This is a genomic window from Candidatus Poseidonia alphae, assembly GCF_943787815.1.
GTDB classification, from domain to species: Archaea; Thermoplasmatota; Poseidoniia; order Poseidoniales; family Poseidoniaceae; genus Poseidonia; species Poseidonia alphae.
The window spans coordinates 1-50,896 of record NZ_CALSNW010000005.1 but is presented as its reverse complement, the minus strand read 5'-3'; the positions used below and the strand labels follow the sequence as shown (position 1 = coordinate 50,896).

General features: G+C 47.5%; 42 protein-coding genes and 1 tRNA gene. 18 read left to right on the top strand and 25 right to left on the bottom strand.

Going from position 1 to position 50,896, the window contains the following annotated elements:
• Positions 1–70: 70 nt before the first annotated feature.
• Complete coding sequence (locus tag AAA857_RS08345; RefSeq protein WP_338174503.1) at positions 71–796, top strand: LON peptidase substrate-binding domain-containing protein; 726 nt, start codon at positions 71–73, stop codon at positions 794–796.
• A 163-nt stretch (positions 797–959) separates the two neighbouring features.
• Here the strand turns inward: AAA857_RS08345 and AAA857_RS08340 are convergent, their stop codons facing one another.
• Both AAA857_RS08340 and AAA857_RS08335 read right to left on the bottom strand, forming a co-directional pair.
• Positions 960–2,147, bottom strand: coding sequence for a hypothetical protein (locus AAA857_RS08340; protein WP_338174502.1), 1,188 nt, complete (start codon positions 2,145–2,147; stop codon positions 960–962).
• A gap of 1,015 nt (positions 2,148–3,162) precedes the next feature.
• On the bottom strand, positions 3,163–3,774 hold the full coding sequence (locus AAA857_RS08335) for a choice-of-anchor V domain-containing protein (protein ID WP_338174501.1): 612 nt from the start codon (positions 3,772–3,774) through the stop codon (positions 3,163–3,165).
• Between the two features lie 365 nt (positions 3,775–4,139).
• On the opposite strand from AAA857_RS08335, the gene AAA857_RS08330 reads away from it, so the two are divergent.
• From AAA857_RS08330 to AAA857_RS08315, 4 genes are all read left to right on the top strand, one after another.
• On the top strand, positions 4,140–6,746 hold the full coding sequence (locus AAA857_RS08330) for a hypothetical protein (RefSeq protein ID WP_338174500.1): 2,607 nt from the start codon (positions 4,140–4,142) through the stop codon (positions 6,744–6,746).
• Positions 6,747–6,885: 139 nt separating this feature from the next.
• A complete protein-coding gene (locus AAA857_RS08325; RefSeq protein ID WP_338174499.1) occupies positions 6,886–7,245 on the top strand; it encodes a cupin domain-containing protein in 360 nt (119 codons plus the stop codon).
• Between the two features lie 5 nt (positions 7,246–7,250).
• A complete protein-coding gene (locus tag AAA857_RS08320) occupies positions 7,251–8,321 on the top strand; it encodes an SRPBCC family protein (protein WP_338174498.1) in 1,071 nt (356 codons plus the stop codon).
• Positions 8,322–8,755: 434 nt separating this feature from the next.
• Positions 8,756–10,465: a hypothetical protein gene (locus tag AAA857_RS08315; RefSeq protein WP_338174497.1), complete on the top strand. Its 1,710-nt coding sequence runs from the start codon at positions 8,756–8,758 to the stop codon at positions 10,463–10,465.
• Here the strand turns inward: AAA857_RS08315 and AAA857_RS08310 are convergent.
• The 3 genes from AAA857_RS08310 to AAA857_RS08300 are packed head-to-tail and all read right to left on the bottom strand — an operon-like array spanning position 10,458 to position 15,118.
• On the bottom strand, positions 10,458–13,418 hold the full coding sequence (locus tag AAA857_RS08310) for a DEAD/DEAH box helicase family protein (RefSeq protein ID WP_338174496.1): 2,961 nt from the start codon (positions 13,416–13,418) through the stop codon (positions 10,458–10,460). The genes AAA857_RS08315 and AAA857_RS08310 overlap by 8 nt on opposite strands.
• Before the next feature lie 10 nt (positions 13,419–13,428).
• Entirely contained in the window at positions 13,429–14,238 is an 810-nt protein-coding gene (locus AAA857_RS08305; protein ID WP_338174495.1) for a hypothetical protein, read from the bottom strand.
• Position 14,239: 1 nt separating this feature from the next.
• Positions 14,240–15,118 carry a hypothetical protein gene (locus AAA857_RS08300; protein WP_338174494.1) on the bottom strand — a complete coding sequence of 293 codons (879 nt, stop codon included), beginning with the start codon at positions 15,116–15,118 and terminating at the stop codon, positions 14,240–14,242.
• A 162-nt stretch (positions 15,119–15,280) separates the two neighbouring features.
• Here AAA857_RS08300 and AAA857_RS08295 point away from each other — a divergent pair, with 162 nt between their 5' ends.
• The gene (locus AAA857_RS08295; protein ID WP_338174493.1) at positions 15,281–16,516 is read left to right on the top strand and encodes a hypothetical protein; all 1,236 of its coding nucleotides are present in this window, start codon (positions 15,281–15,283) and stop codon (positions 16,514–16,516) included.
• Here the strand turns inward: AAA857_RS08295 and AAA857_RS08290 are convergent, their stop codons facing one another.
• The 7 genes from AAA857_RS08290 to AAA857_RS08260 all read right to left on the bottom strand — a co-directional run bounded on the left by AAA857_RS08290 (position 16,517) and on the right by AAA857_RS08260 (position 22,037).
• A complete protein-coding gene (locus AAA857_RS08290; protein ID WP_338174492.1) occupies positions 16,517–17,122 on the bottom strand; it encodes a hypothetical protein in 606 nt (201 codons plus the stop codon). It abuts the gene before it with no gap.
• A 121-nt stretch (positions 17,123–17,243) separates the two neighbouring features.
• The gene (locus AAA857_RS08285) at positions 17,244–17,966 is read right to left on the bottom strand and encodes a DNA methyltransferase (RefSeq protein ID WP_338174491.1); all 723 of its coding nucleotides are present in this window, start codon (positions 17,964–17,966) and stop codon (positions 17,244–17,246) included.
• 46 nt (positions 17,967–18,012) lie between these two features.
• On the bottom strand, positions 18,013–18,390 hold the full coding sequence (locus AAA857_RS08280; RefSeq protein ID WP_338174490.1) for a recombinase family protein: 378 nt from the start codon (positions 18,388–18,390) through the stop codon (positions 18,013–18,015).
• Between the two features lie 10 nt (positions 18,391–18,400).
• Entirely contained in the window at positions 18,401–18,751 is a 351-nt protein-coding gene (locus tag AAA857_RS08275) for a recombinase family protein (protein WP_338174489.1), read from the bottom strand.
• A 170-nt stretch (positions 18,752–18,921) separates the two neighbouring features.
• The gene (locus AAA857_RS08270) at positions 18,922–20,661 is read right to left on the bottom strand and encodes a hypothetical protein (RefSeq protein WP_338174488.1); all 1,740 of its coding nucleotides are present in this window, start codon (positions 20,659–20,661) and stop codon (positions 18,922–18,924) included.
• Positions 20,621–21,817, bottom strand: a complete 1,197-nt coding sequence (locus AAA857_RS08265; RefSeq protein WP_338174487.1) for a hypothetical protein — start codon at positions 21,815–21,817, stop codon at positions 20,621–20,623. Before AAA857_RS08265 ends, AAA857_RS08270 begins: the two co-directional genes overlap by 41 nt.
• Positions 21,786–22,037 (bottom strand): hypothetical protein, encoded by a 252-nt coding sequence (locus AAA857_RS08260; RefSeq protein WP_338174486.1) that lies wholly within the window; start codon positions 22,035–22,037, stop codon positions 21,786–21,788. Before AAA857_RS08260 ends, AAA857_RS08265 begins: the two co-directional genes overlap by 32 nt.
• A gap of 176 nt (positions 22,038–22,213) precedes the next feature.
• Here AAA857_RS08260 and AAA857_RS08255 point away from each other — a divergent pair, with 176 nt between their 5' ends.
• Positions 22,214–22,573 (top strand): hypothetical protein, encoded by a 360-nt coding sequence (locus AAA857_RS08255; protein WP_338174485.1) that lies wholly within the window; start codon positions 22,214–22,216, stop codon positions 22,571–22,573.
• Between the two features lie 95 nt (positions 22,574–22,668).
• Here the strand turns inward: AAA857_RS08255 and truD are convergent, their stop codons facing one another.
• Both truD and AAA857_RS08245 read right to left on the bottom strand, forming a co-directional pair.
• Positions 22,669–24,060: a tRNA pseudouridine(13) synthase TruD gene (truD, locus tag AAA857_RS08250; protein WP_338174484.1), complete on the bottom strand. Its 1,392-nt coding sequence runs from the start codon at positions 24,058–24,060 to the stop codon at positions 22,669–22,671.
• Positions 24,061–24,073: 13 nt separating this feature from the next.
• Positions 24,074–24,472 carry a DNA-directed RNA polymerase subunit L gene (locus tag AAA857_RS08245; protein WP_338174483.1) on the bottom strand — a complete coding sequence of 133 codons (399 nt, stop codon included), beginning with the start codon at positions 24,470–24,472 and terminating at the stop codon, positions 24,074–24,076.
• Positions 24,473–24,486: 14 nt separating this feature from the next.
• Here AAA857_RS08245 and AAA857_RS08240 point away from each other — a divergent pair, with 14 nt between their 5' ends.
• Positions 24,487–27,075 carry an MMPL family transporter gene (locus tag AAA857_RS08240; protein ID WP_338174482.1) on the top strand — a complete coding sequence of 863 codons (2,589 nt, stop codon included), beginning with the start codon at positions 24,487–24,489 and terminating at the stop codon, positions 27,073–27,075.
• Here the strand turns inward: AAA857_RS08240 and AAA857_RS08235 are convergent, their stop codons facing one another.
• Both AAA857_RS08235 and AAA857_RS08230 read right to left on the bottom strand, forming a co-directional pair.
• The gene (locus AAA857_RS08235; RefSeq protein WP_338174481.1) at positions 27,076–27,651 is read right to left on the bottom strand and encodes a DUF2240 family protein; all 576 of its coding nucleotides are present in this window, start codon (positions 27,649–27,651) and stop codon (positions 27,076–27,078) included. It lies immediately after the preceding gene.
• A gap of 38 nt (positions 27,652–27,689) precedes the next feature.
• Positions 27,690–32,381, bottom strand: a complete 4,692-nt coding sequence (locus tag AAA857_RS08230; protein ID WP_338174480.1) for a kelch repeat-containing protein — start codon at positions 32,379–32,381, stop codon at positions 27,690–27,692.
• Positions 32,382–32,498: 117 nt separating this feature from the next.
• Here AAA857_RS08230 and AAA857_RS08225 point away from each other — a divergent pair, with 117 nt between their 5' ends.
• From AAA857_RS08225 to AAA857_RS08215, 3 genes are all read left to right on the top strand, one after another.
• Complete coding sequence (locus tag AAA857_RS08225; RefSeq protein ID WP_338174479.1) at positions 32,499–33,836, top strand: HEAT repeat domain-containing protein; 1,338 nt, start codon at positions 32,499–32,501, stop codon at positions 33,834–33,836.
• Positions 33,837–33,913: 77 nt separating this feature from the next.
• Complete coding sequence (locus AAA857_RS08220) at positions 33,914–34,129, top strand: hypothetical protein (protein WP_338174478.1); 216 nt, start codon at positions 33,914–33,916, stop codon at positions 34,127–34,129.
• A 67-nt stretch (positions 34,130–34,196) separates the two neighbouring features.
• The gene (locus AAA857_RS08215; RefSeq protein ID WP_338174477.1) at positions 34,197–35,618 is read left to right on the top strand and encodes a DEAD/DEAH box helicase; all 1,422 of its coding nucleotides are present in this window, start codon (positions 34,197–34,199) and stop codon (positions 35,616–35,618) included.
• Here AAA857_RS08215 and AAA857_RS08210 read toward each other — a convergent pair whose 3' ends face one another.
• The gene (locus AAA857_RS08210; RefSeq protein ID WP_338174476.1) at positions 35,619–36,668 is read right to left on the bottom strand and encodes an exosortase/archaeosortase family protein; all 1,050 of its coding nucleotides are present in this window, start codon (positions 36,666–36,668) and stop codon (positions 35,619–35,621) included.
• 111 nt (positions 36,669–36,779) lie between these two features.
• Between AAA857_RS08210 and AAA857_RS08205 the strand changes: the two genes are divergently transcribed.
• A complete protein-coding gene (locus AAA857_RS08205; protein WP_338174475.1) occupies positions 36,780–37,031 on the top strand; it encodes a sulfurtransferase TusA family protein in 252 nt (83 codons plus the stop codon).
• On the top strand, positions 37,028–37,639 hold the full coding sequence (gene ribA, locus AAA857_RS08200) for a GTP cyclohydrolase II (protein WP_338174474.1): 612 nt from the start codon (positions 37,028–37,030) through the stop codon (positions 37,637–37,639). Before AAA857_RS08205 ends, ribA begins: the two co-directional genes overlap by 4 nt.
• 7 nt (positions 37,640–37,646) lie before the next feature.
• Here ribA and AAA857_RS08195 read toward each other — a convergent pair.
• Positions 37,647–37,718 (bottom strand) — tRNA-His (locus AAA857_RS08195).
• A 130-nt stretch (positions 37,719–37,848) separates the two neighbouring features.
• Between AAA857_RS08195 and AAA857_RS08190 the strand changes: the two genes are divergently transcribed.
• Both AAA857_RS08190 and AAA857_RS08185 read left to right on the top strand, forming a co-directional pair.
• Positions 37,849–40,239 carry a CARDB domain-containing protein gene (locus AAA857_RS08190; protein WP_338174473.1) on the top strand — a complete coding sequence of 797 codons (2,391 nt, stop codon included), beginning with the start codon at positions 37,849–37,851 and terminating at the stop codon, positions 40,237–40,239.
• Positions 40,240–40,244: 5 nt separating this feature from the next.
• Positions 40,245–40,664: a PaaI family thioesterase gene (locus tag AAA857_RS08185; protein ID WP_338174472.1), complete on the top strand. Its 420-nt coding sequence runs from the start codon at positions 40,245–40,247 to the stop codon at positions 40,662–40,664.
• 194 nt (positions 40,665–40,858) lie between these two features.
• Here AAA857_RS08185 and AAA857_RS08180 read toward each other — a convergent pair whose 3' ends face one another.
• From AAA857_RS08180 to AAA857_RS08170, 3 genes are read right to left on the bottom strand one after another with little or no spacing between them, the layout of a single operon-like run.
• On the bottom strand, positions 40,859–41,827 hold the full coding sequence (locus AAA857_RS08180) for an RNA-guided pseudouridylation complex pseudouridine synthase subunit Cbf5 (protein WP_338174471.1): 969 nt from the start codon (positions 41,825–41,827) through the stop codon (positions 40,859–40,861).
• Complete coding sequence (locus AAA857_RS08175) at positions 41,824–42,363, bottom strand: AAA family ATPase (RefSeq protein ID WP_338174470.1); 540 nt, start codon at positions 42,361–42,363, stop codon at positions 41,824–41,826. Before AAA857_RS08175 ends, AAA857_RS08180 begins: the two co-directional genes overlap by 4 nt.
• A gap of 3 nt (positions 42,364–42,366) precedes the next feature.
• Positions 42,367–43,284, bottom strand: a complete 918-nt coding sequence (locus AAA857_RS08170; protein ID WP_338174469.1) for an EMC3/TMCO1 family protein — start codon at positions 43,282–43,284, stop codon at positions 42,367–42,369.
• A gap of 124 nt (positions 43,285–43,408) precedes the next feature.
• On the opposite strand from AAA857_RS08170, the gene AAA857_RS08165 reads away from it, so the two are divergent.
• Positions 43,409–43,828 (top strand): hypothetical protein, encoded by a 420-nt coding sequence (locus tag AAA857_RS08165; RefSeq protein WP_338174468.1) that lies wholly within the window; start codon positions 43,409–43,411, stop codon positions 43,826–43,828.
• Between the two features lie 75 nt (positions 43,829–43,903).
• On the opposite strand, the gene AAA857_RS08160 is transcribed toward AAA857_RS08165, so the two are convergent.
• Positions 43,904–47,233, bottom strand: a complete 3,330-nt coding sequence (locus AAA857_RS08160) for a hypothetical protein (RefSeq protein ID WP_338174467.1) — start codon at positions 47,231–47,233, stop codon at positions 43,904–43,906.
• Between the two features lie 157 nt (positions 47,234–47,390).
• Here AAA857_RS08160 and AAA857_RS08155 point away from each other — a divergent pair, with 157 nt between their 5' ends.
• Together AAA857_RS08155 and argF are read left to right on the top strand one after the other, a co-directional pair.
• Positions 47,391–48,209 carry an ATP/GTP-binding protein gene (locus AAA857_RS08155; RefSeq protein ID WP_338174466.1) on the top strand — a complete coding sequence of 273 codons (819 nt, stop codon included), beginning with the start codon at positions 47,391–47,393 and terminating at the stop codon, positions 48,207–48,209.
• 39 nt (positions 48,210–48,248) lie between these two features.
• Entirely contained in the window at positions 48,249–49,220 is a 972-nt protein-coding gene (gene argF / locus AAA857_RS08150) for an ornithine carbamoyltransferase (RefSeq protein ID WP_338174465.1), read from the top strand.
• Here argF and AAA857_RS08145 read toward each other — a convergent pair.
• Genes AAA857_RS08145 through AAA857_RS08135 form a run of 3 tightly spaced genes read right to left on the bottom strand, consistent with a single transcriptional unit; the run spans position 49,217 to position 50,626 of the window.
• Positions 49,217–50,098 carry a geranylgeranylglycerol-phosphate geranylgeranyltransferase gene (locus AAA857_RS08145; RefSeq protein WP_338174464.1) on the bottom strand — a complete coding sequence of 294 codons (882 nt, stop codon included), beginning with the start codon at positions 50,096–50,098 and terminating at the stop codon, positions 49,217–49,219. The two genes, argF and AAA857_RS08145, sit on opposite strands and share 4 nt — an antisense overlap.
• 39 nt (positions 50,099–50,137) lie before the next feature.
• Complete coding sequence (locus tag AAA857_RS08140) at positions 50,138–50,377, bottom strand: DUF3860 domain-containing protein (RefSeq protein ID WP_338174463.1); 240 nt, start codon at positions 50,375–50,377, stop codon at positions 50,138–50,140.
• Positions 50,378–50,626, bottom strand: coding sequence for a hypothetical protein (locus tag AAA857_RS08135; RefSeq protein WP_338174462.1), 249 nt, complete (start codon positions 50,624–50,626; stop codon positions 50,378–50,380).
• Between the last annotated feature and the right edge of the window lie 270 nt (positions 50,627–50,896).

The following is a 50,896-nucleotide window of genomic DNA, read 5'->3' as shown; positions in this document are numbered from 1 at the left end:
ATAGGGATTCGAATCCATGAGAGAATCCATTCAAACACACCTTCAAAAGCCAATGATTCCATTGAACTGCATGAGCCCCCTCCCGTTGTTCGTTCTACCCATGGTCCTCATGCCGGGTGAAATTCAGGAATTGCGCGTGTTTGAACCACGGTACCGGCAAATGCTGGACGATTGTTTGCTGGACGGACTCAACTTCGGTTTGGTCCTCAACGACCCCTTCACCTTGACCAACCACTGGGACGCCCCACAAACCCACGGATGTGAAGCAGAAATTCTTCACCATGAAACCAAAGGCAGCAACCACTTTCTCAAAATTGTAGGCAGGAGAAGGTTCACGGTTCAGGACGTCATTGAACCCGCCCTGCCTCCGTTTGACCATCCGATGATGGACCCACTCACCAACGCTGAAGGCGTTGACCCCGATTTGCAATCACTGTTGGAATTCATTCCTGATGAGGTCGGTCATTCGAAACTCTACATCAGTGCTGAAGTGGAATACCTCGACCCGTTGGATGAGACGACGAATGAACAGCAAGAACGATTGAAGATGATGGCCAACCACGTGATGATTCGCATCGCATCGCTCTTGAGTATTGATGATGAATCGGCACAGGAATGGGTACAACAGGCACCGGTAATGGAATTGATTGACGATGATGGCGACACCGTGTTTGCAGTGACTGCCCTTCTCGTGAGTGACCTTGAGACCAAGCAGCAAATTCTACGAAGCGAGGGCATTGACGAGGCCATCAATCATCTCAACGACCATCTCAATGCCTTCCTGGAAGAAGAGTAACCACCTTGATCCCGTGTACTGGTGTGCACCCTATAAGTCAGCGGACTCCGTATGAGAACCTACGCATGAATATGGCCCAGGTAAAGCCGCTATAAACACCAATTTTGAACACATGGGTGTTATGGAGCAACCCTTGTAGATTACGCTCGTCTAGAGCATAGATTTACTGTTTCGTAATTTCATCATGTAATGTTGAAACAGTCTGTGCGGTCTCAACTATTTTTTGGTCTCTGAAATTTTGTATCTGTTTGTCTGCTTTTTCTTGAATTTTAGCCTTTCTTTCACTCAATCTTTTCAGAATAAATCCGATAATTCCGAGGGCACCACCAATGATACCGACTACAGCAGAGTAATATTGTAAATTTGAAAACGAATCTTCCTCAGAATCGGTTTGGAGGTTGATTGAACAACCATCAAGATCAACAGATGCACCAGTCTCAGTGTTTGAGCATTGGTCTTTGGAGTCGAGCACGCCATCACCATCAGAATCCAAAGTTTCATCCAATGAACAACCATCTGACCCTACGTTTGTTGTCGGGCTGTCTGGACAATTGTCCGGGTTTAGTCCAGAACGGTTGTCTCCATAACCATCTCCATCACGGTCTGACCATTGCGTTGAATCATTAGGAAAAACGTCGGTTTCATCGCCATATCCGTCTCCATCGCCATCCTTTGTTTCACTTGCGTCATTGGGAAAATCATCAGAGTTGTCGCCTATTCCATCACCATCAGAATCAGACCATTCTGTTTCGTCATTTGGAAATTCATCGGATTCATCATCATATCCATCCCCATCTGAATCCGTAGGCTCAGTAGTTGGAGAAATGACTTTCCATGTTGAATTCACATCTCTATTCTGTCTCGAATCATCTCCATATCCAGATAATTCAACTTCACTCTCTGTATTTGTCAACCAACCGAAGAAGAATTCTCCTTTCCACTCTCCTGGATCATTCTGCATGTCGCACTCGTCATCGTTAGCAATATCGTTGTCTCTGCATTCAATAAGGAACCGGATGTTAGACGAATCATCTGGTATGTTTATTGTCAAATTCCACGCATTACTGAGCTCGAAAACATCCTCCCATTGAGGGCTATCATAACAATCAACCAATTCATCATCTGCGTATACACAGACTTCAAAATAAGGGTCTGGAGCACCATCACCTGAATCCCATTCTCCACTTAAATTTCCATCCCAACTGACCAATGACAGAATAATATGCGCATCCTCTTCATCTCTGTGATCAGTTTCATCAGGATAACCATCGCCATCTGTATCTTCAGCTGAAACGGTATGAGGTATCAACAGTATTGAAAACAGAATTGCAACTAAAATTTTAGTTCTCATAAACACTTCCAGTGTTCTGAATTTTAAAAACTAATACGCTGCATGAATCAATACTTTTCATATAAACACATCGGGAGCCCTTGTGTATGTATGCGTATTGAAGGGTACCCTCGATGTCGTATAGGACTACAAGGGGGACCCTTGTATTCTCCAAGTTAATTTGTCATAAATATTTAGTATAAGCAGCTACAAACAAACACCATGAGCACACCTTGGAGCTATGTTTGTAGAGCATGTGGCACGACGGTTTTTCACAAAGCCAACCCTAACACCATTCCACCATTTCTAGTTATGTGGAGGCAAGGTAGCCGATGTCCAAGCACCCCTCATGGCCACCATGACACATGTGTTCCCAATGAAAACCCCAACCCCGAAGAATTACTGACATCATCTAAGGCTCCGGTATCTGGGAAACATAATTCATATCCGGGAACAAGTTTAGGAGGATGTTTTCCGGAATGCATAATTTATGTTGATTTTTTTGACCCCATTGAAGCTACCGTCTCGCAACTTATCGGCTGTGGTTCTAAGACTAAAAGAATAATTCTGGTGGGGCTAGATTCAGCATCTATATCTAGAGCGAAGAAGAAGAAGAATTTCAGAAAAATTGTGAATGTAGCTGAAAGAAGAGGAATTAATTTCTATACATTCGAATGGTCAAATAAATCCTCATACCAACCCCTCAGGTTTCCGTGAGTCTATCTGAAATTTGATTTGTATCGAGTTCCAGCGGTGCCAAAGATATTGATATTTTTTCAAAATGACCGATGGTTTGATTTTGTTTACGAGTTATGGGTATAACGCCCTTGTAAATGGGTTAGACACTCACAAGGGTTCTGCATAAGACCCATGTGTGCAAACTTAGGATATACAAGGGCTCGCAGTGGGCTGTTTCAGACGCTACGCACGAATAGCATCCAATGCAAGCCCTTGTGCATGATTCAATTGCCTACGAGGGTTAGCGCATTAACCCCTTGAAGACGAAAGACGACTGTTGTGTTTGTCTTTCAGATATTCAGAAATCATCTCGCCTGAAAATACATGCCAAAGCGAGAACAGAAGCCGTTGCGAGCATTCCAACAAACGGAATTTCTTCGGGGTCTTCCTCCTCCTGTGAATTGCTCTCAACTGGTGAAGAACTGTTGGTTTTGCCAATCCAGTAATCACCACCGGCTCCATCACCACCAGACCCCAACAGAACGAACGTGTTGAATTCTACATCACCAACTGCCTCTGATGGAGATGTCCATGTCAAATTCCAGACGGTAGTAGATTGGCCATCAGCGGTCTGAGTTGCTCCTTCATCCAAAATGTGTGAGTTTGGATCGCCAGCATTTGTTGTGATAACTCCTTGGCTCGCAATCATGCGGTAACCATTGGCATTGTTGTCCACAAGGGATCCGTTATCCATTGTTACAGTGATTGAATAGGTTGTATTCGAAGTAAAATTTACCGGGATCCCCTCTACGGAGAAATCAAACGAAGCGTTGTTTGGTCCCGAATCTTCAACACCATGACATGTGCATCCATTATCAGCCGCAGAGCCAATACCTGAAGGCATACTCGAACTGATTGGAGCAAATGAAAGTAAAAATACCAAACAAATCATCACGCACAACTTTTTCATATTTAATGCTGCACAACGATGTCATTTGAAAGTTGTCCCAAGAAACCAATTTAAGTCCAAATTTTGATGTATTTTAGATCATCTCTACACAACGGGCCCCCTTGTATATGCGGGCGACCACAACGGTACGCACGAATAGGACGGACTGCGAACCCATGTATTCGTTTGCAATGTTGACAAGGGTGTTATGTTGAAACCCTCCTGAACAAAAGCAAACTACTTATTCATTCCACAAGATATCGTCACAAATATTCGTTCGCATGCTAGCCCTATGTTGGATAATGGCTTCCAGCGATACATGACCCTGGCCACCTCGAAAACAAACATAATCCAATTCAATCTGTTTTAGATTTAATGCAGAGTAAATGAAAGGGAATAATTATGTTGGACTTGATTTACCAGAGGCCATGACGTCCAATCTTCCTCGCCACCTCGTGTTGGTGGCTGGTATGTCGCCCCTTCCGATCTATCAGATTCTTTCTATGAAAATTAGCACTCATTGGCGCTGGAAAAAGGTCGATATTTTGGTTAACAAAGCTACGAAGAAAAGTCTAGATATGGCGCTCTCATTATTCGATGAAGACCCCACAGATGACCTCAGCATCGTCTTGCATGATTATGCCAATCCTGGGATTTCATTCGAAAAAATGTATTCTCTGTTTAATTTAATTCGAGAACACGATGGAACAGGATACTCAATTTATCCTGGCTTAGGCCCACGTTCTCTAACGATCCCATTGTTGTGGAAATTCACATCAGAAGAGAAACTTACAATTCTGCAACTGCTTCACGACTCGACGACTTCAGTAATTGAGGAGAGTCCAATTTTCAAACACAAGATAGATGGTGTTGCCCTTGAAGATTATCTCAATTTGTATGATTGTTCATTACTCGTGGACGAGGGAATCAAAGGGAGGTATATTGTTGACTCAAAAGGTTCTAAGATCGGACCTTTTCTTGATATAGAATTGAAGGGTTTTCTTAACTTAACATACGATTCTCGTATCAGTGAGGACGCTCACGACAAGATATCTACTCGAAATTACCACGCAATTGTTCAACAACTTGGAGCAATTTTCGGAAGAAATGCAATAAAAATGGACATTACCACTCTACCGGTGAGTAGGACTAATCCAGAAACTCATACAACTCAAGAAAAGTTAAATTTTTATAGCTTCCACCAATTCTTTGACCCAAAAAACATCACCTTGACTTGCTTAACAATTTATGCTCTGGTTAGAATATTTTCTAGAGACATGGCGTCCAGTGGGTGCTGTGTTTATTGCTATGTCGATAAAGCTAGGGGTTTAAGTCTCGAAGAGAGTGAGAGTATAATCCTTAACCGAATGAATATGAGTAAACTTACGGACAGAGAAAGAGAGTTTTTTTCCGAAAATGTTACATATGTAAACTTAGAAGATATTGACCGCTCAATGGAATCTAGGGTAATGAAAAATACGAATCTGCATGTCGTGAACGCACGATCGGGGTCTATTCCGGGCCATGTATTACTCGAAAAAAGTCTGTCTAAAATTACCATACTGGAAAACCGAACTCTTGGTAAGTTTGATCCCGTAAAAAACAGTTGGGGGATTGCACCAAGGAATGAAATAGAGGAAATAAGAAATTGGTCGCAAGAGATGGAATTAAAGACAATTTATGCTTTATCTGGATGGGAATTGAATGGACAGTCAAGTCCAAGTTGGAAAAAAAATAATAAAATTACAAAAAAGACTGAAATCGTAAGTGACATCAATCTCTTTTTAGAATCTTATGCTAGGCAATCGATTACTACAATATGGAAAGAAACTCGGTCAACAACTACGTTGCGTACCGTTAATCCAAACCTCATTACATATTCCCATCTTGGATTGGATGAGATAAGAGGAAACCATGTGAAATTCAAATGTGTTATGGGTAGGGCTCAACAAACCCCTCCATTCAAAATGGAATGGTGGCCCTCCGGAGGGAAATGGTTAGAATATCTTTCTGAAATCATTATTTGGAAATTATTCAAAAACTCAAAAGCAGAGATCATTTACAACGCTGAATTATCTCGTTCTGGACACAGTCCACCCCAACAATACTCCCCCGAAGGTATCATCAAACTTGGAAACACCTCAACTGGTTATATGCACATAGTATGGGAAGTTAAATCTCTACCCGGGTCCGCACCAACATGGCCAGATTACATTGCACAGGTAAGTGAGTACGCTAACCTTGCTCCTTATCGTAACACCATACCGCTTCTCATTCATTGCGATGAAAACCCCCCTCAGAAATTATTAGATTATGCAAAAATTTCGAAAGTTATTCTATGTCCGTGGTGGGAACTCCCCCAACTCAAGGGAAAAGTTTCTGAATGGAGCGATCAACACAATGTAACACTTTCACCTTCCATTATGATTCCATCATTCGATTACAAACCAACCCCAATCATAGATTTTGAAACGACCTATGATACAAAAACTCCAGTTCCTAAAATTAAAAGAACTGAAAAAGCAATTGCAGGCTTTAACAATAATTTCAATAAATGGTTCAATTCCCTATCTCCAGAAATGAAAAAGCAACAAGAAGCTAATATCTGGGTGAAACCCCTACTTCATCTCAATAAAATTCCGTCTAAAAAATCGACAACTAAAACCGGAAATCATAACTCTGAGATGAGTAAAAAGCCAAGCCGCACAAAAGAGGATGTGCTAGAATCAACTAGAAAGGCGATCAAAGCGACTGCCCCCTGTGATTGGCGTGCAATTACGTCCGCAATAAACGAAGCGTCCACTAAAGAAGAAAGAACTGCTTTGTTTCAAAGAATTAAGGAAAATGGAGAGACTGCTTCTTTAAAGTTGTTTGAAATCCTAGAAGAACATTTCGCCGATTTAATCTATCTTGAAGGAGAAGGTAATGAAAGGAAAGTCTTGCTCGTTGCGAAGAAAAGCCAACTCCACTGTCCGAACGATTCGGAAGAGTGAAACAAAAACTCATCCATACACAAGGGGAACCCTCGAAGTCATATGTGCCTTCATGGGTACCCTCATAGTCGAATGCGATGACAAGAGTGCCGTTGGACTGTGAGATAAACCAAAGAAGAGCAGGCGGTCTCAACCGTTTATGCCCGCCATCAACCTGGCAGAGAAATTGACCGCCTTCAATGACCTTTGGAGCCCACGCGTGGTTGCAGAGATGAACGATTATCAGTTCAAGCTGGCCAAACTCGAAGGCGAGTTTATTTGGCACAATCACGAGGACACCGACGAGGTGTTCATCGTCGTTAAAGGCTCGATGGACATCGAAATGGAGCACGAGACCGTTCATCTTTCCGAGGGCGAAATGTACGTCGTGCCCAAAGGCGTGATGCACAAACCCTACGCCAAAACCGAATGCCACGTCATGCTTGTTGAACCGCGTGGCGTCGTCAATACCGGCGATACCGGTGGCGAATTAACCGCTGCGAATGACGTTTGGGTGTGAGGATAATGGGCAAACCACTGATCGATGATGACATTCGCACCGCTCAGACCCTCCCTTCAGCATGGTATACCGAAATGGAACACTTCAATCGGCTCAAGTCGGTGTTCTCTGGCTGGCAGTTTGCCGCCCACCAATCTGATTTTGGAACCAACAACGTGTTGCCGGTCGAACATTATGAGGCCATCACCAGCGAATCAGTGGTGCTGCTCAAGGGCGAGAAAACGGCTTGTCACTCCAACGTCTGCACCCACAGGGGCATGCGCGTGGCCTTGGAAGCCTGCACGGCAAAAACCCTGCAATGCAGGTACCACGGGCGGACGTTCAACTTGGATGGGACACTGAAACACATGCCGGAATTCGCAGAGGCCATTGGATTTCCTACAGCGAGCGATAACTTGTCTGAATTTCCGCTTAAGCAGTGGATGGGCATGCACTTTACTGCGCTCGATGAGTCGGCTCAACTTCCATGGGAGGTGCTCGGAAATCGTCTTGGATTCCTCAAGTCGGAGGAGTTCACCCACGATCCATCTCGCGACCGCGACCACACGATTGAAGCCAACTGGATGCTCTATGTTGACAACTACCTTGAGGGGTTTCACATCCCCTACGTCCATCCCGAATTGAACCAGGCGCTTGACTACGAAGGCTACACAACCGAGACCTTTGAAGGCGGCGTGATGCAAATTGGAAGGGCGATGGAAGGCGATGTCAAGTTTGACCTACCTGACGGCCATCCGGATGCTGGCCAAGACATTGCGGCCTACTACCTGTGGCTGTTTCCCAACATGATGTTCAACTTCTACCCCTGGGGGCTTTCGCTCAACGTGGTGATTCCTGTGTCCCCAACGGAAACAAGGGTGCTCTACCGGGGCTATGTTCGGGATGCTGACCTTGCGAGCCAGGGTGCGGGTTCACTGCTCGACACGGTTGAGGAACAGGACCAATGGGTCATTGAGTTGGTGCAACGGGGGATGGCTTCGTCTGTTTACGATCGTGGCAGATATTCCCCCACGAGGGAACAAGGCGTGCATCATTTCCATCGGATGCTGGGGAAACTGTTTGATGAGGACCACTGAGCACGGTGTGTCCTAGACCTATTTCAAGAGTTTTATCAGGAAATATTCTATCTCTCACTTGTTCGTCTTAATCCTTTGAATGCGTACCAAGTATTCATCGCTGCTTCACCCGCATTTCTGTCTGTAGCACTCCAGCCATTAATTTGGATTCTTGCTCTCATTGATTCGACAGATGTTACAACTTCCCATTGAGGATCATCAAATGCATCCATGCAGAAATCAGTTACTTCTGGCCACTTGTGAACGCATCCTCCATACCCTCTTTTTCATGTTCTACTTGAAGACGTACAACTTCAGCCATGAAATCAGTAAATTCACTCATAACCCAAGGCGTGTCCTTGACCTATTTCAACTGATTCCGGAACAAAATCCCTCACAATATGAAGTAAGATTTGCAACGCTAATTATTCAAGATAGGACTAGAGTGGGAACACATGGGCAGCCAACATCGGGTTAGATCGATGCTTCGTTTGCCAATTTTTTCAGGAGATGAGAAGAGTCAGAACACTCTTCTTGATGTTTTCAAAAAATGGGCTGGGGATTTTGAAATTCGATTCACGAAAGATCGGATGACTTACTGGGTGGAAACACCATTGGAGGATGATTTAGGTATCACTCAATACACATCCCTTCATTTCGATCCATTGCTCCATCCAAGAGGTGGTGGCATTAATAATGCTCCAGGAGAAGAGCAATTTTTAGCGCTCTTGGCTTTTGGGTTGGCATGTTCAAATGAGGATGAAGAATTACCAAAGAAATTACATGAATATTTTTTGCCACAAAAATTACTGGTGGATTTATCCGAGACTGAATTATTTAGTTTAACGGGTACTAAGTTGATATCAACACCGGTCGAAGTCGGATTTGATGAAGTAACTCAATGGTGGGATGAAACTAAACTCAAGTCTGTAAATCTACCACAAGTGATAATCGGTAAGAGTAAAAACTCTCCTCTTCCAGTTTTAGACCCAGGAATTCTTGCTAAAATATTGTCAGGGGTAGCGGAAGTATATTTCACATCTACGCCGTCCGTAATGGATGCAATGAATGCCGAGGTAGGTGCAGACCAAATCCCTTCAGGATCAATCAGAATCATTGGCGCATCCGAATCGAATCCATCGGTTGTTTACACGCCGAGCAGAATCAAAGAAGTTGAAGCGAAGTTTGGCCGTAGTGTTATCTTAGACATTTTCCTCAGACTGAGCCTTAACGGACTTCTGAAGAATGATATTCCATTCAACGAATGGGGAATGCTCAACCAGCCTGTTCCAGAATTGGCACCACATAATATCCAATCGTTGGATGATTTTGAAGCGATTGAAAATTTGAACTATCTCGTTGATTTTAAGGAAAGCCAAATTCAGGAATTACAACATCTTATTGATTCACTTGAAATTGATAAGAAGAAACAGGAGAATAAATTGTTCCAGTTCGAACAAAATTCTGAAACGATCATATCAAGGATGCAGGAATTAAGCATCCAAAATGAAGAGAATTTGCGAATGAAAAAGGAATTAAAAAAGGAATTAAAAAAGGAGCGAAGGAGAAGCAAAGAGATACTCCCTTTACTTGATGAAATCGTGGATACCCATGGATTAGAATCGATGAGCGAACTTACTAAATTAATTCGAAGTGAAATACTCGAAATTGAAGAAAAGGAAATTGAAGTATTTGAAGAGTATAACCCTGCAACCCTGGTGGAAGTTCTTCAAAGAGCCAAATCTGAATGTCACAATAAGATAATCATACTAGATTCAGCCTTTAAAAGTGCTCGACAGTCAACATTCAGACCACCAATTAGAGTGTGGGAAATCATACAGGCACTCATCGAAAAGTACGAACATGTTCTTCAACGTACAAACCAAAAACAATCAATAAACCTTCAATCAATTCTACGAGAAAATACAGCTACTGGAACCCTTGACATTGCCAATAAAGAATCGAAATCTACTATGAAATCATTCGGAGAGCAGAGAGTTTTTAGGTATGAAAATCGTAATATTGAAATTCAAACACATATCAAGATTGGAACTCAACATGATCAATCTAAAACACTAAGATTGTATTTCACCTTTGATAAATCGACAAAAAAATTCATCATCGGACACTGTGGTAAGCACCTTGACACCGTGAGTTCTAACTGAATCCAGAAAGAAAGTCATCAAAATCATCGACTGATGATTTGGAAGAATCACGTAATGACAAAAATTCATCCAACTGAATAGATCCAAGATAAACGACGTGGCCGTCCTTCATTCGACCAACTAAATGACCGTTAACACACGCATAACATCGTTGTCTCAAGTTAATAGGCCATTGCTGAATGATTTTTTCTAATTTTTCTGAATTAGAAAAGTCAATTTCAAGACCCTTATCAATAAAAGATAGTTTGTGATCCCTCCAAATCAACTCAAGACTGCTATGGTGTACTATTCTTGGTTCGGGATAACTATCCCCTATTTCCAAATCTGAGACGTCAATTTGTTCAATCTCTGATTCTTCCAGAGCTCTATCAAAAACAGGTAAAGATTCAGGCCCTCCAATTCTCTCAAGTTTACTTTGATTTTCATTAAGTTCCCAGTAACTTTGCACATCATCTCCCTCGGGAAGTTCGGATTCCCAATCTAACTCACTAAAAATGCCTTCTTCACCGGTTCGCTTGACAAACAAAATCCAAATTACAGCGTTTTTATCACCTTTTTTACGAATGAGTCGTCCGATGGTTTGAATTCGCTGACGAACATTTCCGGATGACGAACGAATTAGACCTACTTCTGCACCAGGCACATCGAACCCTTGAGCCAATGCTTGAGCGGAGATCATCATGTTAAGCAAGCCATCTCGATACCAATTCACCATCCATTTTGCCAATTTCGGAGGGAATTGTGAATGATACAATCCAAACTTAAGAGATGCTCTCGAAAGAAGGTTATCATTCAGGACACGTAATGAATTCGCTTGCCCTTTGACGAGGTCCTTAAATTCAGAATCATCCGAATCTTTGACTTCATCATGTCGAAACCGTCCCGGCGATACCGATATCAGACTTCTAATCTCACGAATCCGTTCAGAAAAAATCATCATATTTTCAGAACTCTCCTCGTCAATAAAATCTTCCATGATTAGTTTACTTGCAATATCACGATTCATCGCATTCTTAACAACATCTTGGCGATTTCGCATTAATTCAAGATACTTAACCACCGAAGAATGCGCTTCACCTTTGGATAATAATTGCTGCAGTTGAGCAATCATGTTTCCACGTTCGAACACCCACGGGTGATTATTTTCAATTTCTTTTGAGCAATTCCACATTTCTTTCGAAAGGCGTTCATACAGAGATTTCTCAGTAGGGACTAAATCAAGTCCAACATATCGAAGACCAAAGGGTGAAATTAGATTTTGATCTGCGGCTTTTCTGTAATTTAGAGTATAAATTGGCTTTCCAATTTTTTGTATGATTGGGTGTGGTTTGCCATTTGGTAATTCATCAGGTGGGGTCGCCGATATCCCCAACATACCAGTACAAGGAATTTCCAAGAAAGTACGATACTTTTCCCCACCATACATGTGGCATTCATCTGCCACAATGAGGTGATCTTCATTCGAGTGAGATGCTACGTCAAGTTTCATTGCGTTTTTGTTTACTGCCGAATTAACAATTCTGATCATAATTTTTTTCCCGTTTTGATGTGAATCATCTATCGAGTCACCATGTAAGCCAACAACATCAATTCCCAAGTCTAAGAGTGAGGTGACAGTTTCAGCCCACTGGTACATAAGTACGCGAGTGGGGACAATGATGTTAACGATAGCATTGGGATGATTCGAAATGAATCTTCGAATGCATTCAATCGCAAAAATCGTTTTCCCGGTTCCAGTTACGGCATTGACGACACCAATATTTCCATTTGCTTCCCATGAATTGGCAGCCTCTGTTTGCCATTTATGCAGAATAATTTTCGGATCCATCAAAAACATACCTCGGCCGTGCCTTGATTGTTCGACTAGAGCAGGGCTGAATTTATGTCCAGTACTTTCTGCTATGATTAACTCTCTTTGAGTCTTTTCTGGAGACTCTTTTATTCGCTCCAAGGTCGCAAGACTCAAGAACGCAGAAGAAAATTCATCTGTTGCATGTATGCGATTTAGATCTTCAACAATTATACTTCGAAGGTTCGATATTAAATTTGGAAGTGCGTTTATCGTTCGGTTCTTTCGAACTCCTTGCTTTTTCGATTTATACTCAGAAAGGAAATCGTCTTTGAGTGAAATGAGTGAATTAAGTAATTCATTCGCTAAAGTCAGCCGCTTTCCTAGTCCGCTGGAATACCGATAGCAGATGTATTTAGAAAAACTTGAGACGACGCTCTGCCCAGATTTGTTATTTTTGAAAATTTTATGTTCTGGTCCAATTCGAGAGATACAGTTCACAACAAATCGTTCAATTTTTAATCCTCTCAGAGTTGATAAGATCGATGTGATTTCATCACCAGAACCTAACGAATATTTCCCTCCGCCTTTAGGAAATAGCACCCCAAAGTATTGAATGATTTTTATAATCTCCTTGACCGCTCGTTCTTCACCTCTCTTTATCAACTCTGAATAATCATATCCTGATACTGGATTTCCATTTGGAACCTCGGATGACTTGGAACTGGTTCTTTGCATAAAATCATAATTTGTGAGAATTTCCTTATCTGATTCTTTAACAATCTCAGTGTAATCAAAGAGCATATCAATGATGTATGGGTCATTATTAAAGCCAAGACTTACTAAGGAATCAACAATTATATCTCCAAGGTCATTTACTTCTTTGTCTACTAGATTCACGCACAATTGGACTACGGCTTTGTCATTTTCACTTTCATAATTAATGAGTCCAAAACGTGCAATATTTCTCAGAACTCCTTCTAGATTCGATTCTTTGTAGGGGTTTCCGTTTTCTTTGCGAATCTTATCTCTTAAGATCGGAATGAGCAACTCAAGATCCACTGAATCGTTTTCATCGGTTAAATCAGAAATCACCGTTAAGAATTGAAAAAACTGGTCAGCATTTCTAGGCATGGGGCTTAGCCTTATCGCAGCTCTACCCATGATTCATTCCTCATCTCGAATCTATTTCGTCATCATCGCGAACATTTTGTATGTCCGTAATGCTTTGTTCAACATTGCCATCTAATTTACCAAGAACAAACATTGCATAAGGTACCGCACCATAGCCGGACTGTACCCGTTTAAGCCGATCTTTTATCCATCTCGCAGATATTTGGGTTGTTTCTTTAGCATTAAGTGATTTCAACTGACCGAGGACATCAAAATGTCGTATTCTTGTGATTGGGATTGGAGAGACGAGATATCCATTGAATGTCACATACAGTCTACCACCTTGTTCCTTATATTGCAGAATCAGATCGGTCACATCAAATCTCTTTTTGATTGACCATACGCGTTGTTCTCTACGTCCTCGGCCAAGGTATGGCCTGTTGTTGTTAGGAGCCGGAACGACCCATTTCTCTCCAATATCATTTGAGGATTGAGGGCCTTGCCAAAGAAAACCTTCTTCTTTCCACTCGGGAAACAGTTGAAGACCAGTAAAAATTTCACGATCGTTCCCAAATACCATTCGTCCGAGATAGATATCATTATCATTCAATTTTGTCAAAGTGTCGCCATTTGAGCGAATCCTAATTGTTCCTGTCCTCTTATTTCCAAATTTTTCCATGGCATCGACGAGCCCTTTTGGGATTCTCGATGTTGGCGGCCCGTCTCCATATGATTTAATTTGAAATGTTTTTGCTTTGACTGTGAATCGTGAACCCCTGTAACCACCAGGGTAGTAATCACCTGGCCGAATCTTTTCAACAAGACCCTCAAGAACTGGGAGTTCTGACACAGTTTGTTCTAAGATCCACATTTTATTCACCTGGCGAGTATAGAAGTTCTAAGCCATCTCCGAAGAATGATTCGTCCTCTTCCGCCCATTCCTCTAGTTCTGGAACTTCTTCTGATTTTTCTTCAGAATGGTCTATTTCTTGTTCCTCAATCTTTGAATTTGAAGACTTCTTACCAAGCCCATACTGCGAAAGGAAATCGTCCATTTCAACCATTTCATCATCGCTAATTGGTCTAGAATAGTCCACCGGATCTTCTAATGTAACCTGCCATTCTGGACTGAATTTACCTAAGAATATAGGCAGCATCTGAATTGATTTTTGTTTAATTTGAAGTAAGCGCTTTTCTTCTTCCGCCAATTTAGACCACTGCTCTCTTGCTTCAGGAGGTAGAGGTTTTGGTTGAATCAATGCGGCAATATTCCCCCAGCAAGTAATTACAAAAGAGCCGCCTTCTGATTTAAACCGATTGAGCGCAGATTCAAGTTCTTCCGGAATCTGATCCCAGTGGCATCTTTTTCCATGTATGTTTCTTGTCCAAACCTTTCCATCAAACCAATGATGCATCTCGCCATCTAACGGGCCAGTCATAATCATTCCAGGAGTTAGATTGTCGCCCACTAAATCAAAGGGAGGGATTGAAATTTTTTGGGGCTTAAACTTATTTTTCAACCTTTCAATTCCATCTTTTGTTCTGAAATGTAGACACCCGTCTCGGGTGATTCTAACATTAGCACCTTTGGCATACTTGGAGATGACTGCTTTACCAATGCCGCCGTCATTTTCAAGTGAGAATCGAGCTCCATGATTTCCAGCAAATTTATTTGGTTGCCACGAACAATTCCCTCTATCATCAACTTTGATTTTCATTCCAATGAAACAGTCTTGGCCATAAATCGTCATCATTCAGACGTAAGGCTCACACTACTTAAACTGAAGCGGAAAGTGAACCCTAAATTGAGCATGGGTTTTCTGTATTGGATAGACCTGTGGTGTGTTCTAAGCCAATTTGTATTTTATGTGAGATAGTTCAAAACTATAAATCAGCCGTGTTTGGTTCGTTTTATGCAGAGGCATTTGCCAGGTCAACCTTATTCCATTGAGTTATTTAGAGACATTGCACCTAATTTTTCAAATTCCCTTGACCGCCTCAATCAGCTAGACATTGTGTCACCTGATCCAATTGACTTGCCTGATTGTTTGAATTTACGGACGCCTAATTCTTTTGATGATCAAAAAGAATGGAATGAATATCTCTCATCAATACACGAAAAAGGTATTACTGTACGGGAATTGTATCTTAGAGTACTATTAGTATATGCTGTTTCTGACCAAGGAGCTGACATTCCAGGTGTCAGACTATTCATGAATTATTTCATATCAGAATGTTATTCCAACGACAGATATCTTTTCCACGAGCAGCAAATCATCGGCGATCAGATTATGATAAAAACTGCATTTGATGGAGCAGAGTTAGCATTTCGAGAGAGATCCGATCTCTGGGCTCAAACGGGTAAACGTTCGGCTTCAACATATTCTGTTTTTACAGTTGATAGTGTGAGAGGAAAGCCAAGTGCAAATTGGTATGTGAATAGTAGAATTGCTCCACCATTGTCAATACCATTTCAAATTAAGGGGGGTCTGACCTCATTACTTTTGAATTGTAAAAACCGTGATGAAGTGAAAGAAGTACTGAGGCAGGATACTCTCCATGGTTTATTCTACGCCATAGGCGACAAAGCATTGGACTTGTATGTGAAATGGATATATGGCAGTTTTAGTCTTTTCATCGGCATTGGAGGGATGGCCTCGACTGATGTACCTGTCCCAATGGATCAACGAATCGGAAAAGTGTTAATGAGGATTGGATTCATGGATGAATTGTTTGATTTGGGAACATGTATTTCTGATGGACGTTTTCTATTGAAAGGCCCTGGAAAAGGCAAGGCTGAATTAATTGATGGAAACCCGCCAAAAGAAAGAGTATTTCTTCGTGTTACAGATTTTCGCAGGCATGGACGAATTCGAAATGAAGAACTTGCGCCGGTATTAAATCAATATCGGTCATCTGTATTTCCTGGTAAGATTTTGCCACCACAAGTTGCAATTAACATAATTTTAGAATTGTTTAGGGCAACTTCAGAAATTTCAATCCTTCCCCATAAATTCGATGATTTACTGATGCATGTGGCGGAGTTTTGCCACGACCGAAGCCCGGATTGCACTAATTGCCCATTACAATACCAATGTCAGGCGAATGTCCTGATTGACAAATCCTTTTTGAAAGAATACTACACCTGATTATTTGTAATCCTTGAGTGTTAGTTTTGGAATTATGTGAAAGGGCTTCCAATCAAGGTCTTGCGCCTTCATGAAGGCCTTTGGCTTAGATGACTCTGGAGCGATTATCAAAATACGGTCAGTAGGGGTTGCCTTACCAGATTTGTCGTTGGTCTTCTCCACTCGAATCTTTAGTGTGAGGCCTTCTTTTTCCTCGGCATTTTTCAAGGCTGCCTTTGCTTCCTTTTCTGTTTCCCACTGGCCAACAGATTCTACGACTTCATCAGTTTCATTCACGTAATCTACATGATGAGCGAGCGTCTTCCAAATTTTGGAAACCTTCTGGTTATCAGGGATTTTATCCTCTACGATTGCTATGAGTTTGTACTTGAGCACAGTGCCATCGTCTGCTTTGACTTCGATTTTTGAGCCAGCATGATGCCAAACAGCCCAAGCCAAATTGAGTCCCTTTACATCTCCAATCGCCCAGCAAGAGAGGCCACGCTTTCGATCTAGAAGAGGGAGAGTTGCAGTTAGAGTGTCCTTCATGAATTCGAGATATTCGTTTAATGCGTGAGTATCATCAAGTTTAGCATCGACTTCCTCGTGGCTTCCTGATTCTGTCAAAAACCACAACCGAATCCAGTTGTATAATCCATATTTTATCACCTTGAGGTACGGTGGAGAAGTGAACAACAGTTGCACTGAATCATGCTCTACTTTAGAATCTAAATCACGAACATCACCTTCAATGACTTTTCCTGAACCAGCGAGGTATCCCTTTCTTGAGATAGCGTTTTACTCTCTTTTCCAGAACTTCGAATACATCTCTGTCAGGGCATTCGAGGTTTTTCTCTTTGATGTATTTCTTGACGTAATTCCACCCCATGCTGAATGTGTTTGGCATTGATACGCTCAAGAAACCAGATGATGATCCGTGCATTGCACCCATTAGAACAGACACAAGGAATGCGTCAATACCTTGCTTTGACCAATCCAAACTGCCTTTGAGATAACAGAGTTGAGAGAGTGTGTTAGGATGGTAAATCATTTTTATTTTATCAGGTTCTTTACCGATTTTCCATTTTTTAGCCTCATAACCTGCTTCTAATTCTTTCAAGCGAGCCAATACAGGTTCAAGCCTTGGGTTGGAAATCTTTCCTCTAGAGAGAGCAACAGCGAGAGGGTTCAGATCATTTCCAATACCGATCCTGCCTTGAGCCGAGGCTTCTACAGCGGTCGTGCCTCTGCCTGAAAAAGGATCAAGCACAGTATCTCCTAACTTAGTGAATCTCTTGATGAAATAATGGGGTAACTCGGGAGGAAACATTGCCATGTATGTGCAATTGTAATGCTGAGGAGCAGCCCACTTGCCACCGTGGGATTGCCAATGTTTGGCTAGAATCGCTTTCCAGCGTTTGGGAGCCGTAGATGGCGGAGTTTCCACTTGGACTTTCTTTTTCCTCGCCATTATCATACCTCCGTTGGCGACCCTCTATGAATACTGCGACGCATCATTAATCCTCCACATTTTCTTCGGGGTCAAACCTATCGAGAATCCTTCTCACTTGTTTGTGCCACCACGTTCCACCACGCTTGGTTGGAACACCACAGATGTTCAGTTCTCTTGCAATCTCTGAGACTTTGATGCCGTCTTCATGGTATCTTGCATGGATGTATGAAATCCAATACTGCTCTTCCTCATTCTCAATGAAATTGTTGTCCTTATCCGCATCCCATCCATACTTGTCGTAGGTGAAACGTCTTCCTGTATCCTTGAGATGTTGCAGAGCCATCGTGGTTCGCTCGCTGATGATGTTGCGCTCCATTTCACCGAATCCTGCAAGCATGGTCAGCATCATTTTACCCATTGCCGTTGACAAATCAAGCGGCATTCCGCCTGATTCACAGAGCTGAATTCCCTACGCCTTGTTTCTCTAATTCTTCGACTGTAGCAAGGCAATCGATGGTGTTGCGAAATAATCGGTCCATTCTGTAAGCAATTATCTGCTTGATTTTGTGCTTAGCGATGAACGCCTTCATCTGCTTACCAGCAGGTCTTGACCACAGTGGAGTTTTGGCACTGACTCCACGATCAATGAAAATGTGGGTATTTGGAAGCAGAAAATTCTGATATTGTGCGTGAAGTTTGCCTCTCGCAATCTGCGCTTTGAGGCTTACACCTTGGTTGGCTTGGCGAGTTGTTGAAACTCGAATATAGAGAACGCACGGTTCTGCTTGGGTCTGCTTGCTCATCGCTCCATATGTTACACCTTTGCTATATACGCCCACGCGCTTCTGACTTCTCATTGACAATCGGGCTGTGTGTCCTTGTCATTCTGCTTGTAGAAGCAGAAGTAAAAGTGGATTTTCGGGTTGCTATATGGTCGGCCATACTCGCACGGTGTGTCCACAACCGCGCCAGCTCATTGCGTCCAGCGTTCCCAGGAACCAGAAACACGGTTGCGAATGAACCAATTTCCACTGCCTGAAGGAAGTTCAAGATACTCGTATCCGTCCTCTGAAACATCACCCTTGACATCATCGCTGGGTGCGGTGTCAACTGCCATACCCTCTTCTTCAAAGGGGTCAATTGAGGCTTGGTCCATTGAAATCTTCTCGTTCAACAACGCCATTCGTTCACCGGTATCAAGCGTATCTGACAACCCGAAGTAGACGTCGTTATGAGCGATGTGCTCCAACTCATCGGGATTGGTTTTCATCAATTCGTCAATGATGGTAAACAATTTCTCTCTCGTATCTTTCTTGATTTGGTTGTTCGTGTAACGCGCCGTCAAATCAGCCTTTAGATCCAGAAGTTCCTGATTCAGTTCGTTGGGTTCGCTGAAGTATGCTTGAACAACCGACTGAAGATAGGTGAGTTCATTTTCTTCTTCCTGTGACAACTTTGAATTGCGACGCAGTACCTGCACCCAACGGAAGGTATCTGGAAGCACTGAGGCCACCATATTCGTCTGTAACAGGGAGAAAAGGGCGAGCAAAATAGCACCAATACCAACGGTCTGAGCGAGTTCTCCCGACATGAAGCCCTCACTTTCGGTTTGAACCTGTATTGGTTCGTCCTCGACTGTTTCACAACCGAGAGAATTGACTACAGCCCCTGCAGGAGTTTCAAGACACTGGTCTTCGCTGTCAAGAACACCATCACCGTCGCCGTCAAGTTCCACAACATCGTCCACTTCGAACATGTTAGGAACGCCGTCGCCGTCATCGTCAACGCAGCCAAAAAATCCGGTAGCGCTTGAGTTTCCATTTGCCTCAGGGCAATAATCTGCGAGCACCGCCCCTTGCACGTACGCACCAATACCCATGCTGATTCGAGTTTGGTTCCATGAGCCGTTGCCCCAATTATCACCGTAGCCATCACCGTCGAGGTCAGACCATTGTGAAGGGACATTGACAAAGAGGTCGGGGCTTGCGCCGTCTGGGTTATCACCGTATCCGTCACCATCGGAGTCCCTCCATTGTGTCAGGTCGTTGGGGAAGTCGTCTTGCAGGTCAACGATCGTGTCCCCGTCGGTATCAAGGAAATTGTCCAGCAGTGGGTATTGGTCGGCGTTGTCGCCGATTCCGTCTCCATCGGTGTCCATCGTTTCCGAGGCGTCGTTGGGGAACGCATCAGCGTTATCTCCAACACCGTCGCCATCGGAGTCCATTGTCTCGTTGGGGTCGAAGGGGAACGCGTCACCGTTATCCCCAGCACCGTCACCGTCACTGTCCATGTACTCGAAGTAATTGAGCGGGAAGACGTCTGCATTATCGCCCACGCCATCGCCATCAGAATCCATCGTTTCATTCGCATCAAGCGGGAACGCATCACCGTTATCACCCACGCCATCACCGTCCGAATCCATCGTTTCATTCGCATCGTTCGGGAAGAGATCGGTGTTGTCACCTACGCCGTCCCCATCGCTGTCCATCCATTCAGTAGGGTTGTTCGGGAATGCATCGCCAGCGTTGCTGTAGCCATCAGCGTCGCTGTCGGGGCAGCCGTTGAGGTCAACGGTTGAGGTGCCGGCGTCGTTGGGACAGTCGTCGTTATCGTTGAGCACACCGTCCATGTCGACATCATCAGGGGAAACATACTGGAACGCAAGACCCAAATCAAGCGATGAGCCTTGGTCGCCGAAGAGTTTCAGAGTCAACTTGCTCCGCCACTGAGCCCGCACGCGGCGTTGTGACGCGGATGGTGGTGTCGTTCACGACCGTTCCTGTCACGGAACCATACGTGCCAAATTGGACCGTGATTTCTTGATTAAGGTACATTCCGGTGGACCGGTTGGCGTACTTGAGTTGGTCGTTGGTTTGATCGTAATATGCGATGTGAACCATGTTGTTTTCATCGACGAAAATATCGTTATTCCCCCCGACATTTCCTGCCGTATCAACGGTCATTGATTGGAACGAACCACCAGGGGTCTTCATGGTATATCCAAGGTTTGAGCCACCACTGTATTCAGAGATGTGAATGATGTCAAAAGCATCGATGTCCATACTAAATTCATTTCTTGACGTACCCTGATGTGAAACGGCCCAAGCAGAGCCTGAGTAACCGTCCGCATAGTATACAGAATTCCCAGCAGAATTGCTGGCGTAGATGAGATGAAGTTGGTCGTTTGAATCGACGGCCATAGCGCTGTGATAGCCTACGCCATTGCCGTTATCTACGGTATAGCGCTGCCATGTACCTGTGGTGTTTGAGGCGATTCTCATGTCCATATTCGAGTGGTGCCTGTAAGCCACGTGTACGAAGCCGTTTGAGTCAACAGCGATGGAAGAGTCACAGCCGACGTACGTGCTGGTCGAATCCAATCCAACCGTTTTCCAAATAGCACCATCATGGTAGGCGAGCATAGCTTGATTGCAGAGGTATCCCGACCTTGAGTACGAGATGTGTGGATTGTCTTGCGCATCAAGAGCGATTGATACTTGGTCGTTTTGGACGCTACCTTGGCTCCATTGAGAGGTCCATGATGTTCCATCAAACATTTCGTATTTGAGGTATCCAGTGGTACCCGATTGTTTGAGATAATGAGCGAGATGAATGTTGTCGTTGCCGTCAATAATAATGTCAATGTTTCGACAACCGTAGCAATTTTTAATCATGGAATGAGCCCATGATGCGCCATCAAAAGTACTGTGCCATAGTTGGTCGTCCTGCCAACTCTGACTGACAATATGAACCGTCCCGTTGGAATCAACTCCAATGGACGGGTCCACCCCATTTGCAGTAGCGTAGTTTGCTGTGCTCGTGGTCCACGTGTAAGCCTCACCATCGCTGGTGACGTTCTTGTAGGCCATGTCCAAAAAGCCAGATCCCAGTGATGGTCAATTCCTCACCACCGGTCGTCCAGCCATTCGCCGGACTCATGCTGTAGGTTGTTGAGCGTCCCGCAGCTTCGTGAACGTTCTGAGAGAAATCGGCCGTTGAATCCGTTGGATGTTGATTGCCCATCATTAAGAACGGAGTCAACGCGACTACGAGTAACAGTGCTGTAACCATGTACGGGCCCTGTCGCATGGCTATGCATTGCAGGCCACGATTAAAAGACATAGCGTCGTTCATCACTCAAAACATGAACGATGAGGGCATTGGTGTTGGAATCTCATCGCGCGAACTCCGTCAAACGCACGGTTGAGGTGCGGCCGAGACCCCTTGCGAACACCTAATAGGGTAGTCCCAACGACATAGAAACCATGGAAGCAAACGAATGTTTCATAGCAAGCGTAGGCAAAGATTGGCATAAAATCTCAAATTGCAACGTCCACATGAACGTCAAGCGAAGACTCCAACGAACGGTTATTCGTGGACAAGAGGGTGATGACTTGCTGGATGAGGGTTCAGAATCAGCAGAATACACGATTTCAGGAAACATGTCATTGAACGAATACAAAGAAATCCTCATCATCTTCAGGTCGGGCCAGCCATGGTTCCATGACCCTTTTGAAGAGCGCCAAATGAAGGCACTTTTCCTCAGCATTAGTTACGACAGTGCAACCGGAGCGTTTGAATTCGTTCTTATGGAAGACGCTGAGCAAGATGAAATCATGTCTTGACCGATCGTTCAAAACGTCTCAATACGATGAATGTCCACCATCGCTTCACTTGAGTGAGGGCGAGAATAAAGCTTCAATCAAGGTTGGACCTGCAGTCAAAGGTGAGACAATGGAGATTGCATAAATTCACGAAGCAAAGTGGTTGCGTAACTTCCTGAACTGAGTACAAATCGGAATCGGATGCATGCGCCTTCAGGGTGCCAGCGGTCTCCATCCAGTGGCCCAGCATCCCAACGCTTGCTCAAACTGCTCGCTTCAGCGATGGGGACGGTATCAACGCTAAACTCTTGAAAATGGCTGACCAATGAGCGACGGGTTCCTTTGCTGGAAAGCCGAGGAATCGCGTCAACCGACCATGTAACATTACCAAGCCCTTCCTTCTCCAACGTAGCAAGTTCCAACAAACCGGGTTCTCCCTCGCAGGTTGTGATTTCGCTTCCGGGCAGTGGACCTGTGGTAATCAATCGGCCAAGTTCACAGTTTCGTGAAATGCGGGGTAGGGTTCGGTCTTCCACAACCACACAGGACGGTACATCGAGTTGACCCTTGTCATCCAACCTGCCGACAATATCACCCGATACAGGGCGGGAAAGAGGCAAACCTGCTTCAATGCGTTGGAACAGTGATTTGTTGAAGACGATGGATTGAAGCGCATGAACTGTCATCAATTGCAAGTTACCAGGGAGTTTTCTAAACGCTCCAACATAGTCTTCTGGATGAGCCAATAAATGTTCAATCATCTTGCGCTCAAAGCCCATCCATCGGGGGAGCATTGCGATGACGGATTCGTCAACACCGTTTTCTCGAATGTACAGACGAGCCTTCTGAGCTGCCTCTTCTTCGTTCTTTCCCTCCATCGACAGGTAGGCCATAACCGCTTCTTCCCACTCGTCACGGACAACATGTGAGCCGACAACGGGAGTGACTGGGCGTCCTGAGCCGAAACGCTGCGGTCCAATCCAATTTGGGAACCGGCCGTCTCCAAGCGAATCCATCATATCCGATTGGATGCGTTCAACTTCTTGCATGGCCTCTTCGTTGGAGAGTGGATTCCCGTCTGCGTCACAGCAACCTCTGACGATGATTGTGAACCGGTTACCACGGTGGTTTCCAAACCCTATTTTTTGATGCGAGCGGCCAAGAACCTCAATTTCAACATCAGCGAGTTCAACTGCTGAAACCTTGTTCATGGGTGCGTCAATAACAAAGAGTTGGGATGTAATCGCTCGTTTATCTTTGGTTCCAGCAAAGAAAATTCGGTTTCTTGGAATTTTCAAGGCTGCTGCAAGTTGATTGCAAAAACGATTGGTTTCCCAATTGGTGAGCGTTATTTTGGCTACCGTGAAACGGCCCTTATTGTCAAAATGAATCGGAGTTGCAATTTCTTCAACACGAAAATCCGACACTCGTGCCTTGATCAAGCCGCCTATGCCGTCTGTTTTGGTTGCATAGCCAATCATGCCGATGGCTTGAGCGACCGAGTCCATGACGATGACCTCTTCAGAGGCTGGCGTCAGTAAATTCCTTGGCGACGCCGCTGACGATGTCCTTCAGAACTTTTTCGACACCGGCCTTGGTGGTTGTGCGAATGTAAAATTCAGGATCGTCGAGTTCAGGATGCCCTGGGAAATAGTTGGCGTAATCGACACTTTTGTGTGCGTTGAGGCGTTGACGGAGGACTTGAAGAGCAGTATGGCTCTCACCGATAATTCGGAGTCGCAGTTCATTCTTCTCTTTTTTGAGCACTGTAACAGACATGATGACCGGTCGTTCCACCGGCCAACTCGTTTTGAACCTTCTCATCAAATTCTTCCAAACCCAGCGTGTCGTGACGACTAAAAATCGCTTAAGTTGGCCGTGTTCGTTCCCAAGAGCACCTCTTTGTTTTTGTACCAGCATGAACGGGGAAGTTCATGGATACGGCCCGTCTTGAGGAAAGACTGGCCACGGGCGCTGGCCAATTTAGGCGTGCTGCGCCACTTATTGTCGCATTTTGTGTCGGCCTCACGGCAGTCCTTTTGAGCCAACTTGTTCTTTCACCACCAACCTTCGAGACCGACCTCAACGATTTCGCCCCCGAATCCGAATCAACCGCTACCCACGACGCCATTCACGAGTTTTTCCCCGATGAAACACGACCAATGTTCATTCATGTCACGGTTGATGACGGTTCTAACGTCCTGAGCATGGAGTCATTGCAGGCCATGCAGAGGGATTTGGTCGTCTTTGAAAACGAATCCATAAAACGCCAAAATCTGATTCATGTTTGGACGACTGCTCCCGGAATCCTGCAATTAAGTTTGGACGAAGAAGGCGATGGCGAGCGAATCAGTGAACTGAACGAGTGGACCGAAGTACTCGACATTCTGTTTGACGAAAACGAGACGTGTGGACTCACCGCCGATGACCAACTCCTGTCTGCAGCAACTTACGCATCATCGGCACTTCTGCACAACGACCTGTCCATTGACCCAGCCTGTGAGTACCTTGAAAACGGCGTGGGAGACGGTTCTCCAACGGCCTCATCAACGCTTTGGGTGTTGGAAGTCGACCCTGAAATGGATGAGAAGCAACGCAAGGAACTTCAGGACCAGATGCGGGATGTCTTTTCCAAACAGTCCAAAGATTCGATGATGGATTACAAGGCGATTTCAAATGACCTGTTGGCCCATGATATCGACGAAGGGACCTTTGACAATCTTATTTTCCTTATCGGGTTGGCTTCCATCGTTGTCGTCCTGATGCTCGCCGTAGCCTTCCGGTCTGCTAAGCAAATCATTTTCCCCCTTATTGGACTCTCAAGTGCGTTAATTTGGACCTATGGAATTCTCAACGTTACGGGAACACGTTTCACCGCTCTTGAAGCAACGGTAGCACCTCTCGTTCTCGGATTGGGTATTGATTATGCCATTCACCTTCAACGCTCACAGAGCTCGTTTTCAGATCGATACCAGGATCCTGCCGAATCGTGGTTACGGGCAACAGCCCACCTCTCAATTCCACTGTCGCTTGCGGTGATAACAACCGTTTCAGCGTTCTTGGCGAACATCATCTCTCCGCTCCCACCACTGGCAACACTTGGTTACGCGCTTTCTCTTGGGGTCATCTGTGCGTTCCTTTCATCAACTGTATTTGTAGGCGCATTGCACGTGATGTTCACCAACCCATCTACGGCAAAGACCCATACGCCTCTCCAACTTCCTCGGATTTCAAATGCCATCGTCAAGCTCCAACAAAAGCAGCAATTGGGCGTCATTCTCGTGACCATTCTCATCTCGGGACTGTCCATCTATGGTGCAGCATCACTTGAGACTGATTTTGACTTGGGTGATTTCGTGAACGAGGACCTTGAAATCATGACCGTACGCGACGACCTGGACTCCAGCTACGAGAGCGCTGGCTGGAAGGTCATCTATGTCCTGATGGAACCCGCTGAAGACACGGAAGCAATTCCAGGGGACGACCAACTCCTCACTGAATTGAGAAACCTGCACAGTGATTTGCAATCCAATAACGATGTCGTTGGAACCGATTTCAGAATATCATCCCCCTCATACGACGGACCATATACCATCGTCCGTGATTCGGTCCTCCGCAATGCAACCTTTGGAGAAGAGCACAACATGGAAGTCACCAGAAAGACGGGGGACGTCTACTCAATCGACCGTGAACTGGGCATTGACCTTGGCCTGTTCTTTGCAGCCCTTTCCGACAACACCTCAATCGCCGACCCCCTAACCGGTGAAACATGGAGTGACCGTGTTGCAAACTCAGTCCATCTGGATGGCACCAACATCACGTATCTCCGGCATGAAATTCGTGTAGAAGCATCAACCTCATCACAGTCCAACCGAGTGGTTGAAAACTTCTACAACATCCTCGGCTCAATTGACGAATCAGGGACGCTCAAGTACGAACTCAAAGAACATGCTCAGTTGCATGTAACGGGGGATTTGGTGGTCTTACAAAGTGTACTTGACGGACTTTCACTTTCTCAAATCGAAAGCACTGCAATCTCGCTCGCAGTTTCGTTCTTTGTCCTCTTTGCCCTTACGCGGCGGATTATGCCTGCTGTGGTCGTTCTGTTCCCAGTCGGAGTTGCTTCGCTTTGGGTCGTTGGTTCAATGGCGTTGATCGGCCTCAAGTGGAACGTCTTGACCGTGATGGTTACCGCCCTCACGTTGGGTATTGGTATCGATTACTCCATCCACATGTGGAGGCGCTTTGAGGTTGAAATGGCGAAGCGTGGTGACCATTGGGAAGCCTTACGTGCCGCAATTGATTCAACCGGTGTCGCTCTCATGCTGAGTGCAATTACCACCATGTCAGGATTTGCAGTCTTGCTGTTCTCTCCAATGCCGGTCATCCAAGACTTCGGCCTTATCACCGCCATCACCGTCTTGTTTTCGCTCATTCTCGCACTGATGCTGCTTCCAGTTCTTGTCGAACTGTCTGCACGGGGTCAAGAATCAAACGCTGAGTTGCCCGCTGATTCAGAATAATCAGACGACCGCAAGAGCATCTGCTATGTCGTCCATTCCGAGACCTTGCTCTCGAGCAACCAACGCATAGGCAAGCCATGGAGTGATGTGGTGGAACGCCGTGATTTTCCGCTGAGCCCGTCGCTCAAGTTCGGCGAGTTCAAGCCCGCTGCTGCGTGAAATAAACCGAACAAGACGTTGGGTCAATCGTGCACGTGGGTCAAGGCTGGTTTCATCCATACGGGGCGCCTCAACCGGCACCGGAGCAACGGCTTTGCCCTGAACGGATGGAGGCGACACTGACGGCGCAGCTTCGTGAGCGATTGCATGAGGAGGGGAGAGCAGACGGGACGGGCGTGGAAACCAACCCAATGGAACGTTCACATCGCCAAGTTCAACAGCAAGCCGAACCGTTTGTTGTTCATTGAGAAGCCAACCTTTGGCCGTGAGTTGATCAACGGCTTGTTCGGCTTCATGAGGAGCGACCCATTCCATATCAAACGAGAAGAACCGCTCCAAGTCCAAGAGGTTCAGTTCAGATTGGCCACGAAACGCAATGGTGAGGACACGACGGATGTCAGCATCTGCCTCACTCATGGTAGGGCTCAACGGGTAAGCATTGAAGAATGTAGGCTTCAGATGTCATCGTCAATCTTTGAGAAGGATTTGTCATCATTGAGCAACCAGCGACCGCATTCTTCGCCCACATAATAGGTAGCATCTAAGGTATATTCGTAATCCCCGCCACCGGGAAGTTGGCTGTAGTCCGCAGCGTGGTCAGCAGCGCTTGACGAAGGTTGTTCAGTTGCTTCAACCGTGCCCAAGGCGTCCATGTATTTTGCAGCCATTTCTTGTGGAGTCGGATCGGAAGATTTGGACTTAGGCGGGCCGCGAGGAGGTCCTTTAGAAGGGCGACGGTCTCCCTTTGAGGCGACCTTTGCTCCAGGTGGACCTCGGCGTTTAGGGGGTGCTTGTTCAACCGGATCTGGTGCTGGAAGTTCGGTTGTACTGGGTTGAAGCGCCTCGAGTATTTTTTCTTCCACGATCTCTTCTTTATCGCGGCGAAGGAAGAGAACCGCACCACCAAGAAGCGCTACGAGGGATAAGCCTCCAGTCGCCATAACCAGTCCGCTTAGACCTTGGTTTTCGCTGGTATAGGTTGCATTCCATTGATTGTTGCTCTCGTCCAATTCCCAAATGTTTTCTTCCTGATCGATGGTGATGGCAAGACTCCATGTTCCTGCTGGGGCAATAAAAGAACGCTTGATGGATTTTGCTGAGTTCTCGTCCATTGAGTAAAATATAGAACGGCCCACTAAGGTTCTTTCATCGCCTTGGACGATCTCAATACTGGCGTTGAATGGAATCGGCAGAGATTCACCTGCGTTAACAACGCTAAAGGACAGTCTCACGGTTTCTCCTTCAACGATTTCAGAACTCATCTCAACTGCTTCCAAGGTGAGGTCTGGACCGATGCTGTTGAGGTTCGTGACCAGCCACGGGTCAAGGTCTGAGTTTCCACTGGCCGAAACAAGGTTCCAGCCCGAATCATCTGAGCCGACTGCCCAACAAGCGATCGAGGCTTGAGGTGGCAGAGTCGATGGGTCGCCCAGTTCACTGAAATCAAACTCAAAACTGAACATGGTCTTGCCGTCGAAAACCGTGGTTGAATTGCGACTTAAGGTCACTGCATCCCATGCGACATCCAAGGAGCGCACCTGACAAGTCAAGGACAGGGGAGCGCTCCAACCTTGCCCTTCTCGCACGTTGACACCGATGTCAACGGACTCGAGATGGAATCGTGATACCACAGAAGCCATGTTTGAACTCAGCAGTTCGGGCGCCTCGCCATCGAGCATGAACTCTGGAAGGGAAAACGAAGCGACCTTTTCAAGTTCCAATGGGTCCCAAAGCGAGACCTCCAATTCCTTAACAAGTCCTGTTTTCATTGGTGTTGGAATGGAGTAGGACAGTTGGCCTTGTTCTACCGTAACGGCGGTCCCACCGCGCCACAGTTCTCCGAGTATTTTGCCTCTCCATTGGAGGTTAAGTACGCCGTCGTAAGGGGTTTCGCTCAACAGATGGATGACAGAACCGGTGAGATTGAGTTCATCGCCAGCCATAACCGAACTGCCTGCTTCAATCGGTTGAGTGACCGGCCCAACTTGGTCTTCAACCGATTCTACCTCAAAGGCAAGGGCTCTCTGGAGGCTCCATTGATCGGTCAACAAGGTTTTCATGAGCCCGTCTTCATCGACGACCAACAATTCAACCGCTCCTTGAACGAGTCCTGATGAACCAAAACTCCAATCTGCAGTTGCCCACATTTCCAAATGAAGCCGGTCATCAATGATTTCCGCCAAGCATCGGCTCATATCCACGATCAGTCGTTCATCAAAGGAACTGCAGATTCCGGTTGAAACGCTGTACTTTAGCCCCAACTGACTGTCGTTTCCAAGTTTGATTCTGATTTCTGAAATGTCGTCAATCCCGTTCGGGTCAAAGACGACCAATTTCCATCCAAAATCCCTTGATGGTTCAATGCGTATGATGTCGGCATTCATCATGTTCCCGAGTTGGTTGATTTCTTCAACGGTAGAAGTTTGAGGCGTTCTTGATTCCCATCGTATGTGTCCAACTTCAGCGGTGGACACAGGAAGTGCAAATCCTGCAGCATCCGTACCCTCAAGCAACACTCGCACCCACTGATGGTCATCATTCATGGTATCGTTCACCGAGAGGTTAATCGTCCAAAGGTTGCTGTTTTGGTCGATGTATACGGTGGCTGTTCTGTATTCATCACGCTGGGCCACGCCGTCTGCTGGTGAAGTAGCGTCACCGTCGTCTCGAGCCTCAATCCAAACAAAGGCCTCCAAACTGTCTGATGAAAAGCCTCCGACATCGTGGAACTCAAAAGAGACCGTACGATGATCTTCTTCGTTGATGTACTCGTCAAGAGATGGAGATACGCTAAGAAGGGTTGGACCATCTCCATTGAGAATGAATTCAACCGGTTGTGTATCAACAATCAGATTCCAATCTTCGCTCGTCCTGGCCTCAAGCCAGAAATGAACTTCACCTGAAACCCCTTCTGGAAGGTTGAGCAGTGCATGCTTGATGTCACCCGAAGTCAGATCAAACCACTGTGTGGATGAATTGCTCCAAATGCGTGTATTTTGAGTATCAAGCACATAGGTTTCAACGTCTGTATGGAGGCGTACCTGGATGGCGCCTCCCAAGAGCCTAAGCCCTGAATTGGTGAACGTATGGTCGATGGTTACGTTCAATTGAGTGTTGGCTGGCAGAACTTCGTCAGTGGAAACGGTAGCGTCTCCCGAACTGGAATAATCCGCAACGATGCCGATGACTTCTACGGTGACATCTTTGTCCATAGCGACGGTATCTGGATGGAGATAAGAGACGTTGCGTTCAGCGTGAGTACCGACTTTGAAGCGAAGATAATCGCTTGGCATACTACCGCTCAACGAGATACTCCACGTCATGTTCTGCCCGTTGAGCTGCATCGGTTGTGGATTGGCTGAAATTTCATTGGCGAACAGAAGTCCACTTGGATCGTCAATATGGAGGGTTTTATCCGAGGTATTCCAAGTCAAGGTCGACCAGGTTGATGACGAGTCAAAACTTCCAAACTGGTCCGATGCATGGATAGAAAGTAAATACTCACCTTCACCGGTAGATGCGTGATGATGGGTGATGATATCCACGGCTGAGGAAGTGGGTTGCATGTATTGAGGCAAGGATGAGGTGAAGGCTGCTTCATCGCCTCCAAAGGTGACCTGAACCAGAGTGGGTGTGACCCATTCAAGGACTCTTGAAGTGGAGATCTTCAACCGGTATTGAAGAACGGGGATGTTTTCGGACACATCGCCAAGAGAAGTGTTTCCTTGAGTGACATATGAGTACACAGGAACGGTCGTGGGTTTCCACGGTGCTGACCCGATTGAAGATTCACTGCCTGCTGTACGGTATTGCATCAATGCCGAAGTCCCCGCAGGCTCAATAGCCGAAAATTCCAACCAGATCGGACTTGCCGAACCGTGCTCTGTTGAACTCAGATCATATATTGGAGAGGAAATCCAACCGGTGTGTTGATTTGGATTGAGAAAGAATTCTCCTTCCGTACTGTAGGCAGCTGAGCCCCAACTGCTGAATCGATTTGCACTCAAATCGCCTCCTGCGAAAACGAGGGTATTGTTAGCCTGAGTGATGGTTGAGTCAAAGACACCGTATTGAAGCGTTGAGCGTACCTTCCATTCACCAGTAAACGGGTTGTACCCGTAGACTTTGTCACTTTTAGAAATCTGCCATCCATTTGGCTCGTAACCACCCATAATCACGATTTCATCGTTGAATACATCGGCTGCATAGGCGGCAAGTCTGGTGGTCGTGTTCGGCAATTGAGACCAAGTATTTGTCAACGGGTCGTAGGCTTCGCTTAGGTTTGTATTTCCAACCACCGTTTGGTTGGCGATGGGGTCGAAATAGCGGGCGACTCCTCCATAGGCCACGAGTTTGCCTTGAATTGAGACCAATTCAAACGAATGTCTCGGCAAACTCATGTTGGCTAATTCGGTCCAATTGTTGTTGACTGTGTCGTATCGCATCAAACGGTCGGTGAGGTCGGTTCGGTCAGGCCTCGATGCTCCACCTGCGACGTAGATCATGTTGTTGTGGGATTCCACACCGGCCAAACCCACCTTGGTTCCGGTGGGCATGTTGGTGCCTGATGTCCAATTTCCTGTATTGGGGTCAAACACCTGCATCAAGCCCTCTGAAGTGATGGAGGGATTGGAGTTCGGGTGGAAATCACCTACGGTGTAAATCTTGTTGTTGACCGTTGCACACCCGTGGTATTGTTGAGTTTGAGGGAGCGAAGAAACACTGGGCCACCATGATTGATTCGAATTGTAAAAAACATCAACGTCAGAAGTTGGCGTTTCATCATCGGGCTGGAGTGGGTTAGGATCTTCCCGTCCACCGATGTAAAACACTTGGTCAAGCGATGGCAGGTAAGCAGCACATCCACCGGTTTTTGGTTGGAGGAGGCTTCCGATCCCAGACGGATAGGTCCAGGTGAACGAGGGACGTTCAAGACCTGTGGTCCCGGTTACGGCTGAGGTTGTGATGTTGGTATGAGCGAATCCATCGTTTGTTCCGAAAACGTTGATGCGTTCGTTCGAACGTTCTTTTGTCGACGCCTCTACCAACGTAACAGGGGACTCCTCTGATTCCATTAATGGGAGCCAAGGGCACAATACCATCAGGGAAATTAAGACCAAAGCCATACGAACTTGAGGATTGGTCATGTCGTAGCCACGGCGCCACAGTTTGTATATCCTTCTTGTTAGCGATACTTTTCTTTTTCTAGTGTGAACTTCCCAAGGTTCATGATGGTGGGCACGCTGCGGGGTAAAGGGGAGCACATGGTACGAGATTACATTGCACGCGACCCACGGACGGGAAAACCGATTAATCTCGCCAAAACCAAAGCGGTTGAAGCATCGTTTGAACCCATAGAAGGCCCTTGGTCTGCGTTGATTGCTGGGGATGCGATGTCGCTTGCTGAAGGGTCTCTTGAACAGCAAGAAGTACGATGGTTAGGAGAAACGCACATCATGGTTCGCAGCCATGGTGTTCGTGCGCTGTCTACCGTTCCACAAAGCATGGTTCGTGCAGCACACGGTTTGTTGCTCCTTGCGCTTGAAGACGACAACGACGACGTTCGTATTTCAGCACTTGAGGTACTCCCCGAGTTTGCTGTTCGGCGTGCTGAGGATTTGTTCGACTGGCTCTCTGTTCTCTTGGACGACGATTCCATTGAGGTCAGTAAGGCTGCGAGCGATGCCCTCGCGCGGGCTGCACCAACCTTCCCATCGGGCGTACAATCTTCCCTTGAAAACGAACTTCGCTCACCGATACCGTACCGGCAACAAGCAGCATGGAAGGGACTCAAATCCCTTGCAGACACGTGGCCTGAAGTTGTAGCCGATCACATTGACACGCTACTCCTTGAACAAGATGTGACCCTTCGCAGAAAAGCTGCGGGATTACTCCGCAAGGTGTTGTCACGAAATTCATCGGCCGTTTGGGACCTCATCTCATGGTCGCTCAACGATGACGATTCACAGGTCCGCCGAACTGCTGCAAAAACGCTTCCTGCGCTTGCTCGCCAAGACGTTCGCATGGCGACCATGTTCGCAGAGCGGGCCATCGCTGACCCCGATTCAGAAGTTCGGCTCGCTGCGATCAAGGCGATTCAAAAACTCGACAAAGACCATGGAAGAGCCCGCGACCTCATCGTCAGTGGAGCTCGTTCCAAGGACCTCCGAGTGCGCAAAGCATGCATTGAGTTGCTTCCACGCTTGATGGGTGAAGATGAGTTGCGCATCTTTGCAACAGACCTTCTCAAGACTGAAACCAATGAAGGTCTCGTCAAGACCCTCATTGAGATGCGATTTGATGCTACCCTCGAAGGAACTGAAGCACAGAAGAATGCAGCCCTTGCTCCGGCCATCCCTGTACCGGAAATTGACAAAGAAATCGCCCAGTCACAAGGCAAAGGCATCGGACTTCTTACCGCATCTAAACCAAAAAACCTCATGGAGAAGGCCGAACAACAAGAAGCCGCTCTTTCCTCAGTAGAATCCAAATCACCCAGTGTTGAACGGCGTCCATCACAAGATGAAATCATGGGGTACATGGACGATGAGGAAGATGACTTTGACGATTTTGATTCGGGCCCAGATGAAGAGATGTTTTGACATGATTTTCGTGCAGACAAATACGGCATGGTTAAGAACAGGTGGTCGGTCGCAGAACCGCTTAAGAGGTGGATTGTATGAGTGACGCACCGTTCAACGACAAGGCCGAACAATTTGACCGACTGTGGGACGGACTCACTCCAAAGGGTGTAAACCGGCCACGTGCTCTCAAATTCCGACAGTACATTCTCGAGCATGTCCGACAGACGCGCCGCCCTCTCAACCGAGAGAACGCACGCAAATACTGGATGGGCGAACTTCAGAAGGAAATTGCCGACAAGGACAATTATTGATTGATTTCGTGCAGGTTGCCCTCGTCTCGGCGACCAAATCACCAAACGAGAGACGGAGGGAAAACGAATGTTCACCACCACACGCTTTGATTCATGGGACCTGCCCGAACATCTGTTGAACGGATTGAAGGCCATTGGTTGGGAATTTGCAACTCAAGTCCAGAAAGACACCGTTCCTCTCGCTCGAACCGGACGTGACGTGATTGGCCAAGCCCGAACCGGGTCGGGTAAAACTGCCGCATTTGGCTTGCCTATTCTTGAACGATGTCAGGTCACGGGTTCACTTCAAGCCTTGATCCTCACTCCAACCCGTGAACTTGCTAATCAAGTCGCAGAAGAAATCTCAATGCTTCAAGGCGAAACCGGCCTGACCATCCTTACCGTATACGGAGGAACCGACATTGACAAGCAAGCAAAGACCCTTGCTGAAGGCGTTGACATCATCGTTGGAACACCGGGTCGTGTCATGGACATGACAGAACGAGGCCACATCGATTTGACACTCCCTACATTGCTTTGCTTGGACGAAGCTGACCGAATGTTGGACATGGGGTTCTTCCCTGACATCATGTGGGTCATTGAACGCATGACTCAACGCGAACAAACGCTTCTGTTCTCCGCAACCTTCCCGCAAGAGATTATTGACGCGGCACATGAATTCACCAACGACCCTGAATTCGTATTGACCAACGCTGAAGAATTGGACATTCCTCCAATTGACCTTTATTCCGTTCACATCGGCCGCTCCAACAAATTATGGGTTCTTGGACGCCTTCTCGTTCGCATGAACGACGAAGACCAAACCATCGTCTTTTGCAACACCAAGCGCATGGTTGACCTCGCAGTTGAACGCCTCAGCAAGCATCGGTTTGATGTCGCAGGGCTCCACGGAGATTTGAATCAAAATCAACGTGAGAAAATACTTACTCGCTTCAGAGAGGGAGAAGTCAAAACCATTATCGCTACTGATGTCGCAGCCCGTGGTATTGACGTTGACGCCATTAGTTTGGTTGTGAATTACGACCTCCCCAATGACATGGATTCCTTTGTCCACCGAATCGGACGTACGGGGCGTATTGGACGAAGCGGAGAAGCGTGGAGTCTTGTTTCGAGAGACGATGCACCACAACTTTCCCGAATCATGGCCACTTACGGTCTAGACATCCTTCCGTGCGAAGCACCTGAACTCCCTGAAGGAATTGACCGAGACCCCGTTCGTCGACAAGATGACTTTGGCGAATCCGCTGACGTCTTTGGTTATGTGACCGTAAAACTCGACTTGACTCCTGAAGCTGCTGGTTCGGCTCATCAAGTGTCCACTTGGTTTGTTGAGCAACTCAAGTGCGATGAACTGGCTGTCGGAGAAGTTCGATTTTCCGATGAACATACCTTTGTGAGTTTGCACACCAGCAAGATTGGACTTGCAATGAAAGCCATGCAAAAGCGTCCGTATGGAAGCGACACCCTCGTCGCTTCTATCGTTGAGTGATCACTCTTCTTCTTGCCCACTACGCTTGTTCCAAGAGCCTGACTTCTTCTTGTAGTGACCTTTTTCCTTTGATGGCTCAGCTGCCTTAGCCGATGCTGGTTCCGGCCAATTTCCAAATTCATCCGGTCGCTGAATGACAAGTGCTGTACCTCCAACCATGACCATTGATATGGCTGAAAGGGACCAAGCGTACCCGATGGCGTCATCCCACCTCATTTGTGCATTCCCGCATTCCGCAGAGATGAGGTTTGAAAATTCACAGACGTCCAAGGTCTGCTTTGCTTCAATGGCTTCCTCGTTGGTTGTGATGTTTGAAAGCGCAAGAACCACGAATAAGGCAGCGAAAGCCAGAATGGTCCAATGCTTTGGCCCCCAGTTCGTTCTTCGACTTATACGCCAAGAATCGTTGGAACCTTTCGCTGCTTCAAGCGTCCCTTCCGGCCCACCAAATTTGAAGAACCACACCATCCACATGAGAACCAGGACGATTAAGAATCCCCATTCGTAAACGTATTGATGGAAGGTCCACATGTTGACGAGGCACGCTTGTTGGTCAGGATTCGCAATGCACGCTTCAAGGGCTATTGGGTAAAATGCAACCAGGCGCATAAGATTGATCACATACACAATCGAGCACATCACAACTACTGATTTCAATTTGAATCGTTGTGACATACCGTCGGTCATCATCACCAGTGTGGAGATGAAGATCATTTCATGGACTCCTGCACATTCATCAGAGACGTAGAGTCCAACAGTGTCAAACGGCCCTGGGAAACTGGGATGAACAAAATCAATCCGAGTCAACCAACCGTTATGGTGGCTGATGACCGAGCTGCCCTCCCCGTAAAGGAAGTTCGTGAGTTCATTCCACAACCATGCTTCTGTGACTTGAATGGGTGCGAGTGTGTCAGAGGGTATCGTCAAAAACCAATAGAACATCTTCACAAAGATCAGTGCAAGAGGAATTCTTCCGTATCGAAGTCCAAGTTCCCCCACCTCCTTCCACGACATATCGCCATCAGGACGCGTCGTGTTTTGGGTGGCCATGGGATTACATGAGAGGTCTTGTTCAAGAAGGTGTTGTGCTGGACATTGTGCTGATGCATTGTTTGAGTTCAAAGGAATGCGTTCAAATTGGTCCGAGGCCTGGGGGGTACAATGGAGCAAAGGAAAAGCGAAGTCGAGGCTACGCATCGCCTTGATGTTCTGGGCTTTTATTGTCCAGTTCCCGTTGTAAAAACACGGCAAACTTTGCACAAATTAACCAACGGAGATGTCTTAGAAGTCCTCGCCGACGACCCTGAAACCCTTCATGACATGCCTCTTTTACTGAATCGGAGTCTGCATCAATTGTTGGGCATAGTCAATGAAAATGGGGAAATTCGATTCAAAATTGAGGTGATTAAATGACTGTAATCCGCAGAGAAAACGTACCCAGTGAAGCCATACTCCCAACAGAATACGGTTCGTTTCGAATACAAGTATTCCATGAACCCTCTACAGGGTTTGACCACGTCGCTATGGTTCTTGGCGATGTGGTGGGGCCAGACCCCATGCTGCTACGCGTCCATTCAGAATGCTTGACTGGAGATGTATTTCGCAGCGAACGGTGCGACTGTGGACCTCAGTTGCATTCCGCCCTCGAAACCATCGTCCAGAAAGGATGGGGCGTCCTCTTGTACCTCCGACAGGAGGGAAGAGGTATCGGGCTTCATGCTAAAATCCAAGCGTATCACCTTCAGGATGAAGGAGCGGATACACTCGATGCAAATCTCATGCTTGGCCTTCCTGCGGACAACCGAGACTACTCCATTGCGGCTGATATGCTCAAGGAACTCAATGTTACCGATGTGAATTTACTCACCAACAATCCTGAGAAGGTCAATCAACTGCAATCGCATGGAATCAATGTGGTGGAACGGACTCCACTCATTGTTGGTGTGAACGACACAAATCGAGCATACCTTTCAACCAAGGCTGAACGAATGGGCCATCACATCGAAAATGATGACTTGTGAAGAGGAGGGCCGTGGCCGGGAATTGAACCCGGGCTGGCAGAACCACAATCTGCCGTGCTAACCCCTACACCACCACAGCCATGAGAAGTAAATGGCCCTCATGTGCTTGGTATTTCAACCATCCGCCGCAGTAGATTCACCGAAGAAGTCTCGTGTTTTTCAAGCGAAAGACCCCTGCCTTCAAGTGTTACCGAGGAGTGTGGGATAATATGCGAACGAAGCGAGTCATCCTTTGCATCCTACTTCTATGCCTTACAACCGCTGTTGGGCCTTTGGCCTCAACGGTTGCATCCCGTAGCGTTCACAGTACATACGATGTTGATATGCTCCCTCAAGGGACACTGGTTGATGCATCAAAATGGAGCATGAGTGCAGAGACTTCGTTCACCCAAGAAGATGCCACATACACTGAGACAATGGTTGCAGACCAGCGCATGACCATGGCGCATCATCGGCCTGTTCACCTTGACACCATGGCGGTTTGGGCCGGCACTTCTCCTACGGATTCAAATTATTCAATCGGTGCACCGGACGGCGCAAGCACCTGGTCGACGGGCCCTGAAATCAAAGTAACAAATTTTGATGTCAGTGGGCTGAGCGATTACACGATGGTTGAAGTTCACATGAAAGCAGTGATTCAGATACCCGATGCTTTGACAGAAGATACCGTTCGGATTTCAGTTCAGCATTCCAGTGGATACGACCTCCTCAAAACCTTTGCACATACACAAGGCGGTTTGGATTACATCAACAATTCAGCATACACAGTGAACCTCACTGGGCTTCTTGAATGGAATTGGCAGGACCTCAACAGTTTGGAGTTCACACTTGATTACGTATCAGCCGGAGGTGTTGATGACTCGCGCTTGATCGTTGATGCAGTTGGATTGGACATTACCGTCCAGACACCATGGTACGGAGGCGAGGTGGGCCTTGCATCAACAGAATTTACCGGCCATCAAATGCCTCTGATCGACCTCAATTTATCTCAAGGTGAATCCGTCAATATGGCCCTTACAAATTGCGGATTAACACCTTCAATCGGTGGAACGACTGGAGAATGGGTCAGTGGTATCATTGAACACCCTCCTGAACAAATGCTCGGCCGTGTTCACCTCAAACTCTCAGAAGGTGAAGCCGCTAACGTCAGCCTTGAATACGCAGTATCTGCAGACGGGGAATCGTTTTCTTCATTCACAGCACTCCTCGAAAACACGTTACTTCCAGAGGGGGAAGCCTACAAAATCAGGGTAACTGCAATCGATTCCTGTATTGAATCGATATGGGCAGATGTGAACGACCCCTCCCTTACCGTCTCGGGTCGTGTCTTTGGAACCAACGATGGTATTGACCCAGCCTACTCGCGATGGTTGGTTTTCGTCAATGACGAATTGGTTTCTAACGAACCCATGTCACTCGGCTCCTTCACTCACTCATGGCCCATCGGCCAATTCATGGTCCCTGGCACCACGTCCTACACCGTCTCGGTCAAAGCTTGGTTTACATGGGATTCTCTAGGGAATGCGAGCCAGACAGCCCTGGAACTTTCATCGCTTTCGGTTAACGGCGGTTATGCTATAGAATGGGACGAAGACCCTGTGTGTCAAGCCATTGGCGACCAAGAACTGACCGAAGACGGAGGAGGAATCATTCTACCTCTGCTGTTGCGATGCTCAGATGACCGAACATCCAACGAAAACCTCATGGTTGAATTCACGAACAGCAATGAAGGATTGGTTGAAGTTGATTTGACTGAGGGTGAAATGCGGCTCAAACTAATGCCAGAATCAAGCGGCCAGTCCGTGATTGGAATCAAGGTCCTCGATGAAGCTGGAAACATGTGGAGTCAATCCTTCAATCTCCTCGTCAACGCCGTTGATGACGCTCCGGACCTCGGAGAGTTCCAATCGTTGGTTCCTGCGGAACGGGACAAAGTCACTGTCGTGAACCTCACCGTTAGCGACCGTGATTCGTCGATGCTAACAGCATCCACAAACCGAAGTTGGGCTACGGTAGACTTGTCCAATGGAACTCTGACCGTTCAGCCTCCAAATGCAGGGTTCTTTGCCGTCCTCGTATCGGTTTGCGATCAAACATCATGCTCGGAACGAACCCTTGACCTTGAGGTGATGGCACTCGCTGACTTGCTTGTGGAATCGATTGACTTTGGCAGCGAGGAAATGACACAAGGAGACATCGTGTCCATGCGAGTCATGGTTCGCAATCAAGGGCAAGCAGAGGCTACGTTCATCTCTGTCCGCTGCCAGAACGACCAACAACTCATGTCGGTAGAGATCATACCAGTACTTGCGCCCGGTGAACTCGGCTCAATAACATGCGACTGGCAGGTCCCAGATGATGCAAAGGTAATTCGCTTCAGTGCCGTGGTGGACCGTGGACTTGAAATTCCCGAAGGTGACGAATCCAACAACATCATGGAGAAACTCGTTGGTATTGATGAACAACAGGTTGCTGACAAAACGAGCAGTGATGCAGGGCTGTCTTCAACCACAGTCTGGACTGGAAGCATTGGATTGCTTCTTGCGGTCATCGCGTTGTTTGCATACCTGACTCCTGCTAAGATCAAGAAAATCGAGTGATATTGATGAACTCTGCAACACTTTCTCCCGCAGCAATAACGGCGTTGATGAAGCGAATTGATTCCATATCCATCATGGACACGCTCGCAATGGAAATCACTGGATTAGAAGTAGGTGCGTGTTCGGCCTTTGTACCTCGACATGAACGATGGAATGGTATTTTCGAAACGTTTCATGGAGGCATACTCGGGACCATTGCTGATTCCATCACATGTTTTGCCATTCTAACACAATTGGGGCCAGAGGCCAAAGTAGCGACTACGGACTTCAACATTCGTTTCTTGCGCCCATGCCACACGGATGTCACCTGTCATGCCGAAGTGATTCGCCCTGGGAAAACCCTCAGTCTCGCTGAGGCTAAATTGTACGATACGAACCAGAAACTTGTTGCTGTTGCACAGGTCTCTTACATCCTCTTGGAATAAAGTCACAGATGTCGCATAATGCGAATACCTGCCTCAAAGTTGATAACCGGACCGTGTCAGAAGAGGATACTTTGAGGTCGTGGGGACCGTTCAACTTCGGTTGACAGAGTGGGAGTGGGAACCATGTCTCTATTGAAAATACGAATTGAAACAGAAGAATACATCTACGAAGAATACGTTGAAGCGTGAACGGATCAAGCTTGCTTGACCCAGCGCCGAGGGTAGACTTCGGTGTCCATCAGGACCATGCTTGGACGAGCAACTTCTCCGTTTTCCATAGCACCGATATTGTCGGTATCTACGGTGAGCTTAACGAATCCAACTGCCTCTCCCTTGATGGAGGTAATCAGAATGTCCTCGCCGGACGGTATCCCAGCAGGAACGCTTACGATTCCTGGACGCAACAACGGTGCGCCAAAGGTAAGTGCAGCAACTGCACTGTCCTTAACAACGCAACGAGGAACATCAGCAAGCAATTTCTCAATCGGTTGAACAATACGCATGAGAGCGCTTGCATCGCCACATTCCTTCCAAAGCCATACGGCGTCAGCCACGGCATCCATGGTCACGCAGTCGTCCAGCGAGAACACTCCAGAGTGCTCACGTCGGAGTTCTTTGAGCTCTACTGGTGAACCGAGCATGAGCCCCATATCTCGGGCCATGGTTCGAATGTAGGTTCCTGCTTCACACGTGATTCGAGCAACCATGTCTTTTTCATTGAAGTCAAGTCGTTCAAATTTGAAGATTCGGCGGGTGCGAACTTGGACCTTAACAGCCGATACCTCCGGAGGTACGTTGTAGATACGTCCGGTCATTTTACCCATGATCTCATCAAGTTGGCCTTCGGTTGGAGGCGTCTTGAATCGGAAGACTGCGATGTAGGATTTACGATGCTTGAGGACTTTGTTGGTGATTTTCATGCAACGTCCGGCCATGAGCGGAAGGACACCGGTTGCGAACGGGTCAAGTGTTCCACCGTGACCAAGTCGCTGCAATCCGAACAGGTCTCTTGCCCAAGCAGCCAACTGGTGCGAAGTGGGGCCTGCTGGTTTGTCGACGAGGATGAAACCTGAGGCGAGAAGTTGCTCAATCGTACGTTCATCGGGCATGGTCCCAAAATGGGGGTCCGTTCCGGCCTCGGGGTCAAGGATGTGGGTGTTCATGATGCGGCCTCTATGAGGACGACGACAGCCTCAAGTATTTCATCTGCATTGAGGTTTGATGCTGAAATGACATGTGTATAGGGTTCTGGGTCTTCGGGCACAAGGCCGTAAAGTTCCATGAAGCGCTCCCCATCAACCTTGGACCTTGATGCGTTAGCAGCGAGCGCTTCACTCAGTTGAATCCCTTCACGGTTCACAACTCTACGAGCACGTTCTTCGTCATCCACGTCCAACCAAATTCGGAGGCAGGGAAGGTCCAACTTGAATGCCCACCAGCCTGCGAGTCTGGACTCGACAATGTTTGAGGCATCGTTGGATTGCATTCTCTCTTTGAGCAAGGCATCAAGTGAGCGGTCTACGTCGAGTTCTTCTTGGCACAATCGTCCAAAATCAGCGAGACTCATTCCACGTCGTTTTGCTTCTTCTCTGAAGACATCGCCACCGTTGAGAGCGGTCCAACCAAAACGGTCCATGAGCGCTTTCACCAGAGTGCTGGTGCCGCTTCCAGGATGGCCCGAAACGGTGATGTGAAGCATGAATCACACCCATTCATGGAAGCACACATTGCAGCGCTTGGTTCGTGGCCCATCGTGAGTGATGACGTCACCTTGACATTCAGGGCATGAAAAATCATAGACACTTTGTTCCTCAACTTCTTCGTCTGAATCGACGCTCTTGGAGGAGGTGGTCTTCTTTTTATTCTGTTGAGACCTTCGTTGGGACCTCTGTTGCCGCTTCTTAACTTGGTTTGACGCTGCTGCAGGCTTTGTAGCAATGAGGTGAAGAAGTGGTTCCTTGATGACTTCTCCGCTAAGGACCAGAGGGTGGGATTTGTAACGAGCGAGTTTGATGTGTCGGTCAAGAACACGACCGTAAGCAGCGCTCATGGAAATGTAGCAGCAAATCCAAGCTGGGAAGAACAGGAAGCGGTCTTCCAAGAGATTCCACTCCGGTGCCCAAGGCAAGGAAACATAGTCAACACGGAACGTTTCAACGGCTGTAGTCAACCACGCAAAGATTCCGATGATGAAAATCATGGTGAACATCATGGGTTTCATAGCACCCATTTGAACATCGAGTTGTTCGGGCATCATCTGTTGTTGAAGCGTCATTGCTTTTTCTTGGAGAATTGGGTCCCGAGACATACGTGCTTCGTTCATAATTTGACGAACCTGTCCTTGACGGTGTCCGATGTGTGCTTGGTCCATAGGGTCAACAAAGAAATTTCGAATCACCGTGTTGAGCGTCATTGAAAACACTCCGAGAATCAATACCGTAATCACGAAGAAAGACTCTTCAGGGAGCAAAGGTGAGAGAATAGGATCCGCAGTGGTACCCAACGAGAGTCGAATCGAAGGGGTCATGATGAGAACGGTCATCATCACCATCACGATGAGCATCAAGAACATTGAGCCACCCGGCGGGGCGGGCGGAGGTGGGGTTGGACCATTGGCCATAATTCACCTGGGTAGCGGGAAGGGCATGAAGGTTAGCCTTGATTTCACTCATACAGCCCGCTCTCAAGAGAGGTCGTGCACAAACCAGCGTGAAGTTCAAACAAGAGCAGTCACACGGTCAAACATGCGCAAGAAAGAACCGCTCACCGTAGATACTACCTGGCGCTATCCTTTGCCGATGCCGATGCCCGGCCAACCGGTCTGTGCAACTGAATTAGAGGCCGTTACTCAACTGGCCCAACTTCCAGAATCCCCTCGTATGTTTTTGTGGACCGATACTGAACGAAAATGTCCGAACGATTGGGGATTTATCGCAAGTGTCCGAGAAGGCATCCCTCCACAAGGCGTAGAGGCTGAACTTCTAGCATGGGCCGGTCAATACCGTAATGCTTGGCTTGCAGTGGATTTGCGAGACGGGGTGATCCCGCCTTCAACGGTCACACCAATGGAAGAATTGCTTTCTTCATTGAAGCGACCCATTATTATTCTAGTAAGCCGATCATCTGAGCATGAAGATTGGCCTCAATGGGTGCTTCCTGAGTGAACGTAACCAACATCGACGCAGGCGCATTCTAGCATCATGCCCTCAACCGCGGTTGACGAACGAGGCTATTTTGAATCACTCAAAGGTAAACTTACAGGCACTGCATTCTGTAGCGTCTGCAGGGTTGAGGGTTTCACAGATTCCGCAGGCCTTTTCTTCAGCGTTATCCGATCCTTCTTCGTCACGGGAGTTCCATGCCTTTGCAGCATCTTCCAATTCGCCCTTCTTGAGGTAGCCATTGTCGTCGCTATCGTAGTCCGCAGCGAAAGCAATGAAGGCATCGCGGTCAGAGATACCGGCTGCATCCATGACACGGAGAAGTACGTCTTCTCGCCAGTTCATCTTGGGCTCCTCATCGGTGGATTCGGCTTCTGCATCTTCTTCAGAGGTTTCAGCTGACGCTTCGACTTCTGTACCTTCTTCAGAGGTTTCAGCCACATCGGTGGATTCTTCCTCAGTGGATGCTTCTTCTGAGGTTTCTTCTGATGCTTCTGCCTCAACTTCTGCTTCTTCTGAGGGTTCTTCTGATGCTTCACCTTCTGCACCTTCAGCAACTGCTTCAACTTCTGCTTCTTCTGATGCTTCTTCTTCCGCCTCTTCAACCTCAGGGAGATCATCGGACTCGATTTCATCTCCGAAGTGAACACCATGGAAGCGATTGAGTGCTTCTGCGTCAACTTCTCCGGTTCCCTTGATGTCAAAGGATACTTCCAAACGTTCACCCTTCTCAACCTTGGGGACATGCCATACGATGTGCAATCCGCCTTCTCCTTCTTCGGAGGTCATCTTGACATCGTCGCGCTTTCCGTTTGCACCCTTCATCGACCAGTCCTTGATTTCAAATTGAGCTGGAAGCACATCGTTGATGTACAGGTCGCTCAAGGCTGTGTCGCCGTTGTTTTCAAAGAGGATCAAGACCTCATAGCGGCCTTTTCCTCCAAGAGGAATCGCTTGCTTACCGGCACTGAAGTTACGACGGTTGTGGATGACCTTGATGGTTGGTGTTTCCGCTGGTTCGCGGGTACAGATCGGGCCGAAACGCTCCGAGCTGAATTCAACCCGTGCAGGACCGTCCACACGTGTATTGTTCGGTGTTGGGTCCGGAGCATTGAGGGGGTAAGAAATTTCAATCTTCTTTCCGGGCTTTAGTCCGAGAGGCCCGCGTGTTCCGACGGTGAGGGTCATGGTATGACCGATGCCGTCAGGGGATTTGTGTTCCTTCTCAATGGTAACTCCTTCAGCCATTTCGACTTTGAATTGGTCGTCATCAATGGTTTTACCATCAAGTTTGATGGTCAACTGCTCCTGTGTAGGTGCGTCAAACAATCCAGGAATATCATCCGTGATGCGCATCAAGTTGATGACAGAGGAACCCTTGTTCTCGAGGACCATAACCGATTGGATTTTCTGTGCACGATAGGAACGCAAACCACTTGTGGAGTACGCCTTCGAAATATCTGCTTCCAGGACTTGAAGTTTCTTTTCCTCAAGTTTCATCGAACCCTCTGTGCTTTGAATGGCTCGCGGTAGAACCGAGTAAGACAATTCGTAGGTAAAGTCAGGTTCAGATTGGGCCATAACAACTCGCTCTTCAGATTCCCACTTACCGTAGGGGTGGACATCCTCGTCAACATCGTGGATGTCAAAGAGAAGTTCTTCGCTGCCCTTCATTCGAACTTGGAGTTTTACCAAATCAACGGCAAAGGAGGAGCGGTTCTCAAAGATAGCTTGACACTTCCAGTTGTCAGGGCGCTCGTCTTCACGGACTCGCATGTAGGTGAATCCACGACAGAATGCATCCAACTCTCGGAACATCATGTTTGAGAGTGTGGAATCAGCACGGTAGGTTGCGCTTGCTTGTCCTGCCTTGATGGCCTTTGTCGATGACACTGAGATTGTACCTTCCATGGAGATAACTTGTTTTTCACCTGCATTAAGTCGGCCGATGTTCCAAGTGATGGTTCCATCCTCAAATTCAGCTCCACCGGTCATGGCGAAATGCATGGCTTCGGGGATCGGTCGGGTGACGACAACATCGTGGAGTTCCACACCGGACATGTTCTCGACTTCAAGTTCAAGAGATATCTCGCCCGGGTCCTCATTCATAGCAACGGAAAGTGAGCGTTCTTGAGAGCGGGACGGGTTGGTGTCCAATCGCTCTCGTAGCGTCATCATCTGCTTTCCATTTACCTTGTATGACATTGTATGATTCTTTGATGGTTCAAGTTCGTCTACGGAAACATGCTCCCCGCCGATATCGGTTGCATCGATGTTGTCAAGCATGACGTCGATGTCGTAGATTCTGTCTTCTGACGAAGGGTTGTTGACCGTAAGGGTTCCTTTGACGGATTGTTTGATGATATGTCCATCAGCGTTCAAGGTTGTCGTTTCAATTTCATGCAACGTTCCTTCGAGTTTGTCACCGGGGACAGTCTCAACTTCAGCACGGCTGCGAATGGTCGCTCCTGCTTGTTCTCCAGTGAGGTCAGATGGGACCAAATCCGGTAGCGGTGGTTGTTCCAAGAGTTCTTGACTTGGAGGTGCTGCGAGCGGGTCCATCAATGGATCTGCTGCGGGAGGCATTGGGGGCATCTCGGGAGGTGCCGGAGGTGCTGCGAGCGGGTCCATCAATGGATCTGCTGCGGGAGGCATTGGGGGCATCTCGGGAGGTGCCGGGGGTGCTGCGAGCGGGTCCATCAACGGGTCAGCAGCGGGTGCTTCGGGCATTGGAGGCATTGGAGGCATCTCGGGAGGTGCCGGAGGTGCTGCAAGCGGGTCCATCAACGGGTCAGCAGCGGGTGCTTCGGGCATTGGAGGCATTGGAGGCATCTCGGGAGGTGCCGGAGGTGCTGCAAGCGGGTCCATCAACGGGTCAGCAGCGGGTGCTTCGGGCATTGGAGGCATTGGAGGCATCTCGGGAGGTGCTGGAGGTGCTGCAAGCGGGTCCATCAACGGGTCAGCAGCGGGTGCTTCGGGCATTGGAGGCATTGGAGGCATCTCTGGAGGAGCTGGAGGTGCATCGGCCATCGGAGGCATAGGCGGCATTGCTGGCATACCGGGAGGTGCTGGAGGTGCATCGGCCATTGGAGGCATAGGAGGCATTGCCGGCATACCGGGAGGCGCTGGAGGTGCATCGGCCATAGGAGGCATAGGAGGCATTGCCGGCATACCGGGAGGTGCTGGAGGTGCATCGGCCATAGGAGGCATTGCCGGCATACCAGGCGGTGCTGGCGGTGCTTCGCCCGGAGGCATTGGAGGCATAGGTGGCATACCAGGCGGTGCTGGAGGTGCATCAGCCATCGGAGGCATTGGAGGCATACCAGGCGGTGCTGGAGGTGCTTCGCCCGGAGGCATTGGAGGCATAGGTGGCATTCCTGGTGGCATAGGTGGTTTTTCGTCAGTCATCTTCAATTCCTCCGGTTCACACGATGTGCGACAAAGGTTCGGACGCACGCCGAGCACATAACCGTTCTCCAACATCGTGTTTGATTATTGAGTTTTCAAGCCGATTTTATCGAGAATACAGCGAGGGGTTGATGTAGGGTAGGACGGAGCGTTGTTCATGGTCGGTATGGACAGTGGCTCACCCCCAGTACTATTTGTCGTTGGAACAGCAGGTGCTGGTAAATCTTCGTTGGTGACCTCGTTTCAACGCTGGTCTCGTTTCTTGGAAACTGAAGCGATTGCGATCAATTTGGACCCAGGAGCAGAACGTGTCCACTACGATGCAGAGTTTGACGTAAGGGATTTAATCTCACTCACCGAAGTCATGGCGGAGTACGACCTCGGCCCGAACGGTGCGCAGATCCTTGCTGCTGACTTATTGGCTGCACAAGCAGGCGATGTCGCTGAGCAACTTCACTCACTCTCTGGAGACGTGATGATTGTTGACACACCTGGACAAGTCGAACTGTTCGCCTTCCGCGAAGCGAGCAACCACCTGATTGAAACGCTGGGCCGTGAACAATCCGCCATCATTTACCTGTTCGACCCCATGCTTTCACGGTCTCCATCTGGTTTCGTATCCCAGATGCTCCTTTCATCCATTGTTGAATTCCGATTGGGACTCCCGACCAAGAACTTCCTTTCAAAGGCAGACTTACTGGAGCCTGAACAACTGGAACAAATTCTCGAGTGGTCAGAGCGACTTGAGATTCTTGAACTTGCACTGTATGAGGAAGCAGGAGGTCAGCGTACTGAATTCGCCATCAATCAACTCCGAATGATGCAAGAATTTTCCCAAGCACCCGGACTCACACCCCTTTCGTCGGAGCTTGAAGAAGGAATGGCTGATATCTTGACCTTTGCACAAGCCTTGTTTGGTGGAATGAGCGATGCACGTGATGGCTTCGCAGCGGACATCGAGCATGAGAAGAACTGAGCGCACAACGCTTAGAAGCCGCCTTGATGTGGACGGTGCATGACTCAACACTTGCTTGCGATTGACGATGTAGCAGAAGATCTTGAAGCGATTCTCAAATGGGCCATCGAATTCAAACGACAATGGAAACAAGGTGATGATGTTGCCCAAAACTTCCTTCCACTTGATACTCTAGCCATTGGTTCAATTTACGAAAAGCCCTCAACCCGCACACGTGTTTCGTTTGAAGTCGGCGTTCAGCGTTTTGGAGGCAGTGCATTGACGCTTCTCAAGAACGACATTCAACTCGGCAAGTCCGAGACCATCGGAGATACTTCCCAGGTGCTTTCTCGCTTCCTTGGTGGCATCACCTACCGTTGCTTTGGCCATGAAGATGTAGAAGAACTGGCGAAATACGCAACGGTTCCCGTCATCAACGCTCTATCTTACAAGCACCATCCATGTCAAGCAGCAGCCGACCTCATGACCATTCTCGAAAATTACGATGAGTTGGAAGGTCTCAAAGTAGCATGGGTTGGTGATGGAAACAACGTGCTCCATGACCTCATGCTGGCCTGTGCTATTCTAGGAATCGACATCCATTATGCATGTCCCGAAGGCTACGAGCCTCACGAAGATGTAGTGGAACGCAGCAAAGCCTTCGCTGATGAACATGGAAGTTCGGTGGTCCACACAACCGACCCAATTGAAGCCGTAACCGATGCAAGTGTCGTTTACACCGATGTGTTTATTTCAATGGGGGAAGAGCATATGACGGACAAAATCAAGTCGTTTGAAGGCTACCAAGTCAACGAAGAAATGGTTGCACACATGGCTGACAATTGGTCCTTTATGCACTGTCTTCCGGCCCACCGTGGAGAGGAAGTTACGGATTACGTGATGGACCACAAGCAGAGCATTGTATTTGACCAGGCAGAAAACCGTATGTGGGCCCAAATGTCACTCATGGCGTTTTTGATCAACCGTGGAGCATGGGAAGCAATGGGCGAATTCATGGGTCTGATCGATTAGACCAACAATGCAACAACAAAACCGATGAGGCCAAGGAGCATAGCCGCTCTGATTCGTCCCGCTACAAGTTCGTCTTCGCCTTTGTAGAGTGGCCCGTTGAGTGTGATAAGCATTAGAATTGCAGGTGTTTGTAGAACCAGTTGACCGAATGCAAACGGTCCGAGCCAAAAGGGCATGTAAAGGCAAACGAGGCTCGCCATAACGAGGATGTAAGCAGCCATTCTCACCTTTTCCTTCCCGTAAATCATTGGAAGTGTTGTTCGAACATCGGCATCAGCTTCCATGTCCATGCAATCCTTGACCATTTCACGTGCCAAGTTTGTTGTGAAGACGACACCGAAAATCCACCAGAGCAAGGGTTTGCTAATGTGTCCAACGCCCGCACCGCCATACAAAATGACGGCCCCAACAAGAATTGAAATCACGACGTTGCCCATCAGACCCTTGTTCTTGGTTGCTGGACCGTGGTCATAGGTGACCATAAGGAGGGCTGCAATGATGTAAATGATGACGGTTGGGGCAACAGTTTCCACATCAAGTTCTGAAACGGAGAGGAGTCCACCGATGTGAGCACCAACACTCAGCACCCATAGCAATGAAGTGAAACGCTTGGCATCATCAACGCCGATCGCACCGGACGGTATCGGTCGTTGAGGATGGGCTTTGAGGTCGATTTCTGCATCCTTTATGTCGTTCATTGCATTGCCTGCACCCATAAAGAACATAACCGCCAATGTATGCAGCAGCACTGTAAGTAAAGGAAAACTTGCATTGGTATCTTGCAGAGCAAAGAATGCCCCTAATGGAACGGTAGCTCCAGCAAGGATGAGGTTCTTTGGACGCATGAGTTGAACGGCCGCCCCAATCGTCCCTGCCATGGTTTGGAGGAGGAGGGTATTGTTCTTGATTGCTTGGCTTCAAGCGGTGGCGATTGACCAGATGCAAACACGCATCCGAAAGCCCCCAAGGCCGGTTCCTTCATCGAATCCAACTTTGATGAACCTTCGGTCTCGGGCGAGAACGTTACCGAGTTGGTTCATGGTTGCACCCCATCGGAACCGTTGATTGACATGGTCAAGAATATCGGTCGTATTTGCTTCACCGACTTCGCTCAAGAAATCTTGAATCTCACTGCGTAATCGCTTGGTTCGACTCATTTATGCTTCACCTCGTACAATGCGTTGATGAAGTGAACGCATACTGTTGCTCATCGGTCGTGGTGTAGGGGACGATCCAGGTCCTGCAAGGGGCTGCCAGGTGATTTGCTTCGAGTGGGAGGGGAGTCGACCCGTTGGATGAGCCAACACCGTTCGGCTCTTCTTTGCCCAGGCAGGAGGTGTACGGAGATTTGTGCTTGAAATCATGTCCTCAAAATGGATTCGTTGTGGTTTCGGGGGTTCTTGCATGGTACAAATGCTGCGGCGGTGGTATATCAAGCGATGAAACACGGCGGTTTTGGAAGTGAAACAGATTATGCGACGCAGTGGCTTGTTATTCACTTTCCATTTTCAGTTAAAGTGAACTGTCAAGTGAACGTTGAAGTGACATGACGGTCGTTGTGATGCGTGATGGCTAAATACGGGATGGCGGTGGCCAAACCATCCACGCTCGTATAGTGTAGTGGCCCATCATGAAGGACTCTCATTCCTTCGACCCGGGTTCAAATCCCGGTACGA

Bases quoted from the DNA above. Each gene is read 5' to 3' on its own strand.
- AAA857_RS08345 (WP_338174503.1), top strand. From the start codon at position 71: ATGAGCCCCCTCCCGTTGTTCGTTCTACCCATGGTCCTCATGCCGGGT.
- AAA857_RS08340 (WP_338174502.1), bottom strand. From the start codon at position 2,147: ATGAGAACTAAAATTTTAGTTGCAATTCTGTTTTCAATACTGTTGATA.
- AAA857_RS08335 (WP_338174501.1), bottom strand. From the start codon at position 3,774: ATGAAAAAGTTGTGCGTGATGATTTGTTTGGTATTTTTACTTTCATTT.
- AAA857_RS08330 (WP_338174500.1), top strand. From the start codon at position 4,140: ATGAAAGGGAATAATTATGTTGGACTTGATTTACCAGAGGCCATGACG.
- AAA857_RS08325 (WP_338174499.1), top strand. From the start codon at position 6,886: ATGCCCGCCATCAACCTGGCAGAGAAATTGACCGCCTTCAATGACCTT.
- AAA857_RS08320 (WP_338174498.1), top strand. From the start codon at position 7,251: ATGGGCAAACCACTGATCGATGATGACATTCGCACCGCTCAGACCCTC.
- AAA857_RS08315 (WP_338174497.1), top strand. From the start codon at position 8,756: ATGGGCAGCCAACATCGGGTTAGATCGATGCTTCGTTTGCCAATTTTT.
- AAA857_RS08310 (WP_338174496.1), bottom strand. From the start codon at position 13,418: ATGGGTAGAGCTGCGATAAGGCTAAGCCCCATGCCTAGAAATGCTGAC.
- AAA857_RS08305 (WP_338174495.1), bottom strand. From the start codon at position 14,238: ATGTGGATCTTAGAACAAACTGTGTCAGAACTCCCAGTTCTTGAGGGT.
- AAA857_RS08300 (WP_338174494.1), bottom strand. From the start codon at position 15,118: ATGACGATTTATGGCCAAGACTGTTTCATTGGAATGAAAATCAAAGTT.
- AAA857_RS08295 (WP_338174493.1), top strand. From the start codon at position 15,281: ATGCAGAGGCATTTGCCAGGTCAACCTTATTCCATTGAGTTATTTAGA.
- AAA857_RS08285 (WP_338174491.1), bottom strand. From the start codon at position 17,966: ATGGCGAGGAAAAAGAAAGTCCAAGTGGAAACTCCGCCATCTACGGCT.
- AAA857_RS08280 (WP_338174490.1), bottom strand. From the start codon at position 18,390: ATGCCGCTTGATTTGTCAACGGCAATGGGTAAAATGATGCTGACCATG.
- AAA857_RS08275 (WP_338174489.1), bottom strand. From the start codon at position 18,751: ATGAGCAAGCAGACCCAAGCAGAACCGTGCGTTCTCTATATTCGAGTT.
- AAA857_RS08265 (WP_338174487.1), bottom strand. From the start codon at position 21,817: ATGGCCTACAAGAACGTCACCAGCGATGGTGAGGCTTACACGTGGACC.
- AAA857_RS08260 (WP_338174486.1), bottom strand. From the start codon at position 22,037: ATGCGACAGGGCCCGTACATGGTTACAGCACTGTTACTCGTAGTCGCG.
- AAA857_RS08255 (WP_338174485.1), top strand. From the start codon at position 22,214: ATGGAAGCAAACGAATGTTTCATAGCAAGCGTAGGCAAAGATTGGCAT.
- truD (WP_338174484.1), bottom strand. From the start codon at position 24,060: ATGGACTCGGTCGCTCAAGCCATCGGCATGATTGGCTATGCAACCAAA.
- AAA857_RS08245 (WP_338174483.1), bottom strand. From the start codon at position 24,472: ATGCTGGTACAAAAACAAAGAGGTGCTCTTGGGAACGAACACGGCCAA.
- AAA857_RS08240 (WP_338174482.1), top strand. From the start codon at position 24,487: ATGGATACGGCCCGTCTTGAGGAAAGACTGGCCACGGGCGCTGGCCAA.
- AAA857_RS08235 (WP_338174481.1), bottom strand. From the start codon at position 27,651: ATGAGTGAGGCAGATGCTGACATCCGTCGTGTCCTCACCATTGCGTTT.
- AAA857_RS08230 (WP_338174480.1), bottom strand. From the start codon at position 32,381: ATGACCAATCCTCAAGTTCGTATGGCTTTGGTCTTAATTTCCCTGATG.
- AAA857_RS08225 (WP_338174479.1), top strand. From the start codon at position 32,499: ATGGTACGAGATTACATTGCACGCGACCCACGGACGGGAAAACCGATT.
- AAA857_RS08220 (WP_338174478.1), top strand. From the start codon at position 33,914: ATGAGTGACGCACCGTTCAACGACAAGGCCGAACAATTTGACCGACTG.
- AAA857_RS08215 (WP_338174477.1), top strand. From the start codon at position 34,197: ATGTTCACCACCACACGCTTTGATTCATGGGACCTGCCCGAACATCTG.
- AAA857_RS08210 (WP_338174476.1), bottom strand. From the start codon at position 36,668: ATGGCCACCCAAAACACGACGCGTCCTGATGGCGATATGTCGTGGAAG.
- AAA857_RS08205 (WP_338174475.1), top strand. From the start codon at position 36,780: ATGGAGCAAAGGAAAAGCGAAGTCGAGGCTACGCATCGCCTTGATGTT.
- ribA (WP_338174474.1), top strand. From the start codon at position 37,028: ATGACTGTAATCCGCAGAGAAAACGTACCCAGTGAAGCCATACTCCCA.
- AAA857_RS08190 (WP_338174473.1), top strand. From the start codon at position 37,849: ATGCGAACGAAGCGAGTCATCCTTTGCATCCTACTTCTATGCCTTACA.
- AAA857_RS08185 (WP_338174472.1), top strand. From the start codon at position 40,245: ATGAACTCTGCAACACTTTCTCCCGCAGCAATAACGGCGTTGATGAAG.
- AAA857_RS08180 (WP_338174471.1), bottom strand. From the start codon at position 41,827: ATGAACACCCACATCCTTGACCCCGAGGCCGGAACGGACCCCCATTTT.
- AAA857_RS08175 (WP_338174470.1), bottom strand. From the start codon at position 42,363: ATGCTTCACATCACCGTTTCGGGCCATCCTGGAAGCGGCACCAGCACT.
- AAA857_RS08170 (WP_338174469.1), bottom strand. From the start codon at position 43,284: ATGGCCAATGGTCCAACCCCACCTCCGCCCGCCCCGCCGGGTGGCTCA.
- AAA857_RS08165 (WP_338174468.1), top strand. From the start codon at position 43,409: ATGCGCAAGAAAGAACCGCTCACCGTAGATACTACCTGGCGCTATCCT.
- AAA857_RS08160 (WP_338174467.1), bottom strand. From the start codon at position 47,233: ATGACTGACGAAAAACCACCTATGCCACCAGGAATGCCACCTATGCCT.
- AAA857_RS08155 (WP_338174466.1), top strand. From the start codon at position 47,391: ATGGTCGGTATGGACAGTGGCTCACCCCCAGTACTATTTGTCGTTGGA.
- argF (WP_338174465.1), top strand. From the start codon at position 48,249: ATGACTCAACACTTGCTTGCGATTGACGATGTAGCAGAAGATCTTGAA.
- AAA857_RS08145 (WP_338174464.1), bottom strand. From the start codon at position 50,098: ATGGCAGGGACGATTGGGGCGGCCGTTCAACTCATGCGTCCAAAGAAC.
- AAA857_RS08140 (WP_338174463.1), bottom strand. From the start codon at position 50,377: ATGAGTCGAACCAAGCGATTACGCAGTGAGATTCAAGATTTCTTGAGC.
- AAA857_RS08135 (WP_338174462.1), bottom strand. From the start codon at position 50,626: ATGCAAGAACCCCCGAAACCACAACGAATCCATTTTGAGGACATGATT.